Source organism: Oryzobacter faecalis, assembly GCF_046764005.1.
GTDB lineage: Bacteria > Actinomycetota > Actinomycetes > Actinomycetales > Dermatophilaceae > Oryzobacter > Oryzobacter faecalis.
Genome location: NZ_JBKOFW010000004.1, coordinates 57,422 through 113,535 on the forward strand (window position 1 = coordinate 57,422; position 56,114 = coordinate 113,535).

General features: G+C 73.7%; 55 protein-coding genes (2 of these 55 running past the window's edge). 41 read left to right on the forward strand and 14 right to left on the reverse strand.

Annotated elements, in window-relative coordinates:
- Positions 1-181, forward strand: partial view of a RidA family protein gene (locus ACK8HX_RS09200; RefSeq protein ID WP_411940387.1) — the 3' portion only. 212 nt of this gene lie to the left of the window's left edge; only the last 181 of its 393 coding nucleotides appear in the window; the start codon falls outside the window, past its left edge; it ends in the stop codon at positions 179-181.
- A gap of 72 nt (positions 182-253) precedes the next feature.
- Here ACK8HX_RS09200 and ACK8HX_RS09205 read toward each other — a convergent pair whose 3' ends face one another.
- A complete protein-coding gene (locus tag ACK8HX_RS09205; protein ID WP_411940388.1) occupies positions 254-1,324 on the reverse strand; it encodes an SGNH/GDSL hydrolase family protein in 1,071 nt (356 codons plus the stop codon).
- Between the two features lie 91 nt (positions 1,325-1,415).
- Between ACK8HX_RS09205 and ACK8HX_RS09210 the strand changes: the two genes are divergently transcribed.
- From ACK8HX_RS09210 to ACK8HX_RS09225, 4 genes are all read left to right on the forward strand, one after another.
- Positions 1,416-1,802: a thioesterase family protein gene (locus tag ACK8HX_RS09210; RefSeq protein ID WP_411940389.1), complete on the forward strand. Its 387-nt coding sequence runs from the start codon at positions 1,416-1,418 to the stop codon at positions 1,800-1,802.
- A 69-nt stretch (positions 1,803-1,871) separates the two neighbouring features.
- The gene (locus ACK8HX_RS09215) at positions 1,872-3,248 is read left to right on the forward strand and encodes a cystathionine beta-synthase (RefSeq protein ID WP_411940390.1); all 1,377 of its coding nucleotides are present in this window, start codon (positions 1,872-1,874) and stop codon (positions 3,246-3,248) included.
- Positions 3,249-3,590: 342 nt separating this feature from the next.
- Positions 3,591-4,067: a DnaJ family domain-containing protein gene (locus tag ACK8HX_RS09220; RefSeq protein ID WP_411940391.1), complete on the forward strand. Its 477-nt coding sequence runs from the start codon at positions 3,591-3,593 to the stop codon at positions 4,065-4,067.
- A gap of 37 nt (positions 4,068-4,104) precedes the next feature.
- Positions 4,105-6,135, forward strand: a complete 2,031-nt coding sequence (locus ACK8HX_RS09225) for an oxidoreductase (RefSeq protein WP_411940392.1) — start codon at positions 4,105-4,107, stop codon at positions 6,133-6,135.
- Between the two features lie 78 nt (positions 6,136-6,213).
- Here ACK8HX_RS09225 and msrA read toward each other — a convergent pair whose 3' ends face one another.
- A complete protein-coding gene (gene msrA / locus ACK8HX_RS09230) occupies positions 6,214-6,918 on the reverse strand; it encodes a peptide-methionine (S)-S-oxide reductase MsrA (RefSeq protein ID WP_411940393.1) in 705 nt (234 codons plus the stop codon).
- A gap of 220 nt (positions 6,919-7,138) precedes the next feature.
- Here msrA and ACK8HX_RS09235 point away from each other — a divergent pair, with 220 nt between their 5' ends.
- The 6 genes from ACK8HX_RS09235 (at position 7,139) to ACK8HX_RS09260 (ending at position 13,538) form a co-directional block, all read left to right on the forward strand.
- Entirely contained in the window at positions 7,139-7,729 is a 591-nt protein-coding gene (locus tag ACK8HX_RS09235) for a hypothetical protein (protein ID WP_411940394.1), read from the forward strand.
- Positions 7,730-8,220: 491 nt separating this feature from the next.
- Positions 8,221-9,399 (forward strand): cystathionine gamma-synthase, encoded by a 1,179-nt coding sequence (locus tag ACK8HX_RS09240; RefSeq protein WP_411940395.1) that lies wholly within the window; start codon positions 8,221-8,223, stop codon positions 9,397-9,399.
- 5 nt (positions 9,400-9,404) lie between these two features.
- Positions 9,405-10,736, forward strand: coding sequence for a glutamate mutase L (locus ACK8HX_RS09245; RefSeq protein ID WP_411940396.1), 1,332 nt, complete (start codon positions 9,405-9,407; stop codon positions 10,734-10,736).
- Between the two features lie 32 nt (positions 10,737-10,768).
- The gene (locus ACK8HX_RS09250; RefSeq protein WP_411940397.1) at positions 10,769-11,755 is read left to right on the forward strand and encodes an ATP-binding cassette domain-containing protein; all 987 of its coding nucleotides are present in this window, start codon (positions 10,769-10,771) and stop codon (positions 11,753-11,755) included.
- A complete protein-coding gene (locus ACK8HX_RS09255) occupies positions 11,752-12,636 on the forward strand; it encodes an ABC transporter permease (protein WP_411940398.1) in 885 nt (294 codons plus the stop codon). The genes ACK8HX_RS09250 and ACK8HX_RS09255 overlap by 4 nt, the downstream gene beginning before the upstream one ends.
- A 50-nt stretch (positions 12,637-12,686) precedes the next feature.
- Positions 12,687-13,538 (forward strand): PhzF family phenazine biosynthesis protein, encoded by an 852-nt coding sequence (locus tag ACK8HX_RS09260; protein WP_411940399.1) that lies wholly within the window; start codon positions 12,687-12,689, stop codon positions 13,536-13,538.
- 126 nt (positions 13,539-13,664) lie between these two features.
- Here the strand turns inward: ACK8HX_RS09260 and greA are convergent, their stop codons facing one another.
- Together greA and ACK8HX_RS09270 are read right to left on the reverse strand one after the other, a co-directional pair.
- The gene (gene greA, locus ACK8HX_RS09265) at positions 13,665-14,153 is read right to left on the reverse strand and encodes a transcription elongation factor GreA (RefSeq protein WP_411940400.1); all 489 of its coding nucleotides are present in this window, start codon (positions 14,151-14,153) and stop codon (positions 13,665-13,667) included.
- Positions 14,154-14,390: 237 nt separating this feature from the next.
- Positions 14,391-14,768, reverse strand: coding sequence for a DUF4307 domain-containing protein (locus tag ACK8HX_RS09270; protein ID WP_411940401.1), 378 nt, complete (start codon positions 14,766-14,768; stop codon positions 14,391-14,393).
- A 93-nt stretch (positions 14,769-14,861) separates the two neighbouring features.
- Between ACK8HX_RS09270 and mca the strand changes: the two genes are divergently transcribed.
- Positions 14,862-15,800 (forward strand): mycothiol conjugate amidase Mca, encoded by a 939-nt coding sequence (mca, locus tag ACK8HX_RS09275; protein ID WP_411940402.1) that lies wholly within the window; start codon positions 14,862-14,864, stop codon positions 15,798-15,800.
- Positions 15,797-16,063: a hypothetical protein gene (locus ACK8HX_RS09280; RefSeq protein WP_411940403.1), complete on the forward strand. Its 267-nt coding sequence runs from the start codon at positions 15,797-15,799 to the stop codon at positions 16,061-16,063. The genes mca and ACK8HX_RS09280 overlap by 4 nt, the downstream gene beginning before the upstream one ends.
- Positions 16,064-16,075: 12 nt before the next feature.
- On the opposite strand, the gene trhA is transcribed toward ACK8HX_RS09280, so the two are convergent.
- Positions 16,076-16,792: a PAQR family membrane homeostasis protein TrhA gene (gene trhA, locus ACK8HX_RS09285; RefSeq protein ID WP_411940404.1), complete on the reverse strand. Its 717-nt coding sequence runs from the start codon at positions 16,790-16,792 to the stop codon at positions 16,076-16,078.
- A gap of 179 nt (positions 16,793-16,971) precedes the next feature.
- Here trhA and ACK8HX_RS09290 point away from each other — a divergent pair, with 179 nt between their 5' ends.
- The 3 genes from ACK8HX_RS09290 to ACK8HX_RS09300 all read left to right on the forward strand — a co-directional run bounded on the left by ACK8HX_RS09290 (position 16,972) and on the right by ACK8HX_RS09300 (position 20,164).
- Entirely contained in the window at positions 16,972-17,733 is a 762-nt protein-coding gene (locus ACK8HX_RS09290) for an isoprenyl transferase (protein ID WP_411940405.1), read from the forward strand.
- A 170-nt stretch (positions 17,734-17,903) separates the two neighbouring features.
- Entirely contained in the window at positions 17,904-19,241 is a 1,338-nt protein-coding gene (locus ACK8HX_RS09295) for a PhoH family protein (RefSeq protein ID WP_411940406.1), read from the forward strand.
- A gap of 236 nt (positions 19,242-19,477) precedes the next feature.
- Positions 19,478-20,164 (forward strand): aggregation-promoting factor C-terminal-like domain-containing protein, encoded by a 687-nt coding sequence (locus ACK8HX_RS09300; protein ID WP_411940407.1) that lies wholly within the window; start codon positions 19,478-19,480, stop codon positions 20,162-20,164.
- Positions 20,165-20,216: 52 nt separating this feature from the next.
- On the opposite strand, the gene coaA is transcribed toward ACK8HX_RS09300, so the two are convergent.
- Positions 20,217-21,182: a type I pantothenate kinase gene (gene coaA / locus ACK8HX_RS09305; protein WP_411940408.1), complete on the reverse strand. Its 966-nt coding sequence runs from the start codon at positions 21,180-21,182 to the stop codon at positions 20,217-20,219.
- 66 nt (positions 21,183-21,248) lie between these two features.
- Here coaA and glmS point away from each other — a divergent pair, with 66 nt between their 5' ends.
- The 9 genes from glmS to tsaD are packed head-to-tail and all read left to right on the forward strand — an operon-like array spanning position 21,249 to position 30,021.
- Positions 21,249-23,108, forward strand: coding sequence for a glutamine--fructose-6-phosphate transaminase (isomerizing) (glmS, locus tag ACK8HX_RS09310; RefSeq protein WP_411940409.1), 1,860 nt, complete (start codon positions 21,249-21,251; stop codon positions 23,106-23,108).
- Positions 23,109-23,121: 13 nt separating this feature from the next.
- Complete coding sequence (locus ACK8HX_RS09315) at positions 23,122-23,496, forward strand: holo-ACP synthase (RefSeq protein WP_411940410.1); 375 nt, start codon at positions 23,122-23,124, stop codon at positions 23,494-23,496.
- Positions 23,493-24,962: a bifunctional ADP-dependent NAD(P)H-hydrate dehydratase/NAD(P)H-hydrate epimerase gene (locus ACK8HX_RS09320; RefSeq protein WP_411940411.1), complete on the forward strand. Its 1,470-nt coding sequence runs from the start codon at positions 23,493-23,495 to the stop codon at positions 24,960-24,962. The genes ACK8HX_RS09315 and ACK8HX_RS09320 overlap by 4 nt, the downstream gene beginning before the upstream one ends.
- 13 nt (positions 24,963-24,975) lie before the next feature.
- Positions 24,976-26,148: an alanine racemase gene (alr, locus tag ACK8HX_RS09325; RefSeq protein WP_411940412.1), complete on the forward strand. Its 1,173-nt coding sequence runs from the start codon at positions 24,976-24,978 to the stop codon at positions 26,146-26,148.
- Positions 26,148-27,332 (forward strand): alpha/beta fold hydrolase, encoded by a 1,185-nt coding sequence (locus tag ACK8HX_RS09330; RefSeq protein ID WP_411940413.1) that lies wholly within the window; start codon positions 26,148-26,150, stop codon positions 27,330-27,332. The genes alr and ACK8HX_RS09330 overlap by 1 nt, the downstream gene beginning before the upstream one ends.
- Positions 27,329-27,823, forward strand: coding sequence for a tRNA (adenosine(37)-N6)-threonylcarbamoyltransferase complex ATPase subunit type 1 TsaE (gene tsaE, locus ACK8HX_RS09335; RefSeq protein ID WP_411940414.1), 495 nt, complete (start codon positions 27,329-27,331; stop codon positions 27,821-27,823). The genes ACK8HX_RS09330 and tsaE overlap by 4 nt, the downstream gene beginning before the upstream one ends.
- Entirely contained in the window at positions 27,817-28,479 is a 663-nt protein-coding gene (gene tsaB / locus ACK8HX_RS09340; protein WP_411940415.1) for a tRNA (adenosine(37)-N6)-threonylcarbamoyltransferase complex dimerization subunit type 1 TsaB, read from the forward strand. Before tsaE ends, tsaB begins: the two co-directional genes overlap by 7 nt.
- Positions 28,476-28,985, forward strand: coding sequence for a ribosomal protein S18-alanine N-acetyltransferase (gene rimI / locus ACK8HX_RS09345; RefSeq protein ID WP_411940416.1), 510 nt, complete (start codon positions 28,476-28,478; stop codon positions 28,983-28,985). Before tsaB ends, rimI begins: the two co-directional genes overlap by 4 nt.
- On the forward strand, positions 28,978-30,021 hold the full coding sequence (gene tsaD / locus ACK8HX_RS09350) for a tRNA (adenosine(37)-N6)-threonylcarbamoyltransferase complex transferase subunit TsaD (RefSeq protein ID WP_411940417.1): 1,044 nt from the start codon (positions 28,978-28,980) through the stop codon (positions 30,019-30,021). The genes rimI and tsaD overlap by 8 nt, the downstream gene beginning before the upstream one ends.
- A gap of 331 nt (positions 30,022-30,352) precedes the next feature.
- On the opposite strand, the gene ACK8HX_RS09355 is transcribed toward tsaD, so the two are convergent.
- Both ACK8HX_RS09355 and ACK8HX_RS09360 read right to left on the reverse strand, forming a co-directional pair.
- Complete coding sequence (locus ACK8HX_RS09355) at positions 30,353-31,429, reverse strand: DNA polymerase IV (RefSeq protein ID WP_411940418.1); 1,077 nt, start codon at positions 31,427-31,429, stop codon at positions 30,353-30,355.
- A gap of 46 nt (positions 31,430-31,475) precedes the next feature.
- Positions 31,476-32,726: a glycoside hydrolase family 3 N-terminal domain-containing protein gene (locus ACK8HX_RS09360; protein WP_411940419.1), complete on the reverse strand. Its 1,251-nt coding sequence runs from the start codon at positions 32,724-32,726 to the stop codon at positions 31,476-31,478.
- Positions 32,727-32,843: 117 nt separating this feature from the next.
- On the opposite strand from ACK8HX_RS09360, the gene ACK8HX_RS09365 reads away from it, so the two are divergent.
- Both ACK8HX_RS09365 and ACK8HX_RS09370 read left to right on the forward strand, forming a co-directional pair.
- On the forward strand, positions 32,844-33,818 hold the full coding sequence (locus ACK8HX_RS09365) for a nucleoside hydrolase (RefSeq protein WP_411940420.1): 975 nt from the start codon (positions 32,844-32,846) through the stop codon (positions 33,816-33,818).
- Positions 33,815-34,657 carry a PfkB family carbohydrate kinase gene (locus ACK8HX_RS09370; protein ID WP_411940421.1) on the forward strand — a complete coding sequence of 281 codons (843 nt, stop codon included), beginning with the start codon at positions 33,815-33,817 and terminating at the stop codon, positions 34,655-34,657. The genes ACK8HX_RS09365 and ACK8HX_RS09370 overlap by 4 nt, the downstream gene beginning before the upstream one ends.
- Positions 34,658-34,771: 114 nt before the next feature.
- Here the strand turns inward: ACK8HX_RS09370 and ACK8HX_RS09375 are convergent, their stop codons facing one another.
- Positions 34,772-36,010 carry a class I SAM-dependent methyltransferase gene (locus ACK8HX_RS09375; protein ID WP_411940422.1) on the reverse strand — a complete coding sequence of 413 codons (1,239 nt, stop codon included), beginning with the start codon at positions 36,008-36,010 and terminating at the stop codon, positions 34,772-34,774.
- A gap of 247 nt (positions 36,011-36,257) precedes the next feature.
- Here ACK8HX_RS09375 and groES point away from each other — a divergent pair, with 247 nt between their 5' ends.
- The 3 genes from groES to ACK8HX_RS09390 all read left to right on the forward strand — a co-directional run bounded on the left by groES (position 36,258) and on the right by ACK8HX_RS09390 (position 39,084).
- Positions 36,258-36,551, forward strand: coding sequence for a co-chaperone GroES (groES, locus tag ACK8HX_RS09380; RefSeq protein ID WP_030528819.1), 294 nt, complete (start codon positions 36,258-36,260; stop codon positions 36,549-36,551).
- 136 nt (positions 36,552-36,687) lie between these two features.
- Complete coding sequence (gene groL / locus ACK8HX_RS09385) at positions 36,688-38,304, forward strand: chaperonin GroEL (RefSeq protein WP_411940423.1); 1,617 nt, start codon at positions 36,688-36,690, stop codon at positions 38,302-38,304.
- Positions 38,305-38,394: 90 nt separating this feature from the next.
- The gene (locus ACK8HX_RS09390) at positions 38,395-39,084 is read left to right on the forward strand and encodes an aspartate/glutamate racemase family protein (RefSeq protein ID WP_411940424.1); all 690 of its coding nucleotides are present in this window, start codon (positions 38,395-38,397) and stop codon (positions 39,082-39,084) included.
- Between the two features lie 16 nt (positions 39,085-39,100).
- Here the strand turns inward: ACK8HX_RS09390 and ACK8HX_RS09395 are convergent, their stop codons facing one another.
- Both ACK8HX_RS09395 and ACK8HX_RS09400 read right to left on the reverse strand, forming a co-directional pair.
- On the reverse strand, positions 39,101-39,325 hold the full coding sequence (locus ACK8HX_RS09395; RefSeq protein WP_411940425.1) for an RNA-binding S4 domain-containing protein: 225 nt from the start codon (positions 39,323-39,325) through the stop codon (positions 39,101-39,103).
- Between the two features lie 150 nt (positions 39,326-39,475).
- The gene (locus ACK8HX_RS09400) at positions 39,476-39,766 is read right to left on the reverse strand and encodes a WhiB family transcriptional regulator (RefSeq protein ID WP_411940426.1); all 291 of its coding nucleotides are present in this window, start codon (positions 39,764-39,766) and stop codon (positions 39,476-39,478) included.
- Between the two features lie 195 nt (positions 39,767-39,961).
- Between ACK8HX_RS09400 and guaB the strand changes: the two genes are divergently transcribed.
- Positions 39,962-41,584, forward strand: coding sequence for an IMP dehydrogenase (guaB, locus tag ACK8HX_RS09405; protein ID WP_411940427.1), 1,623 nt, complete (start codon positions 39,962-39,964; stop codon positions 41,582-41,584).
- Between the two features lie 3 nt (positions 41,585-41,587).
- On the opposite strand, the gene ACK8HX_RS09410 is transcribed toward guaB, so the two are convergent.
- Positions 41,588-42,583 carry a LacI family DNA-binding transcriptional regulator gene (locus ACK8HX_RS09410; RefSeq protein ID WP_411940428.1) on the reverse strand — a complete coding sequence of 332 codons (996 nt, stop codon included), beginning with the start codon at positions 42,581-42,583 and terminating at the stop codon, positions 41,588-41,590.
- Positions 42,584-42,749: 166 nt separating this feature from the next.
- On the opposite strand from ACK8HX_RS09410, the gene ACK8HX_RS09415 reads away from it, so the two are divergent.
- From ACK8HX_RS09415 to ACK8HX_RS09440, 6 genes are all read left to right on the forward strand, one after another.
- The gene (locus tag ACK8HX_RS09415) at positions 42,750-43,745 is read left to right on the forward strand and encodes a substrate-binding domain-containing protein (protein ID WP_411940429.1); all 996 of its coding nucleotides are present in this window, start codon (positions 42,750-42,752) and stop codon (positions 43,743-43,745) included.
- A gap of 85 nt (positions 43,746-43,830) precedes the next feature.
- Positions 43,831-44,880 (forward strand): ABC transporter permease, encoded by a 1,050-nt coding sequence (locus ACK8HX_RS09420; RefSeq protein WP_411940430.1) that lies wholly within the window; start codon positions 43,831-43,833, stop codon positions 44,878-44,880.
- Positions 44,877-45,740 carry an ATP-binding cassette domain-containing protein gene (locus ACK8HX_RS09425; RefSeq protein WP_411940431.1) on the forward strand — a complete coding sequence of 288 codons (864 nt, stop codon included), beginning with the start codon at positions 44,877-44,879 and terminating at the stop codon, positions 45,738-45,740. Before ACK8HX_RS09420 ends, ACK8HX_RS09425 begins: the two co-directional genes overlap by 4 nt.
- Before the next feature lie 89 nt (positions 45,741-45,829).
- Complete coding sequence (locus tag ACK8HX_RS09430) at positions 45,830-46,990, forward strand: Gfo/Idh/MocA family protein (RefSeq protein ID WP_411940432.1); 1,161 nt, start codon at positions 45,830-45,832, stop codon at positions 46,988-46,990.
- Positions 46,987-48,039 carry an inositol 2-dehydrogenase gene (gene iolG, locus ACK8HX_RS09435; protein ID WP_411940433.1) on the forward strand — a complete coding sequence of 351 codons (1,053 nt, stop codon included), beginning with the start codon at positions 46,987-46,989 and terminating at the stop codon, positions 48,037-48,039. The genes ACK8HX_RS09430 and iolG overlap by 4 nt, the downstream gene beginning before the upstream one ends.
- Positions 48,036-48,992, forward strand: a complete 957-nt coding sequence (locus ACK8HX_RS09440) for an SDR family oxidoreductase (RefSeq protein ID WP_411940434.1) — start codon at positions 48,036-48,038, stop codon at positions 48,990-48,992. Before iolG ends, ACK8HX_RS09440 begins: the two co-directional genes overlap by 4 nt.
- Here the strand turns inward: ACK8HX_RS09440 and ACK8HX_RS09445 are convergent.
- Both ACK8HX_RS09445 and ACK8HX_RS09450 read right to left on the reverse strand, forming a co-directional pair.
- Positions 48,985-50,031, reverse strand: a complete 1,047-nt coding sequence (locus ACK8HX_RS09445) for a P1 family peptidase (protein ID WP_411940435.1) — start codon at positions 50,029-50,031, stop codon at positions 48,985-48,987. The two genes, ACK8HX_RS09440 and ACK8HX_RS09445, sit on opposite strands and share 8 nt — an antisense overlap.
- 80 nt (positions 50,032-50,111) lie before the next feature.
- On the reverse strand, positions 50,112-51,758 hold the full coding sequence (locus tag ACK8HX_RS09450) for a DHA2 family efflux MFS transporter permease subunit (RefSeq protein ID WP_411940436.1): 1,647 nt from the start codon (positions 51,756-51,758) through the stop codon (positions 50,112-50,114).
- A gap of 194 nt (positions 51,759-51,952) precedes the next feature.
- Between ACK8HX_RS09450 and ACK8HX_RS09455 the strand changes: the two genes are divergently transcribed.
- The 4 genes from ACK8HX_RS09455 to ACK8HX_RS09470 all read left to right on the forward strand — a co-directional run.
- Positions 51,953-53,074, forward strand: coding sequence for a GuaB3 family IMP dehydrogenase-related protein (locus ACK8HX_RS09455; RefSeq protein ID WP_411940437.1), 1,122 nt, complete (start codon positions 51,953-51,955; stop codon positions 53,072-53,074).
- Between the two features lie 25 nt (positions 53,075-53,099).
- Positions 53,100-53,717, forward strand: a complete 618-nt coding sequence (locus tag ACK8HX_RS09460) for a DUF305 domain-containing protein (RefSeq protein ID WP_411940438.1) — start codon at positions 53,100-53,102, stop codon at positions 53,715-53,717.
- An 82-nt stretch (positions 53,718-53,799) separates the two neighbouring features.
- A complete protein-coding gene (locus ACK8HX_RS09465) occupies positions 53,800-55,389 on the forward strand; it encodes a succinic semialdehyde dehydrogenase (protein ID WP_411940439.1) in 1,590 nt (529 codons plus the stop codon).
- Positions 55,386-56,114 carry the beginning of a GMC oxidoreductase gene (locus tag ACK8HX_RS09470; protein WP_411940440.1) on the forward strand. The gene runs 1,131 nt beyond the window's last position, so only the first 729 of its 1,860 coding nucleotides appear in the window; the start codon lies at positions 55,386-55,388; its stop codon lies off the right edge, out of view. Before ACK8HX_RS09465 ends, ACK8HX_RS09470 begins: the two co-directional genes overlap by 4 nt.

Genomic DNA, 56,114 nt, shown 5'->3' on the forward strand with positions numbered 1-56,114 from the left:
GGACGTCATCCGCACCCGCCACTACATCACCGACAACGACGACATCGATGCCGTCTCGACGGTGCACGGTGAGATCTTCGGGGCGATCCGTCCCGCGAGCACCATGGTGCGGGTGGCGGGGCTGGTCGACGACCGGTGGCGGGTGGAGGTCGAGCTCGAGGCGATCGTCACGTCCGGTTGAGACCGGCCCGGGGCCTCGCCCCGGGCCGTCGTCGTTGGTGGGCGCTGCGCCGACCGCCGCCGACGGCGGACCTCACGCGTCGACGCCGCCCGGTGCCGCCGCGTCGGTGGACCGCGGCGGTGCGCCGGCCTCGGCCTCCCCCAGCGCCCTGACGACGTCGTCGGGCCGGCGGTGCAGGAGGACGGCCCAGCGGCCGCGCGGCCCGCGCAGCTGCCCGGCGATCGCCGTGGGGGCGACCTCGGCACCGGCCTCGCGGACGGCCTGGCCCGCCGCGACGGCCACGGGCCCCACGCCCTCGCCACGCCTCGGCTCGGGAGGACGGTCCGAGGTGTCGGCGCCCCAGACCCCGAGGGCCGCGCAGACACTGGGGAGGAGGGCCGCGGCGGCCCGCGCGTAGCCGGCGGCCGAGGGGTGGAACCGGTCCCTGCTGAACATCTCGTGCGGGGAGCGGGCGAACTCGGGTCCGAGGAGGTCGCCGAGGGAGACGGTGCGGCCACCGGCCTCGACGACCGCCACGGTCTGGGCGGCCGCGAGGTCACGGGACCAGCGCTTGAGGAGGGACCGCAGCGGCTGGCGGATGGGGAGGATGGTGCCGAGGTCTGGGCAGGTGCCGACGACGACCTCGCTGCCGAGGGCCCGCGCCCGGCGGACGACCTGCTCGAGGGAGCGCACCGACGCGGAGCGCTCGATCCGGTGGGTGACGTCGTTGGCCCCGACCATGACGAGGACGACGTGGGGGCGCATGACGTCCTCGAGGGCGCTCGCCAGCTGGCGCTCGAGGTCGCTGGACTCCGCGCCGACGACGGCCCGGTTGGTCAGCCGCACGGGGCGCCCGGTGAGCGCGGCGACCCCGTGGGCCACGATGGCGCCGACGGTCTCGTTCGCGTGCTCGACGCCCATCCCGGCGGCCGAGCTGTCGCCGAGGACCACGATCTCGAACGGCTCACCGGGCCCGGCGCCGTAGACGCCGTCGTCGTCGGGGGAGTCGTCGAACGGGGTGCCGATGATCCTGCGCGCCAGGGCGGCCTCGGCCGTGATGATGCCCCACCCGGCCGCACCGAGGGCCGCACCGGCAGCCGCCAGCCCGCCGCCGCCGTAGGCAGCGGTGGCCGCGATCCTGCGGGCTCGACGAGCGCGTCCCATGGTGCTCGGGCTCCTCTCCGGGGTCCTTCACGGTAACGCCAGGCACCGACGACCCGTTCCGGTTCGGGCGAAGCGGCCTACGGTGGCCTGCATGGACGTGACGGCGGGTGCGACGGGGCGGGTCGAGCACACGGTCGGCGACGGCGACACCGCCGCCGCGCTCGGTTCGGGCGACCTCCCCGTCCTCGGGACGCCCCGGCTGCTCGCGTGGTGCGAGGCGGCGACCTGTGCCGCCCTCGCTGCCGGGCTGGCCGAGGGCGAGACCAGCGTGGGCGTGCGGGTGGCCGTCGAGCACCTGGCCGCGAGCACGGTCGGCGAGGCGGTGGTCGCGACGGCGACGGTGGCCGAGGTCGACGGCCGGCGGGTCGCCCTCGACGTCGAGGCGCGGGACGGGGCGGGTCTGGTCCTCGCGCGCGGTCGGGTCGAGCGGGTCGTCGTGGACGCGGCGCGCTTCCTCGCCCGGCTCCGCCGACCGTAGGAAGGGCGGTCGGGGCCTGCCGGTCCGCCCCGGCGGAGGGGGTCCTCGCGCCGTGACAGGATGGGCCGCGTGAAGTACGCGGAGCACATCGCCGACCTCGTCGGGAACACCCCCCTCGTCAGGCTGAACTCGGTCACCGACGGCATCGCCGCCACGGTCCTGGCCAAGGTCGAGTACATGAACCCCGGCGGGTCGGTGAAGGACCGTATCGCGCTGAAGATGGTCGAGGCCGCCGAGCAGTCCGGAGAGCTGAAGCCGGGCGGCGTCATCGTCGAACCGACCTCGGGCAACACCGGCGTCGGCCTCGCCATCGTGGCCCAGCGCAAGGGCTACTCCTGCATCTTCGTCTGCCCCGACAAGGTCTCCGAGGACAAGCGCAACGTCCTCAAGGCCTACGGGGCCGAGGTCGTCGTGTGCCCGACCGCCGTCGAGCCCGACCACCCGGACTCCTACTACTCCACCTCCGACCGGCTCGTCCGCGAGACGCCCGGCGCGTGGAAGCCCGACCAGTACTCGAACCCCAACGGCCCGCTCTCGCACTACGAGACGACCGGTCCCGAGATCTGGTCCGACACCGACGGCCGGGTCACCCACTTCGTCACCGGGGCCGGCACCGGCGGCACCATCTCGGGCGCCGGGCGCTACCTGCGTGAGGTGTCCGCCGACCGTGAGGGCGGGCGCGTGCAGGTCGTCGCCGCCGACCCCGAGGGCTCGGTCTACAGCGGCGGCACCGGACGGCCCTACCTCGTCGAGGGCGTCGGCGAGGACTTCTGGCCCTCCGCGTACGACCCGGACCAGGTCGACAGCGTCGAGGCGGTCAGCGACGCCGACTCCTTCGAGATGACCCGCCGCCTCGCCCGCGAGGAGGGCCTGCTCGTCGGCGGGTCGTGCGGGATGGCGGTCGTCGCGGCACTGCGCGTGGCGAGGGACCTCCCCGCGGACGCGGTCGTCGTCGTCCTCCTGCCCGACTCCGGTCGCGGCTACCTGTCGAAGATCTTCAACGACGAGTGGATGCGGTCGTACGGCTTCCTGCACAGCGCGGCCCAGACCACCGTCGGCGACGTCCTCCACGCCAAGGCCGGCGACATCCCCGCCCTCGTCCACACCCACCCGAGCGAGACCCTGCGCGACGCCATCGAGATCCTGCGCGAGTACGGCGTCTCGCAGATGCCGGTCGTCAAGGCCGAGCCGCCGGTGATGTCCGGCGAGGTCGCCGGTGCGGTGTCCGAGCGCGACCTCCTCGAGGCGCTGTTCACCGGGAAGGCGCACCTCGCCGACTCGGTGGCCGAGCACATGAGCACGGGCCTGCCCCTCGTCGGCGCCGGCGAGCCGGTCGCGACCGCCAGGCACGAGCTCGAGCACTCCGACGCGGTGCTCGTCATCGAGGACGGCAAGCCGGTCGGCGTCCTCACCCGCGCCGACCTCCTCGCCTTCCTCGCCGACTGACCGACGGTCGCCCGGGCGCGGGCGACCCACCGACAGGACATCGCGCGGCATACGCCGGTGTTGACGGCCGGCCCGCCTGGTTCGGGGCCGCGGCACGACCCGGCAAGGGCACGGCCTCCTCGACGACCCGGTACGACAACCGCACCTGGTACGTCTGGAACAACACCGGCGATACGGCTTACCTCAAGAACGCCGCGGGACCACCGTGCACACCTGCTCGTGGAGCGGCGGCGGCAGCGCGAAGACCTGCTGACCGGACGCCCCCACCTCGGTCGAGGTGAAACCCGACCGTGTCGAGGTCTCCTCTCACCTCGAACCAGGTCCGCGGGTGACACTGGGGGCATGGAGCGGCCGCGGTTCGAGACCCCGGTGGAGCGCGCGATCCGGGAGGCGCAGGAGCGCGGCGAGTTCGACGACCTCCCCGGCGCGGGGCGGCCGCTCGACCTCGGCGACCCCGACGACCCGCTGTGGTGGGTCCGCAGGAAGCTCGCGGCCGAGGGCCTCGACCTCTCCGCCGTCGTCCCGGCCGCGGTCGCCCTGCGCAAGGAGGCGGCCGGCTTCCCGGAGTCGCTCGTCGAGCTGCGCACCGAGCTCTCCGTCCGGGAGGTGCTCGACGACTACAACCGCCGGGTCCGCCGCGACCGGCTGCGACCGCCGGAGCGCGGGATGCCGCAGCTCCTCGCGCCGACCGTCGACGTCGAGGAGATGGTCGTGCGGTGGCGCGCGCTGCGAGCAGCCTCACAGCCCGCCGAGGTTGACCCGCCGGTAACCAGCGGCGAGGCTCGTCAGCGGCGTCGCTGGTGGCGCCGCCGGCGCTGACCCGCCGGGCCACGACCCGAGGAGCGACCGGCGGCCGATGAGCGACTTCCCCCACCTGCTCGCACCGCTCGACCTCGGGCACGTCACCCTCCCGAACCGGGTCCTCATGGGCTCGATGCACGTCGGCCTCGAGGACCGCGCCCGCGACCTGCCCAAGCTCGCCGCCTACCTCGCCGAACGGGTGCGCGGGGGCGTGGGGCTGGTCGTCACCGGCGGGTTCGCACCGAACCTCGAGGGGCAGCTGTACCCGATGGCGTCCAAGCTGACGACGCGTCGCGAGGCCCGGCACCACCGGGTCGTCACCGACGCCGTGCACGAGGCCGGGGGGCTGGTGGCCCTGCAGCTGCTCCACGCCGGGCGCTACGCGTTCACGCCGTGGTGCGTCGCGCCCTCGCCGCTCAAGAGCCCGATCAGCAGGTTCGCCCCGCGTGCCCTGTCCGACCGAGGCGTGCTGCGGCAGGTCCGGGCGTTCGCCCGCGCTGCCCGCCTGGCCCAGCGGGCCGGGTACGACGGGGTCGAGGTCATGGGGTCCGAGGGCTACCTGATCAACCAGTTCCTCGCCCCACGCACGAACCACCGCACCGACCGGTGGGGTGGCAGCCCCGAGAACCGCCGCCGTCTCGCGGTCGAGGTCGTCCGGGCGGTCCGTGAGGCCGTCGGACCCGACTTCCTCCTCGTCTACCGGATCTCGGTGCTCGACCTGGTCGAGGACGGACAGACCTGGGACGAGGTCGTCGCGCTGGCCCGCGAGGTCGAGGCCGCGGGGGCGAGCATCCTCAACCTCGGGATCGGCTGGCACGAGGCCCGGGTGCCCACGATCGTCACCTCGGTGCCACGCGCGGCGTTCGCGGGGATGGCCGGCCGGCTCAAGGAGCACGTCGGCGTCCCGGTCGTCGCCACGAACCGGATCAACCTGCCGCACGTCGCCGAGGAGGTCCTCGCCGGTGGCGGGGCCGACCTCGTCTCGCTCGCCCGGCCCTTCCTCGCCGACCCGGAGTGGGTCAACAAGGCCGCGGCCGGCCGCGCCGACGAGATCAACGTCTGCATCGCGTGCAACCAGGCCTGTCTCGACCACACCTTCGTCAAGAAGCGGGCCTCGTGCATGGTCAACCCCCGGGCGGCCCACGAGACCGAGCTCGTCATCTCACCGACCCGCACGGCCAAGCGGGTGGCGGTCGTCGGGGCCGGTCCGGCCGGGCTCGCGGCGGCGACCACCCTCGCCGAGCGCGGCCACCGGGTCGACCTCCACGAGGCGCGTGACCACGTCGGCGGCCAGTTCGACATCGCGATGCGGATCCCGGGCAAGGAGGAGTTCGCCGAGACCATCCGGTGGTTCACGAAGCGCCTCGAGACGACGGGGGTCACGGTCCACCTCGGCTCCCGGGTCACGGCCGAGGACCTCGTGGCGTCCGGGGTCGACGAGGTCGTCCTCGCCACGGGCGTCGAGCCGAGGGTGCCCGACATCCCGGGGGTCGACCACCCGTCCGTCGTCACCTACGCCGAGCTCGTCCGCGGCGAGAAGGTGGCCGGTGAGCGGGTGGCCGTGATCGGCGCCGGGGGGATCGGCGTCGACGTCAGTGAGTTCCTGACGACGACGCACTCACCGACCCTCGATGTCGACGCGTGGCGCGAGGAGTGGGGCGTCACCGACCCGGCCGTCGTGCGGGGCGGGGTGACCACGCCCCGACCGGGGAGGAGCCCGCGCCAGGTCGTGCTCCTCCAGCGGAAGACGACGTCGATCGGCAAGGGGCTCGGGAGGACGACCGGCTGGGTCCACCGCGCCGCGCTGCGCGCCAAGGGCGTCGAGCTCGTCACCGGGGTCGCCGAGTACGTGCGGGTCGACGACGACGGGCTGCACGTGCGGCTCGGCGAGGACGGATCGCAGCTGCGGACCTTCGCCGTCGACACCGTCGTGCTGTGCGCGGGCCAGGAGTCGGTGCGAGACCTCGTCGACGACCTCGCCGCCCGAGGCCTGCCGACCCACGTCATCGGGGGCGCGGACGTGGCGGCCGAGCTCGACGCCAAGCGCGCGATCAGGCAGGGGACCGAGCTGGCCGCCGCCCTCTGACCCGGGCCGCCGTGCGTTCTCCGGCCCGAGGGGGCCGTTGCGCAGAGCGTGCGCCGCGGCTTCGGAATCGGTGGTGGGTCAGGACGCGGCCGAGGGCGGCACGACGTCGGTCTGCGCGGGCAGGTTGGCGACGCCGACCGGGCAGGTGAGCCCGTTCGGCCCGTGGTTGCAGTAGCCGCCGGGGTTCTTGTCGAGGTACTGCTGGTGGTAGTCCTCGGCGTACCAGAACGGCCCTGCCTGCTCGGCCGACGCGAGGGTCGTCGTGATGTCGCCCCGTCCGGCCTCGTGGAGCACGCGCTGGAAGGCGTCCTTCGTCGCGCGCGCCGCGGCCTCCTGGGCCGGCGTCGTCCAGAAGATCGCGGAGCGGTACGCCGTGCCGAGGTCGTTGCCCTGGCGGTTGCCCTGGGTGGGGTCGTGGTTCTCCCAGAAGGCCTTGAGCAGCAGCTCGGGGGAGGTGGCCGCAGGGTCGTACGCGACGAGCACGGTCTCGGCGTGGCCGGTGCGCCCGGTGCACGTCTCCTCGTACGTCGGGTTCGGGGTGTACCCCCCCATGTAGCCGGCGGCGGTCGTCACGACCCCGGGCAGCCTCCAGAAGATCCGCTCGGCACCCCAGAAGCAGCCCATGGCCACGTGGAGCACCTCGGTGCCCTCGGGCCAGGGCCCCTCGAGCGGGGTTCCGAGGACCTCATGGGTCGTCGGAACAGTAAAGGAACGGTCAGGACGGCCCGGAAGGGCCTCCTCGCGCGTCGGCAACGTCATCTTGGCACGGGAACCGAAGATCATGCTCGCTCCAACCATCGTACTCGTCTGGGTATTCCTGCTTGAACTCATGGATCCGTAGGTAGAAGAACGGTCAATAGTCAACCGTTCGTCTAGTGGAGGTCATTCAAAGGTCTGAGATTCGTAAAGAAACAGTAAAGAACGAGGCGTATTTCTTTACCTTCGTCTTACCCACAGGACGCGGCAGGGGCGGGACGTGGGACCTCGACCGAAGGACGAACCGATGCCCACCGCAGTCTCCCGCCGCCGCCTCGTCGCCGCCACCGCATGGTCGGTCCCGGTCATCCTCGTGGGCCGGCCGGCGGCCGCCGCCAGCTGCTCCAGCGCACCCACGGTCACCGTCGTGCCGACGCTCGGTGTCTCGAGCTCCATCCAGACCAAGACCGTCAACGGCCACACCATCGGCACCTTCTCGTACGCGGTCTCGAACGCGGGGACGACCTCGATCCCGGCGGGGACGACGTACACGATCGTCTTCGCGGTCACCAAGGCGCCGGGCAACGCCGGCAAGAACCTCGAAGTCTCCCCGCGCACCATCGCCGGCCTGGGCCTCAGCAGGACCTCGCCGGTCTCGATGAACCCCGACGGCCCGCCGAAGGGCGAGCAGACCTTCTCGGTGACCCTCACCCTCACCGCGGCCGTCGCGCCGGGTGGGACCCGCACCCAGGTCTGGGACATCGACTCCGAGACCGGCGTCGGGGCCACCCACCTGACGATGAGCGCCGCGCTCGCCGGCTACGGCAGCAGCCAGTGCTCCAGCACGGGAGCCGGGGGCCAGACGACCGAGACGGGGCAGTGGGGCTCGTCGGTCTAGGCCGACCACGAACTTCCGACGAGACCGGCGCCGGGGGCCGGCCTCCTCGGACAGCAGGGGAACCGCACGACAGCACGACAGCAGCACTGCAGCACTGCAGCACTGCAGCACAGCACGACCGCGGAGACCGGCGCTGGGGGCCGGCCTTCGCGGAGCGACCCGAACGGGACGACCGAAGGGACCGGCGCTGGGGGCCGGCCTCTCCGGGCGGACCGCAGGGACGCAGCACGACAGCAGCACCGCTGCACACCAGCAGCACGCACGACCGCGGAGACCGGCGCTGGGGGCCGGCCTTCGCGGAGCAGGACACCGCAAGGACTGCCGACACCACGAGACCGGCGCCGGGGGCCGGCCTCGCGGGGTCCGGACGGACAGGGGCGGGGTGGACGGGCGACAGGGGCCCGGCCACCCCGCCCCGCTGGGCCGGGGCGGGGCGGACGGGCCACGGGCCCGCTCGCCCCGCTCGGTGCGACCGGGCCTACGCTCGGGGGATGACGACCGACCGACTCGGCTTCTCGTCCCTGGCCATCCACGCCGGGCAGGAGCCCGACCCCACGACCGGAGCGGTCGTGCCACCGATCCACCAGGTGAGCACCTACAAGCAGGACGGCATCGGGGGCCTGCGCGGCGGGTACGAGTACAGCCGCTCCGCCAACCCGACGCGCACCGCCCTCGAGGAGTGCATCGCCGCGCTCGAGGGGGGCGAGCGCGGTTTCGCCTTCGCCAGCGGCCTCGCCGGCGAGGACACCGTGCTCCGGGCCCTCCTCGCGCCCGGCGACCACGTCGTCGTCCCGTCCGACGCCTACGGCGGCACGTACCGCCTGTTCAACATGGTCGCGAAGCCGTGGGGGGTCGAGCACTCGGTGGCCGCCGTCGCCGACGTCGAGTCGGTGCGCGCCGCGCTGCGCCCCGGGACCCGGATGGTCTGGGTCGAGACGCCCACGAACCCGCTCCTCGGCATCGCCGACATCGAGGCGATCGCCGAGCTCACCCACGAGGCCGGCGCCCTCCTCGTCGTCGACAACACCTTCGCCTCCCCGTACCTGCAGCAGCCGATCGCGCTGGGCGCCGACGTCGTCGTCCACTCGACGACGAAGTACGCGGGTGGCCACAGCGACGTCGTCGGTGGTGCCGTCGTCGTCGCGCCCGGTGCCACGACCCGCGACGGCGCCTCGGTCTCGGAGCGGATCGGCTACCACCAGAACGCGATGGGTGCGGTGGCCGGCCCCTTCGACGCCTGGCTGGTCCTGCGCGGCCTGAAGACCCTCGCGGTCCGGATGGAGCGGCACTGCGACAACGCCGAGGCCGTCGTCGACTTCCTCACCGCCCACCCGGGGGTCACCGCGGTCCACTACCCCGGCCTGCCCGACCACCCCAACCACGAGGTCGCCGCGCGCCAGATGAGGCGGTTCGGCGGCATGGTCGCCTTCCGCGTCAAGGGCGGCGAGGACGTCGCCACGAAGGTCTGCGCCGAGACCCAGCTGTGGATCCTCGGGGAGTCCCTCGGCGGGGTCGAGTCGCTCATCGAGCACCCGGGCCTGATGACGCACGCGTCCGTCGCCGGCACCGAGCTCGAGGTGCCGGGCGACCTCATCCGGCTGTCCGTCGGCATCGAGGACGCCGAGGACCTCGTCGCCGACCTGCGCCAGGCGCTCGACCGGCTCACCTGACGCCGGTGCCGCTCGTCCTCTGCGTCGACGTGGGGTCGACGTTCACCAAGGGCGTCCTCGTCGACGCTTCCTCGGGCGCGGTGGTCGCGACGGCGAGCCACCCGACGACCGTCGCCACCGACGTCATGGACGGGGTCGACGCCGTCCGGGCGGCCCTGGCGGGCCACGGCGAGCCGGGCGACGTCCTCGTCTGCTCGAGCGCGGGGGGCGGGCTGCGGCTCGCCGTCGTCGGGTACGAGCGCGCGGTCACGGCGGAGGCCGGCCACCGGGTCGGCCTGTCCGCGGGAGCCCGCGTCGTCCACGTGGCGGCCGGCCCGATGACGGGTTCCGACGTCGCCGCGCTGCGTGCCGCACGGCCCGACCTCGTCCTCCTCGTCGGCGGGACCGACGGCGGGAACGCCGACGTCCTCCTCCACAACGCCGCCCGCCTCTCGAGGGCGCGGCTGGCCGCCCCGGTCGTCGTCGCCGGCAACGCGGACGCCGCCCCCGAGGTGGCCGCGACCCTCGCGGCGAGCGGCCGGCGGTTCGTCGTCACCGACAACGTCCTGCCGCGCATCGGCGTCGTCGCCCCGGAGGCGGCGCGCGCCGCCATCCGCGAGGTCTTCCTCACCCACGTCATCGGCGGGAAGGGGCTCTCGCGCGGCCGCGGGTTCGCCGAGCTCGTGCGCGCGGCGACCCCGGACGCGGTGCTGCGCGGGGTCGAGGTCGTCGCCGAGGTCGCCGGCGGGGACCTGCTCGTCGTCGACGTCGGCGGCGCGACGACCGACGTCTACTCGGTGCTCACCCCGCAGGGCGAGGACGCGACGATCCACCGCGACGTCGTCGGCACCCTGTGGCACGCGCGCACGGTCGAGGCCGACCTCGGGATGAGGTGGAGCGCCCAGGGCGTCGTCGAGGCCGCGGGGCGCGAGCGGCTGGAGGTGTCGGCGGCCACCGTGGCCCACGCGGCGGCGTCCGTCGCCGACCCCGGGCGGCTGGCGGTCGGCCCCGGGGACTGGGAGGCGGAGGAGGAGGTCGCCGGGCTCGCCGCCGTCGTGGCGGCCCGGCGGCACGGGCGGCCCCCGCACCCATCGCAGCGACCGCGGCCGCTCGCCGACGTCGTCCTCGTCGTGGGCTCGGGCGGGGTGCTGCGGCATGCCCCGGACGGGGTGGCCGGCCGCGTCCTGTCGCGGGTCGTCACCGACCACGGGGGTGGCTGGCGGGTTCCCGAGGACCCCCGGCTCCGGGTCGACGCGGTGTACGTCCTGTTCGCGGTGGGGCTGCTCGCCGACGCGCACCCGGGGGCCGCGAGGGCCCTCGCCCGCACGCTCGTCACGGGCGCCCCGAAATCGGTGTGACGCCTGTCGGTGGCGGCACCTAGCGTGTCCCCATGACCGCACCAGCCATCGAGGCCGTCGACCTCGTCAAGACCTTCGGCGACTTCACCGCCGTCGACGGCGTCAGCTTCTCCGTGCCCGAGGGCTCGGTCTTCTCGATGCTCGGCCCCAACGGCGCCGGCAAGACGACGACCGTGCGGATGATGACGACGCTCTCGATCCCGACGTCGGGCACCGCACGGGTGGCCGGCTTCGACGTCGTCGCCGATGCCGACGCGGTGCGGCACCGGATGGGGCTCACCGCCCAGTCCGCCACCGTCGACGAGCTCCTGACCGGGCGCGAGAACCTGCGCCTCGTCGGCGACCTGTACGGGCTGCCCAAGGCCCTGGTGAGGAAGCAGGCCGACGACCTCCTCGAGCGGTTCTCCCTCACCGAGGCCGGCTCCAAGGTCGTCAAGGACTACTCGGGCGGCATGCGGCGCCGGCTCGACCTCGCGGCGAGCCTCGTGGCCACCCCGCCGGTGCTCTTCCTCGACGAGCCGACCACCGGCCTCGACCCGCGCAGCCGCGTCGAGCTGTGGGGGGTGCTCCGCGACCTCGTCCGCGACGGCACGACCCTGTTCCTCACGACGCAGTACCTCGACGAGGCCGACCAGCTCGCCGACCGCATCGTCGTCGTCGACCACGGCAAGGTCATCGCCGACGGCACGCCGCTCGAGCTCAAGGACCAGTCGGGCCGGGCCAGCCTCGTCGTCGCGGTGAGCCGCGCCCCCGAGGTCGAGCTCGCGGCGTCGATCGTCCGCGAGGAGGTGGCCGAGGCCCACGTCGACCTCGACAGCCGGCGCATCACCGCCCCGGCCGAAGGCGTCGGCGCGCTGACCCGCATCGCCGCCCGCCTCGAGGAGGCCGGCATCGAGCTCGACGACATCGGGCTCCAGCGGCCGAGCCTCGACGACGTCTTCCTCTCCCTCACCGGCCACCGTGCCGAGGACCAGACCACCGAGCCCGAGGGCTCGCGCACCAGCGAGGTGACGGCATGACGACGACGACCAGCCCGACGACGGGTCAGGGCCGAGGTGGCGCCCGGGGGAGCCGGTTCACCCCGATGCACCCCGACGAGCGCGGCGCCGGTCCGGTGCGGCAGGTCTGGGCCCTCGTGCGCCGCAACCTCTCGCACATCAAGCGCCAGCCCGAGATGCTCACCGACGTGACGATCCAGCCGGTCATGTTCGTCCTGCTCTTCGCCTTCGTCTTCGGCGGGTCGATCACCGTCCCCGGTGTCGACTACAAGGAGTGGCTGCTCCCCGGGATCATGGCGCAGACGATGACCTTCAGCGCCTTCATCGTCGCCGTCGGCCTCACGTCCGACATCGGCAAGGGGATCGTCGACCGGTTCAGGTCGCTGCCCATCGGGCGGTCCTCGGTCGTCGTCGCCCGCAGCATCTCGAGCATCCTGCACTCGCTGATCGGCATCGTCGTCATGTCGGTCACCGGCCTGTTCATCGGCTGGGGCCTGCACGACGGGATCCTGCGGGGGCTCGCGGGCTACGGCCTGCTCGTCCTCTTCGGGTTCGCGATGATCTGGATCGGCATCCTGTGCGGCTCGGCGCTGCGGTCGGTCGAGGCGGTGCAGGGCGTCATGTTCACGACGGTCTTCCCGATCACCTTCCTGTCCAACGCCTTCGCGCGCACCGACGTCATGCCCGACTGGCTGCGCTTCCTCGCCGAGTGGAACCCGATCAGCGCCCTCGTCCAGGCGATGCGCGAGCTGTGGGGCAACGACGGCGGGTTCCCCGTGCCGGCCGACGCGGCCCTCCCGCTCCAGCACCCCGTCCTCACGACCGTCATCTGGTCGGTCGGCCTGTCGGCGGTCCTGGCCCCCCTCGCCGTCCGCGCGTTCGTGCGGCGGACCACCGACTGACCCGGGCGCCGGGCGCCCGCGTGGGTGCCGAGCGGCGCTCGCGTGGTTGCATGACCCGTGTGACCGCCGTGCGCTTCGTCGACGTCTTCTCCGACACCTCCTTCCAGGGCAACGCCCTCGCCGTCGTCCACGACGCCGACGCGTTCACCGACGAGGAGATGCTCGCCGTCGCCCGGTGGACGAACCTGTCCGAGACGACCTTCCTGTGCGCCCCCACGCGGGCCGGCGCCGACTACCGGGTGCGCATCTGGACCATCGGTGGAGAGCTGCCGTTCGCCGGACACCCCACGCTCGGCAGCGCCCACGCCTGGCTGGAGTCCGGGGGCGTCCCCGGCCGCGAGGACGTCGTCGTGCAGGAGTGCGCGGCCGGGCTCGTCGAGGTGCGGCGCGACGAGGGCCGGCTGGGCTTCGCAGCGCCGCCGCTCACCCGGTCCGGGCCGGTCGACGAGGTCGAGCTGACCCGGGTCGTCGATGCGCTCGGCCTCGAGCCGGCGGACGTCCTCGACGCGTCGTGGGTCGACAACGGCCCCGGCTGGCTCGGGCTGCTCCTGCGCTCGCCGGAGGTCGTCCTCGGTGTCGACCCCGACCCCACGAAGGCCGCGGGGATGAAGCTCGGCCTCGCCGCGGTGTACCCGCAGGGGACCCGCGACGACGGCGTCGGCCTGGAGGTCCGGGCCTTCTACGCCGACGACGCCGGCTTCGGCGAGGACCCGGTGACGGGCAGCCTCAACGCCGGGCTGGCGCAGTGGCTCGTCCCCGCCGAGCACCTCCCGTCGCGGTACGTCGCGGCACAGGGCGCCGTCGTCGGCCGACTGGGTCGGGTCCACGTCAGCGTCGAGGACGGCACGACCTGGGTGGGTGGCACGACCCGCACCCTCGTCAGCGGCGCCCTCACCCCCTGACCCGTACCGAGATCGACGTATCGGGCGATCTCGGGACGGGGGAGTGGCGGGGACGGCACGGCGACGGCCCGGCCCCCGTGACGGGGGACCGGGCCGTGTGGAGGCCGCGCGTGGTGAGGTGTCGGCTCAGCCCTGGTAGGGCGTCGTCGCGAGGACCTTGACCTCGATCTGCTTGCCGTTGGGGGCCTCGTAGGACACCGTGTCGCCGACCTTGGCGCCGTTGACGGCCGCGCCGATGGGCGACTTCTCGGAGTACACCTGCATCGTGTCGTCGGTGATCTCGCGCGAGCCGAGGAGGAAGGTCTCCTCGTCGCCGAACATGTCGACGGTGACGACCATGCCGGGCTCGACGACGCCGTCGTCGGCCGGGGTCTCGCCGATGGTGGCGGTCTCGAGGAGCTGGGTCAGCTGGCGGATGCGGGCCTCCATCTTGCCCTGCTCCTCCTTGGCGGCGTGGTAGCCACCGTTCTCCTTGAGGTCGCCCTCCTCTCGGGCCGCCTCGATCTTCTTCGCGATCTCGGTGCGACCCGGGCCGGACAGCTCTTCGAGCTCGGCCTTGAGGCGGTCGTGTGCCGCCTGGGTCAGGTAGCTCGCCTGGTTGGCGGTGTCGGTCACGTCTGTCACTCCTGGTCGGGGGGAGGCGGGGCGCCCCGGGTCGGGGCTCCGCCCCCTGCTACGTCAACGGGTCCGGGTCCGATGGCTGCCGTTGTCGGCGACGCGTGTCGGACCCAGACCCGAGGTGCGGAACGACCGAGTCTACAGGCTCCGGGCCGTTCGTCACATTCCTCGTCCACATCCGAGGACCCCGCGGGGGCGGGCCCTGCCAGCCTCCCGCAGCGGACAACGCGCAGGTCAGGGCGTCGTGGACACCCGCACGCACGAGTCGACGACCCCGGTCACCGCACGCACGCTCGTCCGGAGCCGGACCTCCCGGTGGACCGAGGCCGGCCCGTCGGCCGGGACCGCGTCCTCGACGGTGCCGACCCGGGCCCGCGTGCCGTCGAGGGCGTCGATGCGGCAGGTGACGGCCGTCCCCTCCGGCCGGTGCAGGTCGTACTCGACGACGATCGAGGTGTCGGACTCCACCCGGTACGCGGTGACCTCGGGGCGGACCGCGCCGACCGTCGTCGCGATGCCGTACCAGGTGACGACCGCGACCCCGAGGAGGACGCCGACCGTGCCGACGACCCACCATCGGGCGGTGCCGGGAGCAGGCCGGGGGAGGTGCACGCGGGTCCTTCCGGAGGGCGTCGGGCGAGGTGAGAGGATGGTCGCCGTCCATTCTCGGGGATGCCCGAGTGCCCCGACGCGAAGGGTCCCCACGTGACCGACCGGCTCCGGCTCATGTGCGTCCACGCGCACCCGGACGACGAGTCCAGCAAGGGTGCCGCGACGATGGCGAGGTACGTCGACGCCGGCCACGAGGTGCTCGTCGTGTCGTGCACGGGCGGCGAGCGCGGCGACGTCCTCAACCCCCGGCTCCAGGCCGACGCCCACATCCGCCGCGACCTCACGAGGGTCCGCCGCGAGGAGATGGCGCGGGCTCGCGACATCCTCGGGGTCGAGCACACGTGGCTCGGCTTCGTCGACTCCGGCCTGCCCGAGGGCGACCCGCTGCCGCCGCTGCCCGACGGCTGCTTCGCGCTCACCCCCGTCCCGGTGGCCGCCGAGGCGCTCGTCCGCGAGATCCGCCGGTTCCGCCCGCACGTCGTCACGACGTACGACGAGAACGGTGGCTACCCGCACCCGGACCACATCCGGTGCCACGACGTCACGCTGGCGGCCGTCGACGCCGCCGGGGACCCCGAGGCGTTCCCCGGCGCGGGGGAGCCCTGGCAGCCGCTCAAGCTGTACTACAACCAGACCTTCAGCAAGGCGCGCATCGCGGCCTTCCACGAGGCGCTCACGGCGCTCGGCGAGGAGAGCCCGTACGCCGAGTGGCTCGAGAGCTGGACCCGGCCCGACCGCACGGTCACCACCCGCGTCGAGTGCGCCGACTGGTTCGAGCGCCGCGACGCCGCCCTCCTCGCCCACGCCACGCAGGTCGACCCCGACGGCACGTGGTTCCGGGTGCCGCGCGAGGTGCAGGCGCGGGTCTGGCCCACCGAGGACTTCGAGGCCGCGCTGTCGTACGTCCCGATCGCCGAGGGCGAGGACGACCTCTTCGCCGGCCTGCCGGACGACGTCGCCGAAGCCGACGCCCTCGCCACCTCGGGCGGCCTCACGGCCGTCCTCGACACCCGGACGGAGCGCCAGGCATGACCTTCGCGACCGACGCCCCCAGTGCCGACAGCGGACCGGGCTTCCTGGCCTTCGTGGCCTTCTTCGCGCTCGCCGTGGCGCTGTGGTTCCTCATGCGGAACATGAACGCGCGGATGCGGCGGATGTCGTACCGCCAGCAGGCGGCCGGCCGCGGCAAGGACGACCCGCAGGCCGACGGGAGCCCGACCGACCGCTCCGGCTCGGCCGAAGCCACGGACGCCGGCGGCGACTCCGGTGGTGGGGACGGCGGCGGCGGCGACTGACCCCGCCGCGGCTCAGGCCGAGGGGCCGGTGAGCGCGAGCGACGCAGCGACGAAGTGGGCCGCGAAGGCGAGGATCGTCAGCGCGTGGAAGACCTCGTGGAAGCCGAACCACCGCGGGGAGATGTCCGGCCGCTTGGTGCCGTAGACCACTGCGCCGAGGGTGTAGAGGACCCCGCCCACGACGACCCACGCCATGACGGCCCCGCCGGCGTGCTCGAGCAGGGGGCCGAAGTAGAAGACCGCGACCCAGCCGAGCATCATGTACGCGGGTATGTAGAGCCAGCGCGGGGCGCCGGCCCAGAACACCCGGAACAGCACCCCGAGCACCGCGCCGCTCCACACGATGACGAGCATCCGCGTCGCCTGCTCGCGCGGCAGGAGCAGGGCGAACGGGGTGTAGGTGCCGGCGATGATGAGGAAGATGTTCGAGTGGTCGAACCGGCGCAGGAACCCGCCCACGCGCGGGGACCACGTGCCGCGGTGGTAGACCGCGGACGTCCCGAAGAGCAGGACCGCCGTGCCGCCGAAGACGGCTGCCGACACCTTGCCCTCGGTGCCCGTCGCGAGGACGACGAGGACGACCCCCATGACGAGGGCGAGCGGGGTCATCGCGGCGTGCAGCCAACCGCGCAGGTGGGGCTTGACGTGCTCGAGGGCGGCCTCGACCCGGGTCTCGAGGGTCTCGAGCGGGCCGGACTCCCCATCCGGTCGGGGCTCGGGACGGCTCATGTCGGCAGCGTAACCTACGCGACCGTAGGTTGGGCGCTCGCGAGGGTGTGACCCTCGCCGCGCCGGCTCGCCGCGGGGCCCGGCACGCCGCCCCCGCGCCCCGGGTGGTGGCGGAGTAGCGTGGGCGGCACCGTCCGCGAGTCGCGCGACGGCTCCGGAGCGAGCGGGAGGCAGGTCGGATGGCGCTGCGTGACGTCCTGTACGCCGCCTACACCCGCCGCCTCACCAAGCAGCTCGGCTCCTCCAAGGTCCCGCGCCACGTCGGGGTCATGCTCGACGGCAACCGCCGCTGGGGCCGGGCCCGCGGCGCGGGCGCCGAGGAGGCCTACCAGGCCGGCGCCGACAACATCGCCAACCTGCTGTCGTGGTGCGACGAGGTGGGCGTCGAGGTCGTGACCCTGTGGCTGCTCTCGACCGACAACCTCAACCGGCCCGAGCACCAGCTGCGCCCGCTCCTCGGCATCATCGAGGACGCCGTCGACGCGCTCGCCGACGCCCACCGCTGGCAGATCCACCCCGTCGGCGCCCTGGACCTCCTGCCGTCCGCGACCGCCGCGCGCCTGAAGGCCGCCGAGGACCGGACGCGGGACGTCGACGGCATCATCGTCAACGTGGCCGTCGGGTACGGCGGCCGGCGCGAGATCGCCGACGCCGTGCGCTCCCTCCTCCAGGAGCAGGCGAGCAAGGGGACCTCGATCGAGGAGCTCGCCGAGGTCATCGACGTCGAGCACATCGCCGAGCACCTCTACACCAAGGGCCAGCCCGACCCCGACCTCGTCATCCGCACCTCGGGGGAGCAGCGGCTGAGCGGCTTTCTGCTCTGGCAGAGCGCACACAGCGAGTTCTACTTCTGCGAGGCCTACTGGCCCGACTTCCGCAAGGTCGACTTCCTGCGGGCGCTGCGGGCCTACGGCGAGCGCGAGCGGCGCTTCGGGGTCTGAGCCCCGTGGCGACTCCGGGCCGCCGGACCACACCAGCAACACCCGTCACAGATCGGCCGAACGGCCCGTTTCGGACTCGCCGCCGACACGCGGGGCGCCTGCCGGGCGGGGGTCCGGGGGAGTCGTAGCGTCGAGGACACGCACCTTCTCTCCCTTCCTCAGGAGTGGCCATGGCTTCGAGCACGCGACCGGCACCGGCAGCACCACGGGGGAAGGAGCCGCGCCGCACGTACGTGCTCGACACCTCGGTCCTCCTGTCCGACCCGCGGGCCATCACCCGGTTCGACGAGCACGAGGTCGTCCTCCCGGTCGTCGTCGTGACCGAGCTCGAGGGCAAGCGCCACCACCCCGAGCTGGGCTACTTCGCCCGCACCGCGCTGCGCCTGCTCGACGACCTGCGGATCAAGGCCGGGCGCCTCGACGCCCCCGTCCCGGTCGGCGACTCCGGCGGCACGCTGCGCGTCGAGCTCAACCACACCGACCCGATGTCGCTGCCGGCCGGGTTCCGGCTCGGCGACAACGACACCCGCATCCTGGCGGTCGCCCGCAACCTCGCGAACGAGGGCAACGTCGTCACGGTCGTCAGCAAGGACCTGCCGATGCGGGTCAAGGCGTCGGCGTGCGGCCTCGACGCGCAGGAGTACCGCGCCGAGCTGGCGGTCGAGTCCGGCTGGACGGGCATGAGCGAGCTCGAGGTCTCCACCACGGAGATGGACCACCTCTACGAGTACGGGCGCCTCGACCTCGCCGAGGCCGCCGAGCTGCCGTGCCACACGGGGCTGAAGCTGCTGTCGCCGAGGGGCTCGGGCCTCGGGCGGGTCGGCGCCGACAAGCAGGTCCGCCTCGTCCGTGGCGACCGCGACGCCTTCGGGCTCCACGGACGCAGCGCCGAGCAGCGGATCGCCCTCGACCTGCTCATGGACCCCGACATCGGCATCGTCAGCCTCGGCGGGCGAGCCGGTACCGGCAAGTCGGCGCTCGCCCTCTGCGCGGGGATCGAGGCCGTCATGGAGCGGCGCCAGCAGCGCAAGGTCGTCGTCTTCCGTCCCCTCTACGCGGTCGGCGGCCAGGAGCTCGGCTACCTGCCCGGCTCCGAGGCCGAGAAGATGAACCCGTGGGGCCAGGCGGTCTTCGACACCCTCTCCGCCCTCGTGTCCCGTGAGGTCGTCGAGGAGATCCTCGACCGGGGGATGCTCGAGGTGCTCCCGCTCACCCACATCCGCGGCCGCAGCCTCCACGACGCCTTCGTCATCGTCGACGAGGCCCAGAGCCTGGAGCGCAACGTCCTCCTCACCGTGCTCTCGCGGATCGGGCAGAACTCGCGGGTCGTCCTCACCCACGACGTCGCCCAGCGCGACAACCTGCGGGTGGGCCGTCACGACGGTGTCGTCGCGGTCGTCGAGGCGCTCAAGGGCCACCCGCTCTTCGCCCACGTCACGCTGACGCGGTCCGAGCGCAGTCCCATCGCGGCCCTCGTCACCGACCTCCTCGAGGGCATCGAGGTCTGAGCGCGGCCGTCCCGCCGCCCGGGCCCCGCAGCGGGGTCGGAAGCGGGACGACGATTTCGTCCCCCCGGCGATGTCGCCTACAGTAAGGTCTCGATTCGGTAACGCCGCCGGGTGGTCGCGCTGCAGTGCGCCCCGGCCGCCATCCACTGCCTGAGAGGTCCTTCCGCACCGCCATGGGTCGACACGCGCCGCGCCACGCGCCCCGACACGCCGCACGGCGTGGACCGGGCCATGCCGTGGCCCGCTCGCGGCTGTCACGGGTCGCCGGGGCCGCGATCGGCCGCCCGGTCGTCTCGGCCGGGGTGGCCGCTGCCCTGCTGACGACCGCCGCCGTCTCGGCCGCGTCCTCCGGCGGGGCGGCGAGCGCCGAGGCCCTGACCTTCGCCGTCGACGGCCTCACCTCGAGCGCCTCGACCGAGCAGTCGAAGACCCAGCAGGAGGACGTCGCCCGCGTCGCCGCCGACCGCTCGGCCACCAACGCCCAGCGCGCCGCCGCCGCCGCCCGCAACGCCCAGGTCGAGCGGGCCAAGGCCGCGGCGCTCGCGAAGGCCCGCAAGGAGGCAGCGGAGCGTGCCGCCCGGGCCGCCGAGCGCGAGCGGATCATCGCCAACGCGCAGAAGGACCCCAAGGCCGTCGCCCGGATGCTGCTGCCCGAGTTCGGGTACAGCAGCGCGCAGTGGCCGTGCCTGGACCAGCTGTGGATCGGCGAGAGCGACTGGCGCTGGTGGGTGGCCAACCCGAGCTCGGGCGCCTACGGCATCCCGCAGTCGCTCCCCGGCGACAAGATGGCCACGATGGGCAGCGACTGGCGCACCAACCCGGTGACCCAGATCCGCTGGGGGCTGGACTACATCAAGAAGTCCTACGGCACCCCGTGCAACGCCCTCGACACGTGGCAGAGCCGCTCGCCGCACTGGTACTGAGCCGGCCCACCCCGTGATCCGACCGCGCGGTCGGGTCACCCGGTGAGCCAGGTCAGATCTTGCGCAGCCGGATGTGCGTCACCGCGTGGTCCGCCCTCTTGGTGAGGACGAGCGTCGCCCGCTCCCTCGTCGGCAGGACGTTCTCGACGAGGTTCGGCTCGTTGATCCGCTCCCAGATGTCGGCCGCCGTGTCGCGCGCCTCGTCGTCGCTGAGCCCGGCATAGCGGTGGAAGTAGGACTGGGGGTCGGCGAAGGCCGTCTCCCGCAGCCGCAGGAATCGCTCGACGTACCAGGCCCGGATCTGCTCGACCGGCGCGTCGACGTAGACCGAGAAGTCGAAGTAGTCGGAGATGGCCCCGGTGCTCGACCCGTCCGCCCGGACCGTCGGCGGCTGGAGGACGTTGAGGCCCTCGACGATGAGCACGTCCGGCGTGCGCACCTGCACCGTCTCCGCGAGCACGTCGTAGGTGAGGTGGGAGTACATCGGGGCCTCGACGACCGGCATCCCCGACTTGACGTCGGCGATGAACCGCAGCAGCGCGCGCCGGTCGTAGGACTCTGGAAAGCCCTTGCGCTGCAGCAGTCCTCGGCGCTCGAGCTCGGCGTTGGGGTAGAGGAACCCGTCGGTCGTGACGAGCGAGACCCGCGGCGTGTGCTCCCAGCGGCTCATCAGCTCCTTGAGGATGCGCGCGGTCGTCGACTTGCCGACGGCCACGGACCCGGCCACGCCGACGACGAACGGGACCCTGCTCGGCCGCTCCCCGAGGAACTCGCTCGTCGCCAGCCGCAGGCCGTGCACGGCCTCCACGTAGTAGTGGAGCAGGCGCGAGAGCGGCAGGTAGACCTCCTCGACCTCCTGGAGGTCGAGCCGGTCGCCGAGGCCGCGCAGGCGAGCGAGGTCCTGGTGGCCGAGGCTCATCGGCTGGTTCTCACGCAGCCGTGACCACGCCGCCCGGTCGAGCTCGACGTACGGCGTGGGCTCGGCCCTGCGCCGGCGGGTGGGGATCACGCCGGTCATTGTGGCGCATGGCCCCCGCCCGCCCCGGGACGGGAGCAGCCCCGCCCGAGCACTAGGCTGGCGCGCATGTGCGGAATCGTCGGATACGTGGGCCGGACCGTCGACGGGCAGGCCCTCGACGTCGTCATGGAGGGGCTCGCACGCCTGGAGTACCGCGGGTACGACTCCGCCGGGGTCGCCCTCGTCACCGACGACGGTGTCGCCACCGAGAAGCGTGCCGGCAAGCTCGAGAACCTCCGCGCGGCCCTCGACGCGCACCCGCTGGCGGCCTCGCGCACCGCGATCGGCCACACCCGCTGGGCGACCCACGGCGGCCCCACCGACGGCAACGCCCACCCCCACCGCGGCGGCGACGGTGACCGGCTCGCCCTCATCCACAACGGGATCATCGAGAACTTCCACGCACTGAAGAAGGAGCTCCTCGCCGAGGGGGTCGAGTTCCACTCCGAGACCGACACCGAGGTCGCGGCGAAGATCATCGGCCGCGAGTACGACGCCACCGGTGACCTCACCGCCGCGATGCAGCGGGCGGTGCAGCGCCTCGAGGGCGCCTTCACCCTCCTCGCGGTCCACGCCGACAGCCCCGGCGTCGTCGTCGGCGCCCGCCGCAACAGCCCGCTCGTCGTCGGCCTCGGCGACGGCGAGAACTTCCTCGGCAGCGACGTCGCGGCCTTCATCGGGTACACCCGCCACGCCCTCGAGCTCGGCCAGGACCAGATCGTCACGATCACCCCCGACGGCCACGAGGTCATCGGCTTCGACGGCTCGCCCGCCGAGGGCAAGGCCTACGAGGTCACCTGGGACGCCGCGGCCGCCGAGAAGGGCGGCTACGCGACGTACATGGAGAAGGAGATCCACGAGCAGCCGCACGCGGTCGCCGACACCCTCCTCGGGCGCACCGACGAGTCCGGCCAGCTCGTCCTCGACGAGATCCGCATCTCCGAGGAGGACCTGCGCGCGGTCGACCGCATCACGATCGTCGCCTGCGGCACCGCGGCCTACGCGGGAACCGTCGCCAAGTACGCCATCGAGCACTGGACCCGCATCCCGGTCGAGGTCTCCCTCGCCCACGAGTTCCGCTACTGCGACCCGATCGTCGACAAGAACACGCTCGTCGTGTCGATCAGCCAGTCCGGCGAGACGATGGACACCCTCATGGCGGTCAAGCACGCCTCCGAGCTCGGCGCGATGACGCTGTCGATCTGCAACACGCACGGCTCGACGATCCCGCGCGAGTCCGACGCCGTCCTCTACACGCACGCCGGCCCGGAGATCGCCGTCGCGTCGACGAAGGCGTTCCTCGCGCAGATCACCGCCTGCTACGTCCTCGGCCTCTACCTCGCCCAGCTCCGCGGCGAGACCTACGCCGACGACGCCAAGGCCGTCATGGCCGAGCTGCACGAGATCCCCGCGAAGATCGAGGAGCTCCTCGGCCGGATGGACCGCGTCGTCGAGATGGCGAACTTCATGGCCGACACCCGCTCGGTGCTCTTCCTCGGGCGGCACGTGGGCTTCCCGATCGCCCTCGAGGGGGCGCTCAAGCTCAAGGAGCTCGCCTACATCCACGCCGAGGGCTTCGCCGCGGGCGAGCTCAAGCACGGGCCCATCGCCCTCATCGACGCCGGCCAGCCGGTCTTCGTCGTCGTGCCCAGCCCCGACACCCCCCACGAGCTGCACAAGAAGGTCGTCTCCAACATCCAGGAGATCCGGGCGCGCGGCGCCCGCACCATCGTCGTCGCCCACGACGGCGACGAGGACGTCGTCCCCTTCGCGAGCGAGGTCATCCGCATCCCGCAGTGCTCGCCGCTGCTCGCGCCGCTGCTGTCCGTCGTGCCCCTCCAGGTCTTCGCGCTGCACCTGTCGACGGCGAAGGGCCTCGACGTCGACCAGCCGAGGAACCTGGCCAAGTCGGTGACCGTCGAGTGATGACGGACGCGCGGTGATCGTCGGCGTCGGCATCGACGTCGTCGACGTCGCGCGCTTCGGCGCCACCCTCGAGCGCACGCCCGGGCTGCGCGACCGGCTCTTCACCCCCGCCGAGCGGGTGCTGCCGCTGAACTCGCTCGCCGCGCGCTTCGCCGCCAAGGAGGCGCTCGCGAAGGCGCTCGGCGCCCCGGCGGGCATGAACTGGCAGGACGCCGAGGTCCACCGCGGCGCCGACGGGCGTCCCCACCTCGAGGTCCGCGACACCGTCGCCGCGCGGGTCGAGGCGCTCGGCATCGGCTCGCTCCACGTCTCGCTCTCGCACGACGCCGGCATCGCCTCGGCGGTCGTCGTCGCCGAGGCCGCCACCGGCAGCGGGGCCGGCCGATGATCGAGGCCTACGCGGTCGACGACGTCGTGGCCGCCGAGCGCGCCCTCCTCGCCGGGCTCGAGGACGGCGAGCTGATGGCGCGGGCGGTCGAGGGCCTGGCCGCCGTTGCCGCCGCCCGGCTCGAGGAGGCCGCGGGCCGCACCGTGGCCGCCCTCGTCGGCCCCGGCAACAACGGCGCCGACGCCCTCTACGCCGTCGCCGCCCTGGCCGACGCCGGCTGGAACGCCGTCGCGGTCCACCACGAACCGGTCCACCCGGGCGCCCGGCAGGCCGCCGAGGCGGCGGGCGTCGTCCTCACGACCGACCCGTCGGTGCTGGGGGAGGCCGACGTCGTCCTCGACGGCGTCCTCGGGCTCGGTGCCCGCCCCGGGCTGCCCGCGTGGGCGGTCCCGTGGGTCACCGCCCTTCCCACGTCGGCCCACGTCATCGCCGTCGACCTGCCCTCCGGCCACGACCCGATGGGCGCGGTCCTCGACCCCGACGGCGTCTTCGCCGACGAGACCGTCACCTTCTCCGTCGCCAAGCCCGTCCACCTCCTCCCGCCCACCGAGCAGGCGTGCGGCCTCCTCACCGTCGTCGACATCGGGATCGCGGTCGATGCCACTCCCCTCGTGCGGCGGCTCGACCACGACGACCTCGCCGGGTGGTGGCCCGTGCCCGGCGCGGGGGACGACAAGTACTCCCGTGGGGTCCTCGGTGTCGTCGCCGGTGGCGAGGAGTACACCGGCGCGGCGGTCCTGACCGTCACCGCCGCCGTCGAGGCCGGCGCCGGCATGGTCCGGTACGTCGGGCCGCCGACGCCGACCGGGCTCGTCCGCGCCGCCGCGCCCGAGGCCGTCCACGGGCCCGGCCGGGTGCAGGCCTGGGTCGTCGGGCCCGGACTCGACCCGGTCGGCGACGGCCCCGGCGCCGAGGAGCAGCGCGAGGCCGCGCGGGCGGCACTGGCCGAGGACGTCCCGGTCGTGGTCGACGCCGGCGGGCTGGACCTCCTCGACGATGCCGTGCTCGCAGCACGGAGCGCCCCCACCCTGCTCACCCCGCACGCCGGCGAGTGCGCCCGCCTCCTCACCCGTCTGACCCACGGCGAGGTGACGCGGGAGGCGGTCGAGGGCGCGCCTCTGCGCCATGCCCGCGAGCTCGCCGCGCGCACCGGCGCCACGGTCCTGCTCAAGGGGTCCACGACCCTCGTGGTTCCCCCGGGTGAGGACGCGCCCGCCCACGCGCAGGCCGACGCGCCGCCGTGGCTGGCGACCGCCGGGGCCGGTGACGTGCTGGCCGGGCTGCTCGGCACCCTCGTCGCCGGGGGCGTCCCGGTCGCCGAGGCGGGGGCGATCGGTGCGCTCGTCCACGGGGTGGCGGCCGACCGCGCCAACCCCGGGGGGCCGGTGCGTGCGCTCGCCGTCGCCCACGCCCTCCCGAGTGCCGTGGCCCACCTGCTGGGCCGGCGGCCGGGGGCCGAGTCCTAGACTCGACGGGCCCATGACCACGACCCCCGCCCCGGCCACCGACCCCGCGACCGCGGGACTGTCGGCGTGGGTCGACGTCGACCTGGGGGCGATCCGCGACAACGTCGCCGAGCTGAAGCGCAGGGCCGGCTCGGCCGACGTCATGGCGGTCGTCAAGGCCGACGCCTACGGCCACGGGCTGCTCCCCTCGGCACGGGCAGCGCTCGCCGGTGGTGCCGCGTGGCTCGGGGTCGCCCAGCTCGCCGAGGCGCTCGAGCTGCGCCGCGCCGGGGTCACGGCACCGCTCCTCACCTGGCTCTTCGCGCCCGGCGCCGACGTCCGCGGCGCCCTCGACGCCGACATCGAGGTCACGGTCGGCAGCACCTGGTCGCTCGAGGCCGTGCTCGCCGCCGTGCGCGAACGCGGCCGCGCCGCTCGCATCCAGGTCAAGGTCGACACCGGCCTCGGTCGCAACGGCGTCCTCACCGACTGGTCCGAGGTGGTGGCCGCGCTCGCCGCGGCGCAGGCCGAGGGCGCCGTCGAGGTGACCGGGGTCTGGTCGCACTTCGCGTATGCCGACGCGCCGCAGCACCCCACGGTCCGGGCCCAGCAGGAGCGCTTCGTCGAGGCCGTCGCCGAGCTCGAACGGGCCGGGGTCCGTCCCGGCCTGCTGCACCTCGCGAACTCCGCCGCGACCCTGACCAACCCCTCGGCGCACTTCGACCTCGTGCGCCCCGGCGTCGCCGTCTACGGGCTCTCCCCGGTGCCCGACCTCGGCAGCCCGGCCGACTTCGGCCTGCGCGAGGCGATGCGGGTGACGGCCCGCCTCGCGGGGGTCAAGAAGGCGCTCGCCGGGCAGGGCGTCAGCTACGGCCACGAGTACACGACGACCCGCGACACCCTCCTCGGGCTCGTCCCGGTCGGCTACGCCGACGGCGTGCCGCGCTCGGCGGGCAACCGCGGCCCGGCGCTCACCGGGGGCCGCCGGTACACCCTCGCGGGACGGGTCTGCATGGACCAGGTGGTCCTCGACCTCGGCCCGGACGCGACCGTCGAGCCCGGGGACGAGGTCGTCCTCCTCGGCGTCGGCGCCGACGGCGAGCCCACGGCGCAGGACTGGGCCGACGCGGCCGGGACGATCAACTACGAGATCGTCACCCGGATGGGCCCGCGCCTGCCGCGCCGGCACCTCGGAGGCCCCGCCTGATGGCGCTGCGTCCTCTCGCCACGGTCGGCGCTGCCGCCGGTGCTGCCGCGAACGCGGTCGGCGAGCGCGTGCTGCGCGCGCGGGCCGGCTTCCGGTCGGTCGACGCCCCCGACGGCTGGGCCCACACCCCCACCGAGTCCCTGACCGTCACCACCGACGACGGCGTCGAGCTGCACGTCGAGATCGACGCGCCCGAGGCCTCGAGCCGGTCCCGCCGCCACGTCAGCGGCCGGATGCCGACCGTCGTCCTCGTCCACGGGTTCGCCCTGTCGATGCGCTCGTGGGTCCTCCAGCGCCGCGCCCTCATCCACGAGGGGTACCGCGTCGTCAGCTACGACCAGCGCGGCCACGGCCGCTCCGGCGACTCGGCGCTGGAGCACTGCACCGTCGAGCAGCTGGGCCGCGACCTCTCGGCCGTCCTCGCCGCCACCTGCCCGAGCGGACCCGTCGTCCTCGTCGGGCACTCGATGGGCGGGATGTCCGTGATGTCCTACGTCGGGCAGCACCCCGACGTCGTCCGCGAGCGCGTGCTCGCCGTGGCCCTGGTGTCGACCTCACCCGGCGGCAAGGAGATGACCGAGTTCGGGCTCGGGCCGACCGTGGGGCGGGTGGTGGGGTCGCTCGGCCCCGGTGTCCTCACCAGGATGTCGCGGCACGCCGGACCGATCGGGATGCTGCGCAAGATGGGCCGCGGCGTCCAGGACCTCGCGGTGCAGCGGTGGGCCTTCGACTCGCCGGTCAGCACCGAGCTCGTCGACCTCGTCGGCGACATGATCTTCTCGACGTCCTTCGACGTCATGGCCGCCTTCCTCCCCGACATCGACCGGCTCGACCTCGGCGAGCACCTCGGTGCCCTCACCGGCATCGAGACGCTCGTGATGAACGGCGCGGGCGACCTCATCACCCCGCCCTCGCACTCGGAGGAGATCGTGCGGCAGGTTCCCGGGGCCGAGCACGTCGTCGTCGAGGACGCCGGCCACATCCTCCAGCTCGAGCACCCGGTCGTCGTGACCCAGCAGCTCCTCATGCTCATCGCCCGCGCCCAGCGGGCCGTCGCCGAGGGGATCCCCGTGAGCAGCAAGCCGCGCGTGCGGCGCACCGTGCAGGACATCTCCAAGCGCCGCCGCGTCGAGAAGGCGCGCTCCTCGCGCTCGCGACGGGGTGGCCGGGAGGCGGCGTCGTGAGCGGGCGACGCGTCGTCCTCGCCGAGGTCGCCGACACCCGCGAGCTCGGCCGCGCCCTGGGGGCGCTGCTCGCACCGGGTGACCTCGTCGTCCTCACCGGCGGCCTCGGCGCGGGGAAGACGACCCTGACCCAGGGCCTCGGCGAAGGGCTCGGCATCCGGGGACCGGTGACGTCGCCGACCTTCGTCATCGCCCGTGTCCACCCCTCGCTCGTCGACGGACCGCCCCTGGTCCACGTCGACGCCTACCGCCTCGACGGGTCGCTCGAGCTCGACTTCCTCGACCTCGACGCCGACGTGTCGTCCTCCGTGACGGTCGTCGAGTGGGGCCACGGGCTCGCCGAGGACCTCAGCGAGGACCGGCTCGAGGTCGTCCTCGACGTCGACACGGCCTCGGAGGTCCGGACCGCCACGGTGAGCGGCATCGGCGGACGCTGGGCCGGCGACGAGGCGGCCGCCGCCCTCGCCTCGCTCGGGGGTGAACCGTGCTGATCCTCGGCATCGACACCTCGACCTCGGCCATCGCCGTCGGGCTCACCGACGGCGCGGGCCGCGTCGCCACCCGCTCGCGGCTGGACGCCCGTGGCCACACCGAGCACCTCGCTCCGCTGGTCGCGGAGCTCCTCGGCGCCGAGGGCGTGGCCCCTGCGGACCTCACCGCCGTGGTCGTCGGAACGGGCCCGGGCCCGTTCACGGGGCTGCGGGTCGGCATGGTCACCGGGGTGACGATGGGCCACGCGCTCGGTATCCCCGTCCACGGGATCTGTTCGCTCGACGTGCTGGCCGAGCAGGTGGTGGCCGCAGGGCCGGTCGGCGACCGGTTCGTCGTGGCGACCGACGCCCGGCGCCGCGAGGTCTACTGGGCCGAGTACCGGGTCGACGGCGGCGCCGTCGTGCGCGCGTCGGGCCCGGCGGTCGACCGGCCCGCCGAGCTCCCCGACACGGTGCGGGCCCTGCCCACGGCCGGTCGCGGCCCCGTGCTCTACCCCGAGCTGTTCGGCTCGCCCGTCGAGGTGCTCGACGTCGACGCCGGCGTCCTCGCGACCCTCGGTGCGCGCGGCATCGCGGCCGGGTCCTCGATGCCCGTCGAGCCGCTCTACCTGCGGCGCCCGGACGCGCTGACCACCGCCGAGCGGGCCCGGTCGTGAGTGCGGTGGCCGCTCCGGACGCCCGCTCCCTTCCCGCGGGACTCGTTCTGCGAGAGGCGCACTGGGCCGACCTCGCGGTGCTGACCGAGCTCGAGACCCAGCTGTTCCCCACCGACGCCTGGACGGAGGTGTCCTGGTGGTCGGAGCTGGCAGGGCGTCCGCGGCGCGAGTACGTCGTCCTCACCGACGACGACGGTGTGCTCGGCTACGCCGGCCTCGACCACGGCGGTGAGGTGGCCGACGTGATGACGGTGGCCGTCGCGCCGCGCGGCCGGGGGCGCGGGCTGGGCGCCCTGCTCCTCGCCGAGCTCGAGCGGCGGGCGGCCCGGCGCGGGGCCGCCCACGTCATGCTCGAGGTCCGTGCGGACAACGCGCCGGCGCGGGCCCTGTACGAACGGGCCGGCTACGTCCTCCTCGCGACCCGTCGCAGGTACTACCAACCGGGCGACGTCGACGCCCTCGTGCTGCGGAGAACCCTCTCCGGGAAGGAGATCCACGATGCGTGACGAGCCGCTCGTCCTCGGGATCGAGACCTCGTGCGACGAGACCGGTGTCGGGATCGTCCGCGGCGAGACGCTCCTCGTCGACGCCATCGCGAGCAGCGTGGACGAGCACGCCCGGTTCGGCGGGGTCGTCCCGGAGGTGGCCAGCCGCGCGCACCTCGAGGCCATGGTCCCGACGATCGAACGAGCCTGCGCCACGGCGGGCGTCACGCTGCGCGACCTCGATGCCGTCGCCGTGACGTCCGGGCCCGGACTGGCCGGGGCGCTGATGGTGGGGGTGGCGTCGGCCAAGGCCCTCGCCCTCGCCCTCGGGATCCCGCTCCACGGCGTCAACCACCTCGCCTCGCACGTGGCCGTCGACATCGTCGAGCACGGGCCCCTCCCCGAGCCGACCCTGGCGTTGCTCGTGTCGGGCGGCCACTCCTCCCTCCTCCTCGTGCCCGACGTGACGCACGACGTGCGGTCGCTGGGCTCGACGATCGACGACGCGGCGGGGGAGGCCTTCGACAAGGTGGCGCGTGTCCTCGGGCTGCCCTTCCCCGGGGGACCGCACATCGACAGGGCGGCGCGCGAGGGGGAGGTCGTCATCGACTTCCCCCGCGGCCTGACGACCGGACGCGACATGGAGCGCCACCGGTTCGACTTCTCGTTCTCCGGTCTGAAGACCGCCGTGGCGCGCTGGGTCCAGGCGAAGGAGGCTGCGGGCGAGACGGTTCCGGTCGCCGACGTCGCGGCCTCGTTCCAGGAGGCCGTCACCGACGTGCTGACCCGCAAGGCGATCCTCGCCTGCCGCGAGAACGGCGTCGGCCACCTCCAGATCGGCGGCGGCGTGGCCGCGAACTCCAGGCTGCGGGCCATGGCGCAGGAGCGGTGCGACGCGGCCGGCATCGAGCTGCGGGTGCCACGACCGGGCCTGTGCACCGACAACGGGGCGATGGTCGCCGCGCTCGGGGCGCAGATGGTCCTCAAGGGCCGTCCGCCGTCGGGCCTCGCCATCCCGGCCGACTCCTCGATGCCGGTGACCGAGGTCTCCGCCTGACGCGGGTCGAGGTGTTCGGCCCGCGTCCTGCACCGCCCGATCACCTCGAACCGACCCCCGGACAGCACGGCGCCCCGGGAGCGTGGGCTCCCGGGGCGGCTCGATGTGCTCAGAAGATGAAGATGAGCAGCGCGATGATCAGCAGCACGCCGACGATCGTCCAGATGAGACCGGATCCACGCATAGTTCTCCGCCTCCCATAGGGGTGTCCCGGACGGGTGTCCGGTCTCCGACACTAGGGCCATCAGGGGGCCTGAGGAGGCCCTGCGTGCAGACGAGTTCGTGCTGGCCGGCGGGACCGTGGGCCGATCTCCCGAGGCGTCCTCGCTGGTCAGGGCATCCCGCGCCGGCCGTGCGTGCGCGGCGGGGCGTCACCGCCCTCGGGAGGCACCATCTCGGCACGCACCCCGAGCAGCCGAACCGGGCGCTCGTCATCGAGGGCGCGGAAGAGGTCGAGGGCGGTCCCGGCGACGACGTCGGGGCTCCAGGTCGGTTCGCGCAGCTTCCGCGACCGGTTGACGGTGAAGAAGGGGACGAAGCGCACCTTGAGGTGGACCCGGGCACACGGTCGGCCCTCGGCCCGGATGTCGTCGACCACCCGCTCCGCGAGCGACCGGAGCGCCTCCTCGACCTCCGGCAGCGAGACGAGGTCGCGCTGGTAGGTGGTCTCCCGGCCGTGCGCCCGGGGGACCCACGGGGTGTCGTCGACGTCCGACGAGCCCTCGCCGCGCCCGAGGTCGCGCAGCCACGGCCCCGACTGCGGACCGAACTCGGCGGCGAGGACGGCGTCGTCGGCCTGCGCGAGCTGGCTCACGGTCTCGATCCCCAGGGCGGCGAGCCGCTGCGAGATGCGGCTCCCCACCCCCCACAGCGCGTGGGTGGGTTCGGCGCCCATGACGTCGAACCATGTCGCCCGGGTGAGCCGGAACGTGCCCCGTGGCTTGCCGAACTCCGTCGCGATCTTGGCCCGCACCTTGGTGTCGCCGATGCCGACCGAGCAGTGCAGGGCGGTGGCGGCGAGCACGTCGGCCTGGATGCGGTGCGCCACGGCCTCGGGGTCGTCGGTCTCGATGCCGACGAACGCCTCGTCCCAGCCGAGCACCTCGACGACGGCACCCGGGACGGCACGCAGGGTGCCCATGACCCCGGCCGACGCCGCCTCGTACACGGGATGGTCGACGGGCAGGAACACGGCGTCCGGGCACCGCTTCAGCGCGGTGCGCAGCGGCATCCCCGAGCGGACCCCGAACACTCGCGCCTCGTAGGACGCGGTGGAGACGACGGCGCGCTCGGTGGGGTCACCGCGCCCTCCGACGACGACGGGCAGGCCAGCGAGCTCGGGCCGCCGGAGCACCTCGACGGCCGCGATGAACTGGTCCATGTCGACGTGCAGGACCCAGCGGGACATGACCCCATCGTGGCGGACGCCGCCGACATCCGGCGCCGGCCGAGCCTCAGCCGGTGGCGGGCTCGGAGCAGGGGAGCAGCCCCATCCGGTCCTTGAGGGCAAGCACCCGCTCGACCGACGCATCGACCTTGGCCGCGAACCCGGGCTCGGCAGAAGCCTTCTCGGTGATCGCGTCGATCATGTCGTCGGCGTCGGAGGCCTTGCCGGTGAGGACGACGTCGCCCCCCGCGTCGAGGAGCCGGGTCGCCCGGGCGCCCGGGGGGACGGACCGCAGCGCCTCGGCGTTGACGTCGTCGGTGATGACGACACCGTCGTACCCGAGGTCCTCGCGCAGCAGGCCGGTGATGATCCTCTCCGAGAACATCGCCGGGTTCTCCCCGTCGAGCTTGGGGTACCTCGCGGACGACATCATGACGAGCCCGACGCCGGCCTCGATGTTCGCGCGGAACGGCTCGAGGAAGGGGTCGTCGGCGGTCGCCACCGAGTCGGTGATCCCCGAGGACGAGAAGTCGGTGTTGTTGCGGACGCGTCCGAGACCGGGGAAGTGCTTGACCGCGCCCTCGACGCCCTCGTCCAGCATCCCGCGCAGGAACGCGACGGAGTAGGTCGCCACGGTCTTCGGGTCGGAGCCGTACTGGCGGCCCCACTTGCCGATCGGCTCGTTCGCGCGGCCGATGTCCTCGGGAACGGTGTCGGCGACGGGGGCGAGGTTGACGTTGACGCCGACCTCCTTCATCTCCTTCGCCCACCCGGCGGCGTCCTCCGTCAGCTCGTCGGGTGCGAGCTCGGCCTGGTCGAGGGCCTTCGGCGGCCGGGTGAACCCGTCGCCGCGCAGCTGGTGGACGATGCCGCCCTCCTGGTCGGCGGCGATCATCAGGCCGACCCCGCCCGTGGCCTCCTGCGAGACCAGGCCCTCGAGGTGCGTCGACGCCCGCGAGACCTTCGCCGCGCCCTCCCAGCCCCCGAGGTAGATGACGTTGCCGACGTGCTCGGTGGTGACGAGGCCGTCGAGCGAGGTGCGCGGGGCGTTGGTGTCGAGCCCGACCATGAGCAGCTGGCCCACCCGCTGCTGCGCGGACAGGGCCTCGAACGTGGCCTCGGCGCAGGTCTGCGTCGTCTCGGTCGGCGAGGGGGCCGCGGACGTCGACGGGGCGGGCGCGCTCGGCGACGGCGAGGACGCGGACGGCGCGCCGCCGGAGCACCCGACGAGCGCGACGAGCACGCCGCCGGTCACCACGGCGGTCGTGGCGGTCCGGGCGCGGAGGGCTTGCAGGGCCGGGAAGGAGCGGTGGAGCACCCGACGACGCTACGTGACGCGGCCGCCATCCCGGGAATCGCCGAGGTGAGGCCTCGGCCGGCACGACCCTCGTGCGGTCCCGTGCGCCGGCCACGGGCATGGACGATGATCGTGGCCGTGCCCCGACTCCCGATCGTCCTCGACGTCGACACCGGCGTCGACGACGCCTGTGCCCTGCTCCTCGCCGCCCTCCACCCCGACCTCGACCTGCGCGCCGTGTCGTGCGTGGGCGGCAACGCCCCCCTCGACGACGTCGTCCGCAACACGCTGCGCGTCCTCGAGACCGCCGGCCGCGGCGACGTCCCGGTGGGGGTCGGCGCCCGCCGCCCGCTCCTCGAGGACCCCGTCGACGCCCGGCACGTCCACGGCTCCGACGGCATGGCCGACCTCGGGATGCCGGTGCCGACGCTCACGCCCGACCCGCGGTCCGCACTCGACCTCCTCCGTGACGTCGTCGAGGACGCCGCCGCGGCGGGCGAGCCGGTCACGGTCGTCCCGCTCGCACCGATGACGAACCTCGCGCTGTTCGCCCGCGTCCACCCGGACGCCTTCGCGCGGATCGGGCGCCTCGTCTTCATGGGCGGTGGCGCGCAGATCAGCAACGCGACGGCCGCCGCGGAGTTCAACGTCTTCCACGACCCCGAGGCCGCGGCGATCGTCCTCGACGCGTGTGCCACCCACGGGGTCGAGGTCGCGATGTACGGCCTCGACGTGTTCTACGACCCGCTCGTCACCGACGCCGACGTCGAGGGCCTGCGGGCGCTCGGGACCCCGGTCGCCGACCTCGCCGCCGGGCTGATCTCTTACCACCACAGGCGTTTTGCCAATGCGGGCGCGACGATCGGTGACGCGGGCGCGGTCGCGATGCTCCTGCTCCCCGACGCCGTCACGACCGAGCGGCTGCCCGTTCGGGTCGAGCTCACCGGGTCGTGGACCCGGGGCCGCACGGTCGTCGACACCCGTGACTGGAGCGGGCACCTGGACCACGACCCGCACGGCCTGGCCCCCGCCCAGGTCCACGTGGCGCTCGCCATCGACGGGCCCCGCGTCGCCGAGCTGTGGCTGCGCACCGTGAGAGGCGAGGTCGGATGACGGCGGCGACGGGGCGCGTCGTCGTCATCGGGTCGCTCAACGTCGACCTCGTGACCCGGGTCGAGCGCCACCCGAGGCCCGGCGAGACCGTCCTCGGCGACGGCCTGCGCCGGCTCGCCGGGGGCAAGGGTGCCAACCAGGCGGTCGCCGCGGCGGCCGCCGGGGCGCCGGTCGCGATGGTCGGCTGCGTCGGTGACGACGCCGGCGGCACGGCCTACCGGGAGCGCCTCGCCGCGCGCGGCATCGACGTCGCCGGGGTTCGGGTCGTCGGGGGCCACCCGACCGGCCACGCCCTCATCGCGGTGTCCGACGACGGCGAGAACTCGATCGTCGTCGTTCCGGGCGCCAACGACCTGCTCGACGAGCGGGAGGTCGCCGCGGTGGACGCCCTTGGCGAGGGCGACGTCCTCCTCGTCCAGCTCGAGGTCCCGCGGACCGTCGTCTGCACCGCGGTCCGGCGGGCGGCCGGCCGGGGTGCGCGGGTCGTCCTCAACGTGGCGCCGTGGTCGGCCCTGCCCCCCGACGTCGTCGCGCTGGGCGACCCGGTCGTCGCCAACGAGCACGAGATGCAGGCCCTCGCCGAGGACGGCGCCGAGCCGCGCTCCCTCCTCGTGACGTTCGGGTCGAACGGTGCGTCGTGGGACGGGGCCACGAGTCCCGCGGTGGTCGTCGCGCCGGAGGACGTGCAGGACACCACCGGCGCCGGCGACGCGTTCTGCGGAACGCTCGCGGCCGCCCTCGCACGAGGCGCCGGTCGCGAGGAGGCGCTCGCCGCGGCCCTCGAGGCCGGGGCCGCGGCGGTCCGCCACGAGGGAGCCCAGCCCGACCCCGACCTCTGACCAACCCCCGTCCCAACTTTCCCGCCTGATGCGACAACCTTCGGTGGGGCACCCCGAAGTTCGGGGTGCCCCACCGAACCTTCTGGCATCAGGCGGGAAAGTTGGGACCCGTCGTCAGCAGGGGTCGACGACGAGGACGACCTGCTGGCCCGCGACCCGCGTGAGGATGACGGTGGCCTGCGCCCCGTCTCCGGCCTTCCGGCCGATCCGCAGCTGGCGGCGCAGCTCGTCGTCGTCGAGCCGCACGCCGCGCTTCTTGATCGTCAGGCCGGTGACGCCGTGCTGGACCAGCCACGCCCGCAGCGACTTCACCCCGAACGGCATCGCCTCGCGGATGGCGTAGCGGCGCGCGAACTCGACGTCGACCTCGGCGTCCGAGACGACGTACCCGAGCCCGTGGTCGACCTCGCTGCCGAGCGTCGCCGCCGTCACCGCACCCAGCAGACCCGCCTGGGTGACGGCGCGGTCCGGCTCGTAGAGCCACGGCCCGACCGACGACAGGCTCGTCGCGGCCGGCGGGTCGGCCTCGGCCATCGTCTCGTCGACCTCCACCGGCGACCGGCCGGGCCCGAGGATCCGGGCGCTGCGGCCGGGTCGGTGGGCGAGCGGCCCCCACCACACGGTGCACTCGAGGACCTCGCCGGCGTACGAGGTCCACTGGGCCTCGGTGCCGAGGGGGATGGCGTCCTTGGGCATCGAGGGCGAGAGCTTGGCCCCCGTGGCCGGCACCGCCGTGGCGACCTGGACGACGAAGTCCCACGTCGGGCGGATCTCGTCGAGGCGGAAGACCCGCTTGATCCGGCCGTGCCGTCCGGTGACCCCGGGCACCCGCCGGGCGGGGTCGAGCCAGACCCCCACCCGTGAGCGCAGCGGGTCGCGCGGCGGCTCGAACTCCTCGGCCAGCCCCACCCGGGCCCGCGAGTCCGGCCAGGGCCGGAGGTTGATGTCGGCGATGGCGGCCGTCACGGGGTCGATGTCGACGCCCTGGACCGTGACGCCGAGGGCCGACATCGCGACCGCGTCGGAGCCGATGCCGCAGCCGAGGTCGTGGACGGTCGCCAGGCTCGCGTTGTAGAAGCGCCCGGCGTGGGTCGCGGACAGCTCGAGCCGGGACGCCTGCTCGAGGCCGTCGGCGGTGTAGAGCAGGTCGTCGGCGAACTCGCCGAACTTCGCGACGGCCCGGGCGCGCAGCCGCTGCTGGGTCAGGAGGGCGGCGACCAGCTCGGGGGCATGGCCCTCGCGCCGCAGGCGGTCCTGGAGGGCGATGACCTGGGTCTCGTCGTACGCGGGGAGGGAGCGGAGCAGCTCCTTGCCGTCGGGGCTCCCGAGGGCTCGCACGATGCCGAGGTCCACGGCGCGACATCCTGCCATTCCCCCGTCGCCGGCCCGCCCCGGTCCCCGCCGCCGGCGGCGGTCGGCCACGTGCTGGCACTCGAGTTGACCGAGTGCTAACGGGCCACCTAGATTTGCCTCATTGGCACTCGCCACCCGCGAGTGCCAGCGCAGCCCGGGTCGACCGCGACCCCCGCGACGGCGTGAGCGGCCCGGTGAAGCGCGAGTCCCGTCCACTTCGACTCACCCCACAGGGGAGGAGCACACCGTGTCGGTTTCCATCAAGCCGCTCGAGGACCGCATCGTCATCAAGAGCCTCGAGGCCGAGCAGACGACTGCGTCCGGTCTGGTCATCCCGGACACCGCGAAGGAGAAGCCCCAGGAGGGCGAGGTCCTCGCTGTCGGCCCGGGTCGCATCGACGACAAGGGCAACCGCGTCCCGCTCGACGTCCAGGTCGGCGACCGCGTCATCTTCAGCAAGTACGGCGGCACCGAGATCAAGCACGGCGGCGAGGAGTACCTCATCCTCTCCGCCCGTGACGTGCTCGCCGTCGTCGGCTGACGCACCACTGATGCCGTGACCGCGCCCCGGTGCGCACCCACCCGGGTGCCGCCGGGGCGCGTCCGGCTCTCCTGAACCACGCACACCCGCCGGCGGGCGCACGCCGCCCCGGCACCCTCCACCGAGAAGGACAGCAATGGCCAAGGAACTGGAGTTCAACGACTCCGCCCGCAAGGCGCTCGAGCGCGGCGTCGACGCCCTCGCGAACGCCGTCAAGGTGACGCTCGGCCCCAAGGGCCGCAACGTCGTCATCGACAAGAAGTGGGGCGCCCCCACCATCACCAACGACGGGGTGACGATCGCCCGCGAGGTCGAGCTCGACGACCCGTACGAGAACCTCGGCGCGCAGCTCGCCAAGGAGGTCGCCACCAAGACCAACGACGTCGCCGGTGACGGCACGACGACCGCGACCGTCCTCGCCCAGGCCATGGTCAAGGAGGGCCTGCGCAACGTCGCTGCCGGTGCCGCCCCGTCGGGCCTCAAGCGCGGCATGGACGCCGCCGTCGAGGCCGTGTCCGCCCGCCTGCTCGAGACCGCCCGCGAGATCGAGTCCAAGGAGGAGATCGCCCAGGTCGCCGCCCTCTCCGCGCAGGACGGCGAGATCGGCGCGATCATCGCCGACGCGTTCGACAAGGTCGGCAAGGACGGCGTCATCACCGTCGAGGAGTCCTCGACCGCGTCGACCGAGCTCGAGTTCACCGAGGGCATGCAGTTCGACAAGGGCTACATCAGCCCCTACTTCGTCTCCGACCCGGAGCGCATGGAGGCCGTCGTCGAGGACGCCTACGTCCTCATCCACCAGGGCAAGATCTCCTCGATCGCCGACGTGCTCCCCATCCTCGAGAAGGTCGTCAAGGCCGGCAAGCCGCTCCTCGTCATCGCCGAGGACGTCGACGGCGAGGCCCTCTCGACGCTGGTCGTGAACAAGATGCGCGGCACCTTCAACGTCGTCGCGGTCAAGGCCCCCGGCTTCGGCGACCGCCGCAAGGCGATGCTCCAGGACATGGCCGTGCTCACCGGCGGCCAGGTCGTCGCCGAGGAGGTCGGTCTCAAGCTCGACCAGGTCGGCCTCGAGACCCTGGGCCAGGCCCGCCGCATCGTCGTCACCAAGGACTCGACCGTCATCATCGACGGCGCCGGCGACCACGCCGACGTCGACGGCCGCGTCGCGCAGATCAAGCAGGAGATCGAGCGCACCGACTCCGACTGGGACCGCGAGAAGCTCCAGGAGCGCCTCGCCAAGCTCGCCGGTGGCGTCTGCGTCATCAAGGTCGGCGCGCACACCGAGGTCGAGCTCAAGGAGAAGAAGCACCGCATCGAGGACGCCATCTCGGCGACCCGCGCGGCGATCGAGGAGGGCATCGTCTCCGGCGGTGGCTCCGCGCTCATCCAGGCCGTCGCCGTGCTCGACACCCTCGACCTCGAGGGTGACGAGAAGGTCGGCGCGAACATCGTCCGCAAGGCGGCCGCCGAGCCGCTGCGCTGGATCGCGGAGAACGCGGGCCTGCAGGGCTACGTCGCCGTCTCCAAGGTGCAGGAGCTCGCGGCGGGCCACGGCCTCAACGCCGCGACCGGCGAGTACGAGGACCTCGTCAAGGCCGGCGTCATCGACCCGGTCAAGGTCACCCGCTCGGCGCTGCGCAACGCGGCCTCGATCGCGTCGATGGTCCTCACCACCGACACCCTCGTCGTCGAGAAGAAGGAGGAGGAGCCGGCTGCTGCCGGTGGCCACGGCCACGGGCACGGTCACTGAGCCCCCTCGCGACACCCGGACGCCGTCCGCCCCACCCGGGGCGGGCGGCGTCCGTCGTCCACCGCGGAGGCGGGGTCGTAGGGTGCGGGCATGCGGCTGCTCGGAGTCCTCGGCGGGATGAGCTGGACCTCGACCGCGTCGTACTACCGGGGGCTCAACGAGGGCGTCGCGGCCCGGCTCGGTGGGCACCACTCGGCGCGGCTGCTGGTGCACTCGGTGGACTTCGGCCCCGTCGCCGACGCCCAGCACACCGGGGACTGGGCCACCGCCACCGCCGTCCTCGAGGAGGCCGCGCGCGGGCTCTCCGCCGGTGGGGCCGGTGCCCTCCTCCTCGCGACGAACACGATGCACAAGGTCGCGTCCAGGGTCGAGGACGCCGCCGGCATCCCGCTGCTCCACATCGCCGACCCGACCGCCGACGCCCTCCTCGCGGACGGCCGTGCCCGGGTCGGCCTGCTCGCGACTCGGTTCACGATGGAGGAGGAGTTCTACGCGGGGCGGCTGCGCGGACGCGGCCTCGAGGTCGTCGTCCCCGACCCCGACGACCGCGAGGTCGTCCACCGGGTCATCTACGACGAGCTCGTGCACGACGTCGTCGACCCCGGGTCGCGGACGGCCTACCTCGGCGTCGTCGACCGGCTGGCCGCCCGCGGTGCCGACGCCGTGGTCCTCGGGTGCACCGAGATCGGGCTGCTCCTCGGCCCCGGTGACGGGCCGCTGCCCCTGTACGACACGACCGCGCTCCACGTGGCCGCGGGCGTCGACTGGCTCTGCGCCTGAGCCGACCGGCCCGGGCTCAGGGCCCGGCGGTCACGTGGAGCGTCTCGCCCTCGAAGGTCACCTCGTCGCCGACGCGGACCTGGCGGCCGCGACGGGTGTCCACCTCGCCGTTGACGGCGACCAGCCCGCGCTCGATGACCTCGCGCGCCACCGCGCCGTCGTCGACGACGCCGGCGAGCTTGAGGAGCTGGCCGAGGCGGATCGACTCGTCGCGGATGGGGACGTCGAGGGGGGCGCTCACGGCGCCCACGGTACTGGTGCGGGGGAGCTCAGGTCGGGGCCGCGGGTCTCCGGGTGGCCGGTGGCGGGCCACCTCGGAGGACCTGCGGCCCCGACCTCTTCTCGCCTTCGCGACCGTGAGACGGCGACCACCCCTTGGGTCACCGGTCGGTCAGGAGGCGATGTGCCGGTCCCGGGAGTAGTGCGACTCGCGCTCGTCCTCGGTGAGACCGCCCCAGACCCCGTAGGGCTCGCGGACGGAGAGGGCGTGCCGGCGGCACTGCTGCAGGACCGGACAGGTGAAGCAGATCTCCTTGGCAGCACTGGCGCGGGTGCGACGCTTGCTGCCGCGCTCACCCTCGGGGTGGAAGAACACCTCCGGGCCCACCCGCCGGCAGGCGCCGTCGAGCTGCCAGTCCCAGAGGTCGGCGACAGGACCCGGGAGTCGGGTGATCTCGGCCATGTGCGTACCTCCGTGCGCTGGTCGCCGCCCTTCCGAGCGGCTCGGACATCACGGTAGGAACGACTTGGTACACGCAGGGCAAGACCCGGGTAAGGCTTTGGTCAACCCACCCCGTGCCGTCCGAGGTGGCGCGGCACGGGTCCGGCGGGCGGTCCGGTGCCGGGGGACGCCGGCGGCAGCCCGTAGAATCGGGTGATGAGCCTCGGACTCGACGAGACCAGCACGACGGCCGACCACGGGCGCGCCACCACGCCGCCCGTCGCCCCCACCCCGGCCCCCTCCGCGAGCGCGGTCGACGCCTCCAGCGCCGAACCGGCCCCGCCGTCGCCGTTCGCCCAGCTCGGGCTGACGTACGACGACGTGCTCCTCCAGCCGGGCGAGACCGACGTCATCCCGAGCGAGGTCGACACGACGAGCCGGCTGACCCGCGAGATCTCGATCCACGTGCCCCTCGTCTCGGCCGCGATGGACACCGTCACCGAGTCGCGGATGGCGATCGCCATGGCCCGCCAGGGCGGGCTCGGCGTCCTCCACCGCAACCTGTCGATCGAGGACCAGGCCTACCAGGTCGACCTCGTCAAGCGGACCCAGACCGGGATGATCGGCAACCCGATCACCATCGGCCCGGACGCCACGCTCGAGGAGCTGGACCGGATCTGCGGCGAGTACCGCGTCTCGGGGCTGCCGGTCGTGCAGCCCGACGCGACCCTCATCGGCATGATCACCAACCGCGACCTGCGCTTCACCCCCGTCGCCGAGTGGGGAACGACCCGGGTTCGCGACGTCATGACCCCGATGCCGCTCGTCACGGGCGCGGTGGGGATCTCCCGCGAGGAGGCCACCGCCCTCCTGCGCCAGCACAAGCGCGAGCGCCTCCCGCTGGTCGACGACCAGGGGCGCCTCGGGGGGCTCATCACCGTCAAGGACTTCGTCAAGTCCGAGCAGTTCCCCCACGCGAGCAAGGACGCCGACGGCCGCCTCCTCGTCGGTGCCGCGATCGGGTTCTTCGGCGACGCCTGGCAGCGGGCGACCACCCTCGTCGAGGCCGGGGTCGACGTCCTCGTGGCCGACACCGCCAACGGCCACGCCCGCCTCCTCCTCGACATGATCCGCCGGCTGAAGTCCGACCCCGCCACGCGCCACGTGCAGGTCATCGGCGGCAACGTCGCCACCCGCGCGGGTGCGCAGGCGCTCGTCGACGCCGGGGCCGACGCCGTCAAGGTCGGCGTGGGGCCGGGCTCGATCTGCACGACGCGCGTCGTGGCCGGAGTCGGCGTCCCGCAGGTCACCGCCATCTACGAGGCCTCCCTCGCGTGCCGCCCGGCCGGGGTGCCGCTCATCGGTGATGGCGGCCTCCAGTACTCCGGGGACATCGCGAAGGCGCTCGTCGCGGGCGCCGACACCGTGATGCTCGGCTCGCTGCTCGCCGGCTGCGAGGAGTCGCCCGGCGACCTCATCTTCGTCAACGGCAAGCAGTACAAGTCCTACCGCGGGATGGGCTCGCTCGGGGCCATGGCCTCGCGCGGCAAGAAGTCCTACTCCAAGGACCGCTACTTCCAGGCCGACGTCGCCAGCGACGACAAGATCGTCCCCGAGGGCATCGAGGGCCAGGTCGCGTACCGCGGTCCCGTCGGCGCCGTGGCCCACCAGCTCGTCGGCGGCCTGCACCAGTCGATGTTCTACGTCGGCGCGCGCACGGTCCCCGAGCTCAAGGCGAAGGGCCGCTTCATCCGGATCACGACGGCGGGGCTGCGCGAGTCGCACCCGCACGACATCACCGGCATCGTCGAGGCGCCGAACTACTCCGGCAAGGGCTGACCCTCAGCCCGGCCGCGCGGGGCCGGTCGTCCGGCGGACCTCGAGCGAGGCCCCGAGGCGGCGGACGACGGCGGGTGTCCCCGGGTCGGCGATCCGGGCGGCCAGGAGCTCGACGGCCGTGGCCCCGAGCTCGTCGACCGCCTGGCGCACGCTCGTCAGCCCGACGAGGTCGAGCCGCGCGATCTGCGAGTCGTCGCACCCGACGACGCTGACCTCGCCCGGCACGGCCACGCCCTCTGCCTCGAGCACCCCCATGACCCCGACTGCGGCGAGGTCGTTGGCGGCGACGACGGCGGTGGGCAGCTCGCCGGAGGCGACGATGGCGCGGCCGGCCTCCCGGCCACCGTCGGCGGTGAAGTCGCCCGCCACGACCCGCGGCTCGAGGTCGTGGGCGGCCATCGCCGCGAGGTAGCCCTGGGTGCGCGCCCGGGCCGGGCGGACGCGTCCTCCGGAGACGTGCGTGATGCTGCGGTGACCCAGGCCGACGAGGTGGTCGACGACCTCCCGGGAGGCCCGGACCTCGTCGGTCGTCACCGCGTCGATGCCCGTGACGGGGTCGCCGATGCCGACGACGACGCTCGGGACCGTCGCTGCGAGCCGGCGCAGCTCGGCCGGGCGCATCATCGGGCTGAGCAGGACCATCCCGGCGATCTGGTGCTCGAGGAGGGTCGCGACGAGCGCTGCCTCGCGGCGGCCGGACCGCGTGCCCGGGCCGACGAGGAGGTCGTACCCGGCGCGGTCGGCGGCGTCGGCCACGGCGGAGTAGAGCAGCCCGAAGTACGGGTTGGTGACGTCGTGGATGAGGACGCCGAACGTGCGCACCTCCTTGCTCGCGAGCGAGCGGGCCGAGGCGTTCGGGCGGTAGCCGAGGGCGTCGGCGGCCGCGAGGACGGTCCGCCGGCTCTCGGGTGAGACGTTCGTGGCCCCCCGCATGACGAGGGACACGAGGGCGCGGGAGACGCCGGCGCGCCGCGCCACGTCCTCCTGCGTCGGCCGCATGCCGCTCCTCAGGTCAGAATGTCGTCACATTTCCATAAATGTCAGGACAAGGCCTTGCCACTGGGCCCGGGGTCGGGGACAGTATGCCGTTAGCGCGCGCTAATGGTCAGCGCGCAGCACGCGCAACGACGCGCAGGCGGGCCGAGCCCGCGACGAAGGAGGAAGCATGAAGGCTCCGAAGCTGGGTCTGGCGGTCGTCGCGGCGACCGCCCTGCTGCTGGCCGGCTGTGCCGCCGGCGACACGTCCGGCAGCGACGGCAGCGGCGGCGCGAGCGCACCCGCAGGCGGCGACAACAGCGGCATGAAGCTGTGCATGTACACCCACGGCGACGGCGGCGGCTTCTGGTCGGTCGCCAAGAAGGGCGCACAGAAGGCCGCGGCCGACCTCGGGGTGTCCTTCGACTACCAGGAGTCGAACAACGACGCCGAGGCCCAGGCGCAGCTGATCGAGGCCGGCGTCACCGGCGGGTGCCAGGGCATCGCGGTCTCCGCGCCCAACCCCGACGCGATCAAGGACGCCCTCAAGGGCGCCACCGACAAGAAGATCCCGGTCGTCACGATGAACTCGGGCAGCGCCGTCTTCAAGGACCTCGGCGCCTTCACCCACGTCGGGCAGGACGAGCTCATCGCCGGCCAGGAGGCGGGCAAGAAGTTCAAGGAGCTCGGCGTCAAGAAGGTGCTCTGCCCGATCCAGGAGGCGAACAACATCGGCCTCCAGCAGCGCTGCGACGGGGCGAAGGAGACCTTCGGCAACGTCGAGAACCTCCAGCTGTCCGCCGGCCTCGCCGACCTCGCGAAGAGCCAGGCCGAGGTCCAGGCCAAGCTCGAGGCCGACCCGTCGATCGACGCCGTGTTCGCCCTGAACGCCGACATCGCGACTGCTGCGGCCATCCCGGCCGCCGAGGCCGTGGGCCGTCAGCTCCAGATCGGCACCGTCGACCTCTCCGGCGACGCCGTGCAGGCGATCAAGGACGGCAAGCTCGCCTTCGCGATCGACCAGCAGCAGTACGCGCAGGGCTACATGTCGGTCGTCCTGCTCTACCTCAACAAGCTCAACGGCCACGAGCTCGGTGGTGGGCAGCCGATGTACACCGGCCCCGGCTTCGTGACCAAGGACAACGCCGACCTCGTCCAGAAGCTGGCGGAGGCGGGCACCCGCTGACCGCGGGCCGGGGTGGGGCCGCCAGCGGCGGCCCCACCCCGGCACCCCGGCCGGCAGCCCGCGCCCCCCGAACGGAAGGTCCGCCATGTCCGCGACCACCGCGACGACCGGGACCGACGAGCGCCTCGCGTCCGTCTCCCGGCTCACCAAGATCCTGCGCCGCCCCGAGCTCGGCGCCCTCCTCGGCGCCGTCGTCATCTACGTGATGTTCGCGGCGGTCGACACGACCGGGAACTTCGCCACCATCGCCGGCACCGCCCGCTGGACGGACGTCGCCGCCACCGTCGGCATCGTCGCCGTCCCGGTCGCGATGCTCATGATCGCCGGCGAGTTCGACCTCAGCAGCGGCGTCATGATCGGCACCTCCGGGCTCCTCGCCGGACTGCTGACGACCGAGTACGGCCTCGGGATGTGGCCGGCCATCATCATCACGCTCGCCTTCGCCGCCTGCATCGGCCTCATCAACGGCTGGCTCGTCATGCTGACCGGTCTGCCCTCGTTCATCGTCACGCTCGCGATGTTCTTCTCGCTCCGCGGCATCAACCTCGGTGTCACCAAGGCCCTCACCGACACCGTCCGCGTGGCCGGCATCGACAAGGTGCCGGGGTACGAGTCGGCGCAGAAGATCTTCGCGACGACGTTCTGGTCCCCCTTCAACTTCCGCATCTCGGTCATCTGGTGGGTCGTCATCACCGTGGTCGCGACGACGATCCTCGCGAAGTCCCGCTTCGGGAACTGGATCTACGCGGTCGGCGGAGACGCCAACGCGGCACGCAACACCGGTGTCCCCGTGCGGCGCACGAAGATCACCCTCTTCGTAACGACGTCGATGGCGGCGGCGCTCGTCGGCATCATCAGCCTGCTGCGGCTGAAGTCGATGCAGGCCGGCCAGGGCGTCGGCGAGGAGTTCACCTTCATCATCGCGGCGGTCGTCGGCGGGTGCCTCCTCACCGGTGGCTTCGGCTCGGCGATCGGCTCGACGATCGGCGCGTCGATCATCGGGATGGCCTTCATCGGCATCGCCTACGCCGGCTGGAACACCGACTGGTCGTGGCTGTTCCTCGGCGTCATCCTCTTCATCGCCGTCCTCGTCAACACCTACATCGGACGCCGTGCCCAGGGAGCCCGCAAATGACCGAGACCGTGCAGCCCAGCCCCGAGGTGCCGGAGGTCCCGGCCACCCCCGACTCGCTGCCCGCCCCCGCGGCCGGCTCCGTCGTCCCCGCGCTCCAGCTCAAGGGCGTCGGCAAGTCGTTCGGCAGCGTCATCGCCCTGCGCGACATCTCCCTCCACGTCGACCCCGGCACCGTCACCTGCGTGCTCGGGGACAACGGTGCGGGGAAGTCGACGCTCATCAAGATCCTCAGCGGCGTGCACCAGCCGAGCGAGGGCGAGTTCCTCGTCGCCGGGGAGCCGCGCACCTTCGGCTCGCCGCGGGACGCGCTCTCCGCGGGCATCGCCACGGTCTTCCAGGACCTCGCGACGGTGCCGCTCATGTCGGTGTGGCGCAACTTCTTCCTCGGCAACGAGCCACGGCGGGGCATCGGGCCGCTCAAGGTCCTCGACACCGCCACGGCCCGCTCCACGTGCCGTGAGGAGCTGCTCAACATGGGGATCGACATCCGCGACCTCGAGCAGCCGGTGGGCACGCTCTCCGGCGGTGAGCGGCAGGCCGTCGCGATCGCCCGGGCGGTCTACTTCGGGGCCAAGGTGCTCATCCTCGACGAGCCGACGAGCGCCCTCGGCGTCAAGCAGTCGGGCGTCGTCCTCAAGTACATCCTCCAGGCGCGCGAGCGCGGGATCGCCGTCGTGTTCATCACGCACAACCCGCACCACGCGCACATGGTCGGCGACCGCTTCTACCTGCTCAACCGCGGACGCCTCATGAACGAGTTCGAGCGGGCCACGGTGACCCGCGAGGAGCTCGTCAAGGCCATGGCGGGCGGTGCCGAGCTCGAGGCGCTGGCCCACGAGCTGGAGGCCGCGACCCGATAGCCCGACCACCCCACGACCGGCCGAGGCGGCGTCCCACCCGCCCCGGCCGATCCCACCGACCCTCGACGAGGACACAGGACACAGCAGACATGGACGAACTGACCGTCGGGGTCGTCGGCGCCGGCTGGATGGGGCACGTGCACGCACGCGCCTTCGGGCGCCTGACCCAGCACTGGCCCGACGTGCCGCTGCGCCCGCGGGTGGCTGCCGTGGCCGACCCGGTCCCCGCTGCCGCCGAGGCGTTCGCGCGGGCCCACGGCGACGTCGCGACCCATGCCGACTGGCGCGAGCTGCTCGCCGACGCGTCCATCGACGCCGTGAGCGTCACCGCGCCGAACGCCATGCACCGCGAGATCGGGGTCGCCGTCGCCGAGGCGGGCAAGCACCTGTGGATCGAGAAGCCGGTCGGCCTCACCGCCGAGGACGCGATGGCGGTGCGCGACGCCGTCGCCGCTGCCGGGGTCGTCGGCGTGGTCGGCTTCAACTACCGGCACGTGCCCGCGGTCGCCCGCGCCCGCCGTCTCGTCGCGGGCGGCGACATCGGGACCCCGACCCACGCCCGGGTCCAGCTCTTCACGGACTACGCGGCGCATCCGGGCAGCCCGCTGTCGTGGCGGTTCACCGTGGCGCGCGGTGGTCATGGGGTCCTCGGCGACCTCGCGTCGCACGGCGTCGACCTGCTGCGCTTCGTCCTCGGCGACGTCGCCTCCCTCACGGCGCAGACGTCGGTCTCGATCCCGAGGCGGCCGGTGGCCGACGCCCACGGCCACTACAGCGTCCTCGACGTCGAGGACCCGTCCCTGACCTTCGGTGACGTCGAGAACGAGGACTACGTCGTGGCGATCCTGCGGATGAGGTCGGGCGCCATCGCGGTCTGCGAGGCCGACCGGGCCGCGGTCGGTGAGCAGAACAGCTACGGCCTGGAGGTCCATGGGACGCGAGGCCTGGTGCGGTGGGACTTCCGCCGCCCCGGGGAGCTCCAGGTGTCGTCGGGCACGCAGTACGCGGGCCAGCCGACCTCGACGATCTTCAGCGAGCCCGGTGACGGTGAGTACGCGGCGTTCCAGCCGGGGGCCGGCATCGCGATGGGCTACGACGACACCAAGGTCGTCGAGGCGTGGAACTTCGTCCGGGCCGTCGCGGGGGAGCCGGCCGAGACGGCGACCCTCGACGACGCCGTCGCCAGCGGGCGCGCCCTGGACGCGATGGTGCAGTCCCGGACGAGTGGCGAGTGGGTGGAGGTCCCGTGACGACGACGCGTGACGCAGGGTTCGTGGTGGGCGAGGGCCCCGACGTCGAGGTGCGCCGCATCGGCGTGCTCGGCTGCGGCCGGATCGGCCGGATGCACGCCGGGCTGCTCGCCGAGATGCCGGGCTTCACCGTCGCCGGGGTGGCCGACGCCGTGCCGGCCGCTGCCGAGGGCGTCTCGGCGGCGACCGGGTCGCCGGTGCTCTCGATCGAGCAGCTGCTCGCCGCCGACGACGTCGACACCGTGGCCGTGTTCAGCTCGACCGACACCCACGCCGACCTCGTGGTCGCCGCGGCGCGGGCCGGCAAGGCGGTCTTCTGCGAGAAGCCGGTCAGCCTCGGCCTCGCGGAGGTCGACCGCGCCCTCTCGGCGGTCGAGGCCGCTGCGGTGCCCTTCATGATCGGGTTCAACCGGCGCTTCGACCCCGGCCACCAGGCGGTGCGTGACGCCGTCGCCTCGGGAGCGATCGGCGAGCTCCACCTGCTCCGGGTGACCAGCCGCGACCCCGCGCCGCCGCCGCCCGAGTACGTCGCCGTGAGCGGGGGGATCTTCCTCGACATGGCGATCCACGACTTCGACATGGCGCGCTACGTCGCCGGCAGCGACGTCGTCGAGGTGTTCGCGCGCGGAGCCGTCCGGGTCGACCCCCGCATCGGGGAGGTCGGCGACGTCGACACCGCCGTCACCGTCCTGACCCACGCCGACGGCACGATCACGACCATCGACAACAGCCGCGAGGCCGTCTACGGCTACGACCAGCGCATCGAGGCCTTCGGCTCGGGTGGGATGGCGGTGTCGGACAACCCTGTTCGCCACAACGCGTGGGTGCGCACCGCGGAGGGGACCACCGGCCAGCCGTTGCCGTGGTTCTTCCTCGAGCGCTACCTCGAGTCCTACCGCCGCGAGTGGGCGGCCTTCCACCGCTACCTCACCGACGGTGGCCCCTCGCCGGCCGGGGTCGACGCCGCGCGTGCCTGCACGACCGCCGCACTCGCGGCCGGGCTGTCCCTGCGCGAGGGTCGTCCGGTGCGGGTCGAGGAGGTCGGGTGAGCCCGAGGCGCGTCGCGGTCACCGGGGCCACCGGGTTCGTCGGCGGCACGGTCGCCTCGGTGCTCTCGGCGAGGGGGCACGACGTCGTCTGCCTCGTCCGCCGCGACCCGGGGCCGTCGTTCCCCTGGGCGACGAGGGTCGTCGACAGCGCCGACGCCGCGTCGCTCGCCGTCTCGCTCGAGGACGTCGACGCCGTCGCGCACCTCGCCATCCTCAACGACTTCCACCGGATCTACGCCGACCGGCGGGCCGGGTGGGACGGCTTCGTGGGGCTGACACGACGCGTCGTCGACGCCGCGAACGCGACCGGTGCGACGGTCGGCTACGTCTCGACCGACTGGGTGTTCGACGGCACCGGACACCTGGTGACCGAGGACGAGCCGCCGAACCCCGTGAACTACTACGGCGTCCTGAAGGCGGCCTCCGAGCTCGTCGTCCTCGAGCGGGCCCGCTCGGGGTTCGTCGCCCGTGTCGGCGGGGTGCAGGGGCTGCACCAGACCCGCGACACCGGCCCGCGCAGCCAGGACGTGGGGTTCGGCTACTTCGTGCTGGCCCTCGTCGACGCCCTGCGCGCCGGTGGGCGCTTCACCGTCTGGGAGGCCGACGACATCAACGCCGTCGCGACCCCGGTCGTCTCGCCGGAGATCGGGGCCCTGCTGGGTCGGGCGTTCGACGCCGGGGTCGAGGGCGTCCTCCACTTCGCCGGCGGCACGGCGGTGACCCGGCGCGAGCTCGCGCACGCCACGTGCGAGGTGTTCGGGCTCGACGCCGAGATGCTCGACTTCCAGCCACCACCGGAGGAGGCGTGGTTGCCGGCCCCGGTGCCGTACGACACGAGCATGTCCGGCGAGGCGACGATGGCCCGCCTCGGGACCCGCACGCACTCGGTCGTCGAGCAGCTCGACGCCCTGCGGCGCGAGCTCGACGAGGGCACCCCCGTCCCCCTCAGCTGACCGTGGTGAGGGCGTCGCGGTAGGACCGCAGGACGGCGCCGCCGTCGGCGGAGCGGTCCACCGACGAGGCCGCGAGGACCGCCCGGGCGATGGCCCGGGCCGTCGCGTCGGCCGCCGCCGACTGGAGGTCGACGAGGTCGAACCGGTCCGGCTCCGGGCCGGTCCGCGTCGACAGGGCGAACACGGCGTCACCGTCGAAGACGGTGTGGACGGGGGAGAGGGCGCGGGCGAACCCGTCGTGGGCGACGCCGGCGAGCAGCTGGCAGGCCGCCTTGGTCAAGGTGGCATCGGTGGCGACGACCCCGAGGGTCGTGGCCCTCCCGGCCCGCAGCTCGGCGAACAGCGCCTCGAGGGCGAGGCGGTGGGCCTCGGCGGCGGCGGGGTCCGGCGGGGGAACGGGGCCGTCCTCCGGGAGCAGCAGCGGTGCTGCGAGCAGGCGACCCGCCGCGTCCCAGGCCGACCCGCCCGCGTTGACCGCGACGAGCGCCCCGACCGTGGCGCCGGACGCCAGCCGGACCGAGGCCGACCCGACACCCCCGCGCAGCCCACCCGTCATCGCCCCGGTCCCGGCCCCGACGGCCCCCTCGGCGACCGGGCCCCCGGCCGCTGCACGGTACGCGGCCAGGCCGTCGTCCGGCCCGGGGTGGTGCCGCCACCCGCCGCCCCTGCCGAGGTCGAACAGGATGGCGGCGGGGACGATCGGGACGACCTGGTGCGGCTCCGGCCCGACGGGCCACCCGCGGCCGTCGTCCGCCAGCCCGGCCATGACGCCGTCGGCGGTGCCCAGCCCGAAGGCGCTCCCCCCGGAGAGCACGACCGCGTCGACCCGGTCGACCGAGCGGCGCGGGTCGAGCAGGTCGGTCTCGCGCGACCCGGGACCGCCGCCGCGGACGTCGACGCCCCCGACCGTGCCCGGTGGGGGGACGACGACGGTCACCCCGGTGAGCCAGCCCGGCTCGTCGCGCGTGGCGTGGCCGACGCGCACGCCCTCGACGTCGGTGATGGCGTTGTGGGGACCGGGCTGCGCGGCAGGGGGCACCGGCCCAGCATGACGGATGCCGGCCCCGCACCGGCGGGACCGGCATCCGGTGTCGTGGCGGCGGGCTCGGGCCCGCGACCTCAGTGCAGCACGACCGGCGGCGCGACCTCCTCCGGGCTCGCGTCGTCGAGCAGGTGCGCCTCCTCACGCCTGCGCGGGAGGAAGAACGCCGGGACGAGCGTGAGCGACACGAGGGCCGCCGCGACCCAGAAGGTCGTGCTGAACGCCGAGGCCATCGCGCCACGGACCGCCTCGAGCAGCGCCGCCCGGCCGGCCGCGGCGTCCTGGCCAAAGGGCGCGAGGACGGCCGCGACCTCCGGGAACCGCGGCAGCAGCGCGCCGATCGCCGCGGGGTCGGTGACGCCCTCGGAGGCCTGCTGGAAGCCCTGGGCCTGCGCGACGAGCGGGTCGTCCTTGAGCCCGTTGGTGAGGACGACGGACATGATCGCGATGCCGATCGAGGAGGCCACCTGCTGGCTGATGTTGAGCAGCGTGGTGCCCCGCGCCACCTGGTGCGAGGTGAGCGTCTTGATGGCCGAGGTCATGAGCGGCATCATCGTCGCGCCCATGCCCAGGCCCATGACGAAGAGCACCGGGAGGATGTACCAGTAGGTCGTCGTCGCGCCCACCTGGGTGAGGGCGAACATGCCGCCGGTGATGAGGACCAGCCCGACGGGGACGATGCGCCCGACCGGCAGCCGGTCCGAGAGGGCGCCGGCCACCGGCATCGTCAGCATCGCGCCGAGGCCCTGGACCGCCATGAGCCACCCGGCGTCGACGGGCGACTCGCCCCGCACCTGCTGGAAGTAGGTGGGCACGAGGAGCAGCCCCCCGAAGAACGCCGCAGCGAACAGGACCATGGTCACGACCGAGACGGTGAGGTTGCGGTTGCGGAACAGCCGCAGGTCGAGCAAGGGGTGCTCGGGGCGGAAGCTGTAGCCGACGAACGCCACGATCATGACGAGCCCGACGAGGCCGGGGAGCAGCACCTTGGGGGCCGCGATGGTGCCGGCCTCGGGGATCGAGGAGATCCCGTAGAGGAAGGCGGCGAGGCCGGGGGACATGAGGGCCATGCCGACCCAGTCGAAGGACTCGGAGGGCTCGGGGCGGTCGGCGGGGAGCACCAGGGCCGCGTAGACGAGGGCGACGACGCCGATCGGCAGGTTGATGAGGAAGATCCAGTGCCACGACGCGACGTCGATGAGCCAGCCACCGAGGATGGGGCCGAAGATCGGGCCGAGGAGCATCGGCACGCCGAGGATGGCCATGAGGCGGCCCATCCGCTTCGGACCTGCGGCGCGGGTCATGATCGTCATGCCCAGCGGCATGAGGAGACCACCACCGAGGCCCTGCACGACGCGGAACGCGACGAGCATCTCGATGTTCTGGGCCGCGGCGCACAGGGCCGAGCCGGCGGTGAAGAGCAGCAGGGCCGTCATGTACAGGCGCTTGGTGCCGAACCGGTCCGCGGCCCACCCCGTGAGCGGGATGACCGTCGCGAGGGCGAGCGTGTACCCCGTCACGGTCCACGCGACGGTGGAGTAGGCGAGGGGCTCCCCGCCGCCGGCGAGCTCGACCTGGAAGGTCGGCAGGGCGACGTTGACGACGGTGATGTCGAGGATGGACATGATGGCGCCGAGGACGACGACGCCGGCCACCTTCAGCACGGCGGCGTCGATGTTCTCGGGGTACTCGGGGTGCGCCGCGGGCGCGGGCTGTGCTGACACGTCGGCTCCATGTCGGGTCGGTCGGGCGGGCGACAGGCCGCGTCGTCCGGGGACGGCTCCACCTGGTCGCGGGGGTGGCGTCGTCGCCATCCCGAAGTCTGCACCCGACCACCGACACGGCCCAGTGGGTTTCGGGAGGTCCGTGCTCAGGAGGGGCGGAACTCACAGGTTCGGCGCCTCGGTAGGCTGCCCCGGTGACCGAGATCGAGATCGGCCGTGGCAAGCGCGGCAGACGCGCCTACTCCTTCGACGACATCGCCATCGTGCCCTCGCGGCGCACGCGCGATCCCGAGGACGTCTCGGTCGGCTGGCAGATCGACGCCTACCACTTCGACCTCCCCGTCATCGCCGCCCCGATGGACTCGGTGATCTCGCCGCAGACCGCCATCGCCCTCGGCCGGCTCGGCGGCCTGCCCGTCCTCGACCTCGAGGGCCTGTGGACCCGGTACGAGGACCCCACGCCGCTCCTCGCCGAGATCGCGACCCTCGACCCCGCGCTCGCGACGACCCGGATGCAGGAGATCTACCGCGCCGAGATCGACCCGGACCTCGTCACCGAGCGGCTGCGCGAGATCCGTGCCTCCGGGGTGACGGTCGCCGGGGCGCTGACCCCCCAGCGCACCCAGGACCTCTGGAAGACGGTCGTCGACGCCGGCGTCGACCTCTTCGTCATCCGCGGCACCACCGTCTCGGCCGAGCACGTCTCCGGCCGCGCCGAGCCGCTCAACCTCAAGCGCTTCATCTACGAGCTCGACGTGCCCGTCATCGTCGGCGGCGCGGCGTCGTACAGCGCCGCCCTCCACCTCATGCGCACCGGTGCCGCGGGCGTCCTCGTCGGCTTCGGCGGCGGGGCCGCCCACACGACCCGCCGCACCCTCGGCATCCACGCCCCGATGGCGAGCGCCATCGCCGACGTCGCCGCGGCCCGCCGCGACTACCTCGACGAGTCCGGGGGCCGGTACGTCCACGTCATCGCCGACGGCGGGGTCGGCACGAGCGGCGACATCGTCAAGGCCGTGGCCTGCGGCGCCGACGCCGTGATGCTCGGGGCCGCCCTCGCGCGCGCCACGGACGCCCCGGGCCGCGGGTTCCACTGGGGACCGGAGGCCCACCACCCGGAGCTGCCGCGCGGCGAGCGGGTCGAGGTCGGCGCGGTCGCCTCCCTCGAGGAGATCCTCTTCGGACCCAGCCGGGTCGCCGACGGCACGACGAACCTCGTCGGCGCGCTGCGCCGGGCGATGGCGACGTCGGGCTACCTCGACCTCAAGGAGTTCCAGCGGGTCGAGGTCGTCGTCGCGCCGTACCAGCGCAGCTGACACCCCCTCGGGAGGTATGACGAGGATGACGATCCCGGCCCCCACCACCAGGCGCGCCGCCCTCGCGGCGGCCGGCGTCCTCGTGCTCGGCCTCGCGGCCTGCGGCACCGACGACGGGCACGGCGGCCACATGGACGGCACGACGACCGGCGGCTCCGCGCCGTCGGCGGACGGCGACCACGTCCAGGCCGACGTCGTGTTCAACGCGATGATGGTCCCGCACCACCTGCAGGCCATCGAGATGGCCGACCTCGTCCCGGACCGCACGAAGGACCCCGAGGTCCGCGACCTCGCGGAGCGGATCCGCGGGGCCCAGCAGCCGGAGGTCGACCGGATGACCGGCTGGCTGGCCGCGTGGGGCGCCGCCCCCATGGACCAGCACGGTCACGGCGACCACGGCGACGAGGGCGGCACGAGCGGGATGATGTCCGACGAGGACCTCGTCGAGCTCGGTGCCCTGCGTGACGCCGCGTTCGACCGCCGCTGGCTCGAGATGATGGTCGAGCACCACGAGGGCGCGGTTACCATGGCGCAGACCGTGATCCGCACCGGCCGGCACGCCGGCACCAGGGCGCTCGCCGAGGAGATCATCACCGCGCAGCAGCAGGAGATCGCCGAGATGAAGGCGCTCCTCCCCGGCTGAGCCGAGCGGGACGGTCCGGCGCCCGGCGCAGGGTGGCACGGTTCACCTGTCCGTGGGACGCCCGGAAGGTTACTGTTCGGTAATGGCCGACGTCATCGCTGACCCGGAGACCGATCCTCGTGCGACCTGGGCGCTCGACCCGTCGAGGGTCCGCCACCTCACGGCGCGGGCCGTGGCCTCCGGAGCCGGCGGCGAGCTGACGACGCACACGCCGATGACGGGGGCTCCCCTCGCGGTGCTCCCCGTGGCCGACGCGCGCGACGTCGCGACCGCGGTCCAGGTGGCCCGCCGGGCCCAGCGCGCCTGGGCGCGGGTCCCCGTCGCGCAGCGGGCGGGCGTCCTCCTCCGCTTCCACGACCTCGTCCTCGAGCACCAGGCCGACCTGCTCGACCTCGTCCAGCTCGAGGCCGGCAAGGCGCGGGCCCACGCGTTCGAGGAGGTTGCCGACTGCGCCGTCGCCGCCCGCCACTACGGGCGCGCCGCCGCCTCCTACCTGCGCGAGTCGCGTCACCTCGGGGCCTACCCGGTGCTGACCCGCACCGTCGAGCACCACCGCCCGCGCGGTGTCGTCGGCGTCGTCTCCCCGTGGAACTACCCGCTGAGCCTCGCCGTCACCGACGCCCTCGCCGCCCTCGTCGCGGGCAACGCCGTCGTCCTGCGCCCCGACCCGCAGGGATCGCTCACGGCGCTCGCCGGTGTCGAGCTGCTCGTCGAGGCCGGGCTGCCGGCCGACCTGGTCCAGGTCGTCCTCGGTCCGGGCGAGCCCACCGGCCAGGCGGTCGTCGACCGCGTCGACTACGTCTGCTTCACCGGGTCGACCGCCACCGGGCGCAAGGTGGCCCAGACGGCGGGGCGCCGCCTCGTCGGGGCGAGCCTCGAGCTCGGGGGCAAGAACACGATGTACGTCGCGGGCGACGCCGACCTGCGGCGGGCCGTGCCCGGTGCCGTGCGCGCGTGCTTCTCCTCCGCCGGCCAGCTGTGCATCAGCGTCGAGCGCCTCGCCGTGCACGCCGACGTGTACGACGCGTTCGTCCCGCGGTTCGTCGAGGCGGTCGAGGCGACGCGGATCTCCACCGGGCTGCACTGGGGCGCCGACATGGGCAGCCTCGTCAACGAGGCGCAGCTCGAGCGCTTCCTCGCGCACGTCGACGACGCCGTGGCCAAGGGCGCACGCGTCCTCGCGGGGGGTCGGGCCCGCCCCGACCTCGGGCCGTTCGTCGTCGAGCCGACCGTGCTCGAGGGGGTCACCGCGGCCATGGCCTGCCGCGACGAGGAGACCTTCGGCCCGCTCGTCGCCCTCCACCGGGTGGCCTCCGACGACGACGCCGTCCGCCTCGCCAACGACACCGAGTACGGCCTCAACGCGTCGGTGTGGACCCGCGACGTGCGGCGCGGGCGCGAGATCGCCGCGCGCATCGAGTCCGGCACGGTCAACGTCAACGAGGGCTACGCCGCGACCTGGGGCAGCATGGGCGCCCCCATGGGCGGGATGAAGGCCTCCGGGCTCGGCCGCCGCCACGGGCGCGAGGGCATCCTCAAGTACACGGAGAGCCAGACGATCTCCTCCCAGCACGTGCTGTCCATCGCGCCGGTCGCGCGGCAGTCCGACGAGGCGTTCGCGAGGACGCTGACGCTGGCGCTGCGCGCGATGAAGGCCGTGGGCCTGCGGTGACCCCGGTCGAACCCGGCGTCGTCGAGACGGACCTCGACGTCGTCGTCATCGGCTCCGGCTTCGGCGGATCGGTGGCTGCGCTCCGGCTGGCGGAGAAGGGTTTTCGCGTCCTCGTCCTCGAGGCCGGGCGCCGCTTCGAGGACGAGGACTTCGCCCGCACGTCGTGGGACGTCCCGCGGTACCTCTGGGCGCCGCGGCTCGGCTGCTACGGCGTGCAGCGCATCCACCGCCTGCCCGACGTCGTCATCCTCGCCGGCGCCGGGGTGGGCGGCGGGTCGCTCAACTACGCCAACACCCTCTACACCCCGCCCGCGGCCTTCTTCCGCGACCGGCAGTGGGCCGACGTCACCGACTGGGAGGCCGAGCTCGCCCCGCACTACGCCACGGCCCGCCGCATGCTCGGCGAGGCGGTCAACCCCTGCGACGGCGTCGTCGAGCAGGTGATGCGCCGCACGGCCGAGGACCTCGGCGTGGGCGACACCTTCCGCCGCACCCCGGTCGCCGTGCACTTCGGACTCCCCGGGGAGACCGTCGACGACCCCTACTTCGGCGGGGCCGGGCCGCGCCGGACGGGCTGCACCTTCTGCGGGAACTGCATGGTCGGGTGCCGGGTCGGTGCGAAGAACACCCTCGTGAAGAACTACCTCGCGCTCGCCGAGGGGCTCGGGGTCGAGGTGCGCCCGATGCGCACGGTGACCCGGCTCGGCGTGGTCCCCGGGTCGGAG

Coding starts and splice junctions, on each gene's coding strand:
- ACK8HX_RS09415 (WP_411940429.1), top strand. CDS start 42,750: ATGAAGGCTCCGAAGCTGGGTCTGGCGGTCGTCGCGGCGACCGCCCTG.
- ACK8HX_RS09390 (WP_411940424.1), top strand. CDS start 38,395: ATGCGGCTGCTCGGAGTCCTCGGCGGGATGAGCTGGACCTCGACCGCG.
- ACK8HX_RS09260 (WP_411940399.1), top strand. CDS start 12,687: ATGACCCGTGTGACCGCCGTGCGCTTCGTCGACGTCTTCTCCGACACC.
- tsaD (WP_411940417.1), top strand. CDS start 28,978: ATGCGTGACGAGCCGCTCGTCCTCGGGATCGAGACCTCGTGCGACGAG.
- ACK8HX_RS09425 (WP_411940431.1), top strand. CDS start 44,877: ATGACCGAGACCGTGCAGCCCAGCCCCGAGGTGCCGGAGGTCCCGGCC.
- ACK8HX_RS09210 (WP_411940389.1), top strand. CDS start 1,416: ATGGACGTGACGGCGGGTGCGACGGGGCGGGTCGAGCACACGGTCGGC.
- ACK8HX_RS09430 (WP_411940432.1), top strand. CDS start 45,830: ATGGACGAACTGACCGTCGGGGTCGTCGGCGCCGGCTGGATGGGGCAC.
- ACK8HX_RS09205 (WP_411940388.1), bottom strand. CDS start 1,324: ATGGGACGCGCTCGTCGAGCCCGCAGGATCGCGGCCACCGCTGCCTAC.
- trhA (WP_411940404.1), bottom strand. CDS start 16,792: ATGAGCCGTCCCGAGCCCCGACCGGATGGGGAGTCCGGCCCGCTCGAG.
- msrA (WP_411940393.1), bottom strand. CDS start 6,918: ATGATCTTCGGTTCCCGTGCCAAGATGACGTTGCCGACGCGCGAGGAG.
- ACK8HX_RS09225 (WP_411940392.1), top strand. CDS start 4,105: ATGAGCGACTTCCCCCACCTGCTCGCACCGCTCGACCTCGGGCACGTC.
- glmS (WP_411940409.1), top strand. CDS start 21,249: ATGTGCGGAATCGTCGGATACGTGGGCCGGACCGTCGACGGGCAGGCC.
- ACK8HX_RS09280 (WP_411940403.1), top strand. CDS start 15,797: ATGACCTTCGCGACCGACGCCCCCAGTGCCGACAGCGGACCGGGCTTC.
- ACK8HX_RS09420 (WP_411940430.1), top strand. CDS start 43,831: ATGTCCGCGACCACCGCGACGACCGGGACCGACGAGCGCCTCGCGTCC.
- ACK8HX_RS09220 (WP_411940391.1), top strand. CDS start 3,591: ATGGAGCGGCCGCGGTTCGAGACCCCGGTGGAGCGCGCGATCCGGGAG.
- ACK8HX_RS09255 (WP_411940398.1), top strand. CDS start 11,752: ATGACGACGACGACCAGCCCGACGACGGGTCAGGGCCGAGGTGGCGCC.
- alr (WP_411940412.1), top strand. CDS start 24,976: ATGACCACGACCCCCGCCCCGGCCACCGACCCCGCGACCGCGGGACTG.
- ACK8HX_RS09355 (WP_411940418.1), bottom strand. CDS start 31,429: ATGTCCCGCTGGGTCCTGCACGTCGACATGGACCAGTTCATCGCGGCC.
- ACK8HX_RS09240 (WP_411940395.1), top strand. CDS start 8,221: ATGACGACCGACCGACTCGGCTTCTCGTCCCTGGCCATCCACGCCGGG.
- ACK8HX_RS09235 (WP_411940394.1), top strand. CDS start 7,139: ATGCCCACCGCAGTCTCCCGCCGCCGCCTCGTCGCCGCCACCGCATGG.
- ACK8HX_RS09410 (WP_411940428.1), bottom strand. CDS start 42,583: ATGCGGCCGACGCAGGAGGACGTGGCGCGGCGCGCCGGCGTCTCCCGC.
- ACK8HX_RS09330 (WP_411940413.1), top strand. CDS start 26,148: ATGGCGCTGCGTCCTCTCGCCACGGTCGGCGCTGCCGCCGGTGCTGCC.
- ACK8HX_RS09460 (WP_411940438.1), top strand. CDS start 53,100: ATGACGATCCCGGCCCCCACCACCAGGCGCGCCGCCCTCGCGGCGGCC.
- ACK8HX_RS09400 (WP_411940426.1), bottom strand. CDS start 39,766: ATGGCCGAGATCACCCGACTCCCGGGTCCTGTCGCCGACCTCTGGGAC.
- ACK8HX_RS09320 (WP_411940411.1), top strand. CDS start 23,493: ATGATCGAGGCCTACGCGGTCGACGACGTCGTGGCCGCCGAGCGCGCC.
- ACK8HX_RS09290 (WP_411940405.1), top strand. CDS start 16,972: ATGGCGCTGCGTGACGTCCTGTACGCCGCCTACACCCGCCGCCTCACC.
- guaB (WP_411940427.1), top strand. CDS start 39,962: ATGAGCCTCGGACTCGACGAGACCAGCACGACGGCCGACCACGGGCGC.
- coaA (WP_411940408.1), bottom strand. CDS start 21,182: ATGACCGGCGTGATCCCCACCCGCCGGCGCAGGGCCGAGCCCACGCCG.
- ACK8HX_RS09295 (WP_411940406.1), top strand. CDS start 17,904: ATGGCTTCGAGCACGCGACCGGCACCGGCAGCACCACGGGGGAAGGAG.
- groL (WP_411940423.1), top strand. CDS start 36,688: ATGGCCAAGGAACTGGAGTTCAACGACTCCGCCCGCAAGGCGCTCGAG.
- ACK8HX_RS09250 (WP_411940397.1), top strand. CDS start 10,769: ATGACCGCACCAGCCATCGAGGCCGTCGACCTCGTCAAGACCTTCGGC.
- ACK8HX_RS09370 (WP_411940421.1), top strand. CDS start 33,815: ATGACGGCGGCGACGGGGCGCGTCGTCGTCATCGGGTCGCTCAACGTC.
- ACK8HX_RS09465 (WP_411940439.1), top strand. CDS start 53,800: ATGGCCGACGTCATCGCTGACCCGGAGACCGATCCTCGTGCGACCTGG.